This window comes from Methylobacterium sp. Leaf91 (genome assembly GCF_001422815.1).
Lineage (GTDB): Bacteria > Pseudomonadota > Alphaproteobacteria > Rhizobiales > Beijerinckiaceae > Methylobacterium.
Genome location: NZ_LMMP01000019.1, coordinates 1 through 52,579, shown reverse-complemented (window position 1 = coordinate 52,579; position 52,579 = coordinate 1). Strand labels below are relative to the sequence as shown.

47 protein-coding genes and 11 pseudogenes are annotated in these 52,579 nt (G+C 62.9%); 29 read left to right on the top strand and 29 right to left on the bottom strand.

Annotation, left to right across the window (positions count from 1 at the left end; translation table 11 throughout):
• Positions 1 to 247 precede the first annotated feature (247 nt).
• Positions 248 to 875 (bottom strand): annotated as a pseudogene (locus tag ASF32_RS14415) (IS110 family transposase); the annotation flags it as partial.
• Positions 876 to 1,299: 424 nt separating this feature from the next.
• Positions 1,300 to 1,570: pseudogene (locus ASF32_RS26570) on the bottom strand (transposase); the annotation flags it as partial.
• 493 nt (positions 1,571 to 2,063) lie between these two features.
• On the opposite strand from ASF32_RS26570, the pseudogene ASF32_RS24620 reads away from it, so the two are divergent.
• Both ASF32_RS24620 and ASF32_RS14405 read left to right on the top strand, forming a co-directional pair.
• Positions 2,064 to 2,246: pseudogene (locus tag ASF32_RS24620) on the top strand (sulfite dehydrogenase); the annotation flags it as partial.
• Positions 2,236 to 2,811: a cytochrome c gene (locus tag ASF32_RS14405; protein WP_082490440.1), complete on the top strand. Its 576-nt coding sequence runs from the start codon at positions 2,236 to 2,238 to the stop codon at positions 2,809 to 2,811. The pseudogene ASF32_RS24620 and the gene ASF32_RS14405, both read left to right, overlap by 11 nt.
• Positions 2,812 to 3,186: 375 nt before the next feature.
• Here ASF32_RS14405 and ASF32_RS14400 read toward each other — a convergent pair whose 3' ends face one another.
• The 9 genes and pseudogenes from ASF32_RS14400 to ASF32_RS14365 all read right to left on the bottom strand — a co-directional run bounded on the left by ASF32_RS14400 (position 3,187) and on the right by ASF32_RS14365 (position 11,328).
• A complete protein-coding gene (locus ASF32_RS14400) occupies positions 3,187 to 4,839 on the bottom strand; it encodes a recombinase family protein (RefSeq protein WP_056429584.1) in 1,653 nt (550 codons plus the stop codon).
• The gene (locus ASF32_RS14395; protein WP_056429582.1) at positions 4,839 to 5,387 is read right to left on the bottom strand and encodes a DUF2924 domain-containing protein; all 549 of its coding nucleotides are present in this window, start codon (positions 5,385 to 5,387) and stop codon (positions 4,839 to 4,841) included. Before ASF32_RS14395 ends, ASF32_RS14400 begins: the two co-directional genes overlap by 1 nt.
• On the bottom strand, positions 5,387 to 5,968 hold the full coding sequence (locus tag ASF32_RS14390; protein ID WP_244483659.1) for a DUF3489 domain-containing protein: 582 nt from the start codon (positions 5,966 to 5,968) through the stop codon (positions 5,387 to 5,389). Before ASF32_RS14390 ends, ASF32_RS14395 begins: the two co-directional genes overlap by 1 nt.
• A 760-nt stretch (positions 5,969 to 6,728) precedes the next feature.
• A complete protein-coding gene (locus ASF32_RS26895; RefSeq protein WP_280136563.1) occupies positions 6,729 to 7,082 on the bottom strand; it encodes a DUF5681 domain-containing protein in 354 nt (117 codons plus the stop codon).
• A gap of 43 nt (positions 7,083 to 7,125) precedes the next feature.
• Positions 7,126 to 7,272: pseudogene (locus tag ASF32_RS26890) on the bottom strand (DUF5681 domain-containing protein); the annotation flags it as partial.
• A gap of 23 nt (positions 7,273 to 7,295) precedes the next feature.
• Positions 7,296 to 7,577: pseudogene (locus ASF32_RS14380) on the bottom strand (DNA methyltransferase); the annotation flags it as partial.
• Position 7,578: 1 nt separating this feature from the next.
• Positions 7,579 to 8,018 (bottom strand): annotated as a pseudogene (locus ASF32_RS24610) (site-specific DNA-methyltransferase); the annotation flags it as partial.
• An 836-nt stretch (positions 8,019 to 8,854) separates the two neighbouring features.
• A partial coding sequence (locus tag ASF32_RS26885) for a ParB N-terminal domain-containing protein (RefSeq protein WP_280136562.1) occupies positions 8,855 to 9,045 on the bottom strand: 191 nt, incomplete at its 3' end.
• 975 nt (positions 9,046 to 10,020) lie between these two features.
• Entirely contained in the window at positions 10,021 to 11,328 is a 1,308-nt protein-coding gene (locus ASF32_RS14365; protein ID WP_056429574.1) for an MFS transporter, read from the bottom strand.
• Between the two features lie 232 nt (positions 11,329 to 11,560).
• On the opposite strand from ASF32_RS14365, the gene ASF32_RS14360 reads away from it, so the two are divergent.
• The 7 genes from ASF32_RS14360 to ASF32_RS26560 all read left to right on the top strand — a co-directional run bounded on the left by ASF32_RS14360 (position 11,561) and on the right by ASF32_RS26560 (position 18,273).
• Positions 11,561 to 12,409 (top strand): IclR family transcriptional regulator, encoded by an 849-nt coding sequence (locus ASF32_RS14360; protein WP_244483658.1) that lies wholly within the window; start codon positions 11,561 to 11,563, stop codon positions 12,407 to 12,409.
• A gap of 17 nt (positions 12,410 to 12,426) precedes the next feature.
• On the top strand, positions 12,427 to 13,584 hold the full coding sequence (locus ASF32_RS14355) for a CoA transferase (RefSeq protein ID WP_056429570.1): 1,158 nt from the start codon (positions 12,427 to 12,429) through the stop codon (positions 13,582 to 13,584).
• Complete coding sequence (locus ASF32_RS14350; protein WP_056429568.1) at positions 13,581 to 14,297, top strand: enoyl-CoA hydratase/isomerase family protein; 717 nt, start codon at positions 13,581 to 13,583, stop codon at positions 14,295 to 14,297. Before ASF32_RS14355 ends, ASF32_RS14350 begins: the two co-directional genes overlap by 4 nt.
• A 27-nt stretch (positions 14,298 to 14,324) precedes the next feature.
• Complete coding sequence (locus ASF32_RS14345) at positions 14,325 to 15,152, top strand: CoA-transferase (RefSeq protein ID WP_056429566.1); 828 nt, start codon at positions 14,325 to 14,327, stop codon at positions 15,150 to 15,152.
• Positions 15,145 to 15,876, top strand: coding sequence for a CoA-transferase (locus ASF32_RS14340; protein WP_056429564.1), 732 nt, complete (start codon positions 15,145 to 15,147; stop codon positions 15,874 to 15,876). Before ASF32_RS14345 ends, ASF32_RS14340 begins: the two co-directional genes overlap by 8 nt.
• A 27-nt stretch (positions 15,877 to 15,903) precedes the next feature.
• Complete coding sequence (locus tag ASF32_RS14335; protein WP_056429561.1) at positions 15,904 to 17,367, top strand: class I adenylate-forming enzyme family protein; 1,464 nt, start codon at positions 15,904 to 15,906, stop codon at positions 17,365 to 17,367.
• 375 nt (positions 17,368 to 17,742) lie between these two features.
• Entirely contained in the window at positions 17,743 to 18,273 is a 531-nt protein-coding gene (locus ASF32_RS26560; protein WP_244483657.1) for a hypothetical protein, read from the top strand.
• Positions 18,274 to 18,406: 133 nt separating this feature from the next.
• On the opposite strand, the pseudogene ASF32_RS25965 reads toward ASF32_RS26560, so the two are convergent.
• Positions 18,407 to 18,945, bottom strand: a pseudogene (locus ASF32_RS25965) (succinyl-CoA synthetase subunit alpha); the annotation flags it as partial.
• 355 nt (positions 18,946 to 19,300) lie between these two features.
• Between ASF32_RS25965 and ASF32_RS14320 the strand changes: the two are divergent.
• On the top strand, positions 19,301 to 20,374 hold the full coding sequence (locus ASF32_RS14320; RefSeq protein ID WP_082490437.1) for a putative sulfate exporter family transporter: 1,074 nt from the start codon (positions 19,301 to 19,303) through the stop codon (positions 20,372 to 20,374).
• A 57-nt stretch (positions 20,375 to 20,431) separates the two neighbouring features.
• Entirely contained in the window at positions 20,432 to 20,887 is a 456-nt protein-coding gene (locus ASF32_RS14315; RefSeq protein ID WP_082490445.1) for a molybdopterin-dependent oxidoreductase, read from the top strand.
• On the opposite strand, the gene ASF32_RS14310 is transcribed toward ASF32_RS14315, so the two are convergent.
• From ASF32_RS14310 to ASF32_RS14245, 15 genes and pseudogenes are all read right to left on the bottom strand, one after another.
• Positions 20,850 to 22,019, bottom strand: a complete 1,170-nt coding sequence (locus tag ASF32_RS14310; protein WP_244483656.1) for a putative sulfate exporter family transporter — start codon at positions 22,017 to 22,019, stop codon at positions 20,850 to 20,852. The genes ASF32_RS14315 and ASF32_RS14310 overlap by 38 nt on opposite strands.
• Positions 22,020 to 22,072: 53 nt before the next feature.
• A pseudogene (locus ASF32_RS14305) lies at positions 22,073 to 22,435 on the bottom strand (ferredoxin--NADP reductase); the annotation flags it as partial.
• Positions 22,436 to 22,437: 2 nt separating this feature from the next.
• Positions 22,438 to 22,779: pseudogene (locus tag ASF32_RS26555) on the bottom strand (ferredoxin--NADP reductase); the annotation flags it as partial.
• Positions 22,780 to 22,878: 99 nt separating this feature from the next.
• Positions 22,879 to 23,214: pseudogene (locus tag ASF32_RS26550) on the bottom strand (FAD-binding oxidoreductase); the annotation flags it as partial.
• 27 nt (positions 23,215 to 23,241) lie between these two features.
• Positions 23,242 to 23,580, bottom strand: a complete 339-nt coding sequence (gene fdxA, locus ASF32_RS14295) for a ferredoxin FdxA (protein ID WP_056429556.1) — start codon at positions 23,578 to 23,580, stop codon at positions 23,242 to 23,244.
• A gap of 38 nt (positions 23,581 to 23,618) precedes the next feature.
• On the bottom strand, positions 23,619 to 24,479 hold the full coding sequence (locus tag ASF32_RS14290; protein WP_056429554.1) for an ABC transporter ATP-binding protein: 861 nt from the start codon (positions 24,477 to 24,479) through the stop codon (positions 23,619 to 23,621).
• Between the two features lie 49 nt (positions 24,480 to 24,528).
• Positions 24,529 to 25,437, bottom strand: coding sequence for an ABC transporter permease (locus ASF32_RS14285; RefSeq protein ID WP_082490435.1), 909 nt, complete (start codon positions 25,435 to 25,437; stop codon positions 24,529 to 24,531).
• Positions 25,438 to 25,441: 4 nt separating this feature from the next.
• Positions 25,442 to 26,872 (bottom strand): ABC transporter substrate-binding protein, encoded by a 1,431-nt coding sequence (locus tag ASF32_RS14280; protein WP_056429602.1) that lies wholly within the window; start codon positions 26,870 to 26,872, stop codon positions 25,442 to 25,444.
• A gap of 160 nt (positions 26,873 to 27,032) precedes the next feature.
• Complete coding sequence (locus ASF32_RS14275; protein ID WP_244483655.1) at positions 27,033 to 27,731, bottom strand: Crp/Fnr family transcriptional regulator; 699 nt, start codon at positions 27,729 to 27,731, stop codon at positions 27,033 to 27,035.
• Between the two features lie 239 nt (positions 27,732 to 27,970).
• Entirely contained in the window at positions 27,971 to 28,936 is a 966-nt protein-coding gene (locus tag ASF32_RS14270; protein WP_056429600.1) for a HEAT repeat domain-containing protein, read from the bottom strand.
• A gap of 46 nt (positions 28,937 to 28,982) precedes the next feature.
• Positions 28,983 to 29,216 carry a 4Fe-4S dicluster domain-containing protein gene (locus ASF32_RS14265; protein WP_017486815.1) on the bottom strand — a complete coding sequence of 78 codons (234 nt, stop codon included), beginning with the start codon at positions 29,214 to 29,216 and terminating at the stop codon, positions 28,983 to 28,985.
• A gap of 41 nt (positions 29,217 to 29,257) precedes the next feature.
• Positions 29,258 to 31,000, bottom strand: a complete 1,743-nt coding sequence (locus ASF32_RS14260; protein ID WP_056429598.1) for a fumarate reductase/succinate dehydrogenase flavoprotein subunit — start codon at positions 30,998 to 31,000, stop codon at positions 29,258 to 29,260.
• Between the two features lie 67 nt (positions 31,001 to 31,067).
• Positions 31,068 to 31,433: a DUF971 domain-containing protein gene (locus ASF32_RS14255; RefSeq protein ID WP_244483654.1), complete on the bottom strand. Its 366-nt coding sequence runs from the start codon at positions 31,431 to 31,433 to the stop codon at positions 31,068 to 31,070.
• A 691-nt stretch (positions 31,434 to 32,124) separates the two neighbouring features.
• On the bottom strand, positions 32,125 to 32,352 hold the full coding sequence (locus ASF32_RS14250; protein WP_056429551.1) for a hypothetical protein: 228 nt from the start codon (positions 32,350 to 32,352) through the stop codon (positions 32,125 to 32,127).
• Positions 32,353 to 32,476: 124 nt separating this feature from the next.
• Positions 32,477 to 33,400, bottom strand: a complete 924-nt coding sequence (locus ASF32_RS14245) for a LysR substrate-binding domain-containing protein (protein WP_082490434.1) — start codon at positions 33,398 to 33,400, stop codon at positions 32,477 to 32,479.
• Positions 33,401 to 33,592: 192 nt separating this feature from the next.
• Here ASF32_RS14245 and ASF32_RS14240 point away from each other — a divergent pair, with 192 nt between their 5' ends.
• The 17 genes from ASF32_RS14240 (at position 33,593) to ASF32_RS14160 (ending at position 50,256) form a co-directional block, all read left to right on the top strand.
• Positions 33,593 to 34,363, top strand: a complete 771-nt coding sequence (locus ASF32_RS14240; RefSeq protein ID WP_156467833.1) for an ATP-binding cassette domain-containing protein — start codon at positions 33,593 to 33,595, stop codon at positions 34,361 to 34,363.
• Positions 34,360 to 35,088: an ABC transporter ATP-binding protein gene (locus ASF32_RS14235; RefSeq protein WP_162239909.1), complete on the top strand. Its 729-nt coding sequence runs from the start codon at positions 34,360 to 34,362 to the stop codon at positions 35,086 to 35,088. Before ASF32_RS14240 ends, ASF32_RS14235 begins: the two co-directional genes overlap by 4 nt.
• A 1-nt stretch (position 35,089) precedes the next feature.
• Complete coding sequence (locus ASF32_RS14230; protein ID WP_056429545.1) at positions 35,090 to 35,953, top strand: branched-chain amino acid ABC transporter permease; 864 nt, start codon at positions 35,090 to 35,092, stop codon at positions 35,951 to 35,953.
• Complete coding sequence (locus ASF32_RS14225; RefSeq protein WP_056429543.1) at positions 35,950 to 36,870, top strand: branched-chain amino acid ABC transporter permease; 921 nt, start codon at positions 35,950 to 35,952, stop codon at positions 36,868 to 36,870. The genes ASF32_RS14230 and ASF32_RS14225 overlap by 4 nt, the downstream gene beginning before the upstream one ends.
• A complete protein-coding gene (locus ASF32_RS14220; RefSeq protein ID WP_056429541.1) occupies positions 36,870 to 37,433 on the top strand; it encodes a carboxymuconolactone decarboxylase family protein in 564 nt (187 codons plus the stop codon). Before ASF32_RS14225 ends, ASF32_RS14220 begins: the two co-directional genes overlap by 1 nt.
• A gap of 14 nt (positions 37,434 to 37,447) precedes the next feature.
• Positions 37,448 to 38,683 carry an ABC transporter substrate-binding protein gene (locus ASF32_RS14215; RefSeq protein WP_082490432.1) on the top strand — a complete coding sequence of 412 codons (1,236 nt, stop codon included), beginning with the start codon at positions 37,448 to 37,450 and terminating at the stop codon, positions 38,681 to 38,683.
• A 184-nt stretch (positions 38,684 to 38,867) separates the two neighbouring features.
• Positions 38,868 to 40,301, top strand: a complete 1,434-nt coding sequence (locus tag ASF32_RS14210) for an LLM class flavin-dependent oxidoreductase (RefSeq protein ID WP_200919130.1) — start codon at positions 38,868 to 38,870, stop codon at positions 40,299 to 40,301.
• 14 nt (positions 40,302 to 40,315) lie between these two features.
• Complete coding sequence (locus ASF32_RS14205) at positions 40,316 to 40,810, top strand: flavin reductase family protein (RefSeq protein ID WP_056429534.1); 495 nt, start codon at positions 40,316 to 40,318, stop codon at positions 40,808 to 40,810.
• 273 nt (positions 40,811 to 41,083) lie between these two features.
• Positions 41,084 to 41,686 (top strand): substrate binding domain-containing protein, encoded by a 603-nt coding sequence (locus ASF32_RS14200; protein WP_244483653.1) that lies wholly within the window; start codon positions 41,084 to 41,086, stop codon positions 41,684 to 41,686.
• A 416-nt stretch (positions 41,687 to 42,102) separates the two neighbouring features.
• A complete protein-coding gene (locus tag ASF32_RS14195) occupies positions 42,103 to 42,840 on the top strand; it encodes a Crp/Fnr family transcriptional regulator (protein ID WP_082490443.1) in 738 nt (245 codons plus the stop codon).
• Positions 42,841 to 43,070: 230 nt separating this feature from the next.
• The gene (locus ASF32_RS14190; RefSeq protein WP_056429530.1) at positions 43,071 to 44,381 is read left to right on the top strand and encodes a M20 family metallopeptidase; all 1,311 of its coding nucleotides are present in this window, start codon (positions 43,071 to 43,073) and stop codon (positions 44,379 to 44,381) included.
• 37 nt (positions 44,382 to 44,418) lie between these two features.
• A complete protein-coding gene (locus tag ASF32_RS14185; RefSeq protein ID WP_056429528.1) occupies positions 44,419 to 45,435 on the top strand; it encodes an NrtA/SsuA/CpmA family ABC transporter substrate-binding protein in 1,017 nt (338 codons plus the stop codon).
• A complete protein-coding gene (locus tag ASF32_RS14180) occupies positions 45,432 to 46,265 on the top strand; it encodes an ABC transporter ATP-binding protein (protein ID WP_244483652.1) in 834 nt (277 codons plus the stop codon). The genes ASF32_RS14185 and ASF32_RS14180 overlap by 4 nt, the downstream gene beginning before the upstream one ends.
• On the top strand, positions 46,262 to 47,056 hold the full coding sequence (locus tag ASF32_RS14175; protein WP_200919128.1) for an ABC transporter permease: 795 nt from the start codon (positions 46,262 to 46,264) through the stop codon (positions 47,054 to 47,056). The genes ASF32_RS14180 and ASF32_RS14175 overlap by 4 nt, the downstream gene beginning before the upstream one ends.
• Positions 47,057 to 47,099: 43 nt before the next feature.
• Positions 47,100 to 47,897: a sulfite exporter TauE/SafE family protein gene (locus tag ASF32_RS14170; RefSeq protein WP_082490431.1), complete on the top strand. Its 798-nt coding sequence runs from the start codon at positions 47,100 to 47,102 to the stop codon at positions 47,895 to 47,897.
• Between the two features lie 22 nt (positions 47,898 to 47,919).
• Positions 47,920 to 49,287 (top strand): amidase family protein, encoded by a 1,368-nt coding sequence (locus ASF32_RS14165; protein ID WP_244483651.1) that lies wholly within the window; start codon positions 47,920 to 47,922, stop codon positions 49,285 to 49,287.
• A 348-nt stretch (positions 49,288 to 49,635) separates the two neighbouring features.
• The gene (locus ASF32_RS14160) at positions 49,636 to 50,256 is read left to right on the top strand and encodes a tyrosine-type recombinase/integrase (RefSeq protein ID WP_056429524.1); all 621 of its coding nucleotides are present in this window, start codon (positions 49,636 to 49,638) and stop codon (positions 50,254 to 50,256) included.
• A gap of 149 nt (positions 50,257 to 50,405) precedes the next feature.
• On the opposite strand, the gene ASF32_RS14155 is transcribed toward ASF32_RS14160, so the two are convergent.
• Entirely contained in the window at positions 50,406 to 51,092 is a 687-nt protein-coding gene (locus ASF32_RS14155) for a zinc metallopeptidase (RefSeq protein ID WP_056429522.1), read from the bottom strand.
• 753 nt (positions 51,093 to 51,845) lie between these two features.
• Here ASF32_RS14155 and ASF32_RS24600 point away from each other — a divergent pair.
• Positions 51,846 to 52,436, top strand: a complete 591-nt coding sequence (locus ASF32_RS24600) for a DUF2147 domain-containing protein (protein ID WP_082490430.1) — start codon at positions 51,846 to 51,848, stop codon at positions 52,434 to 52,436.
• Between the two features lie 53 nt (positions 52,437 to 52,489).
• Here the strand turns inward: ASF32_RS24600 and ASF32_RS25415 are convergent.
• Positions 52,490 to 52,579 (bottom strand): annotated as a pseudogene (locus tag ASF32_RS25415) (IS5/IS1182 family transposase); the annotation flags it as partial.

Here is a 52,579-nt window from a genome sequence, read left to right as displayed (position 1 = left end):
CCGTGTATGGATGACTCCTGCGGGTCAAGGATGTCGGATCGGTTCGGGTGAACTGGTCGGTTGCGGCCATGTATACGGCGTCTGATCTGCAGCGGGATCGCTGCGCGCCCTGATGAAGTCCGCTTGGAGAACAGGTCCCATTCAATCGAGCGCGCTTGAAGCGCTTCGGATTGATCGGGGTGTCCTGGTTCTTCCTCTCCGTTTGTTCGCCATCACCTCACGTCGCCCTGACCGTTCGTTTAGCCGTTCAGGCGGTGGTCGCCTGCGGCTGGTAGCGTGAGCCGTCCCTGAGGACAGCGAAGATCGTTCTTGCCATGCGATGTGCCAACGCGATGGCGGCGACTTTCGTCTTCTTTCTGGCCAGCAGGTCGGACAGCCAGTCCTGTCTCGGACCGCACCTGGATCTCACCATGATCTGCGACATGGCGCCCAGATAGAGCAGCCGCCGAATATACCGGTTACCCATCTTYGAGATCCGCCCGAYCCTCTGTTTACCGCCGGTGGAGTGCGGCTTGGGGGTCAGGCCGAGCCAGGCGGCATAGTCCCTCGCGCAGTCGAAGTTGCCGACGTCCGGCGTCGTCGCTGCGATGATCGTCGCCGAAAGCTTGCCGACGCCCGGGATCGTCGCCAGACGCTGGCTCGTCTCACTTTGGGCGTGGGTCGCTTCGATCTCGTCCGTCAACCGCTCGATCCGCGTATCGGTGTCGACCAACTGCTCGAAGAGCAGGTTGACGGGCAATCGGGCCGCTTCCGGTAGTTGGTGCAGTTGCGTTCGCAGCCGATCGACATTCTGCGCGCCCTTGGCTGCGATGACACCGAACTCCGTCATGTGAGCGCGGATCGCGTTGCCGATCTGCGTGCGCTGGCGGACCAGANAGCCGATCGACATTCTGCGCGCCCTTGGCTGCGATGACACCGAACTCCGTCATGTGAGCGCGGATCGCGTTGCCGATCTGCGTGCGCTGGCGGACCAGAGACCTGTGCGCCTGCGACGGCCAACGCCATGCGGTCGCCGCTGTCTGACGATCGACGCCGGACTAGATCTAGCGCTACGAGCTTAGCTTGGTGGTTTGAACGCAGCCCCATCTCCGATCAGATGTAAAGTGAATCTCGCCGCGTGAAAAGTTCGGCGCTGGAAGATTGATCGTTATAGATCGAGAACGGCAAAATGCAATTATAAGTTGATTTTTGCTTCGGCGATTATGCCTCTGGAGGCGGAGCATGCAACTGAGGCGTAGTAGGCGAGCGTCTGTATAAGGGTATTGTCGGTTCCCACGCGAACTGATCATCGGCAGTTCGTTGGAACAGCACATCGTAGTCGAGCCGTTCTGTCAGCTGGTGTTCAGATCGCACCGAAAAAAAGCCTGAGCAGCATAGCCCGCAGGAGCTTCTCCGGCTGGATAGAGGGCCATCAGATCCGGACATAGAACGGCGCAAACTTGCCTCCCAGGGCCGCAAGAGCGTCGTGCACAGTGGTGTGGATCGCGTTCAGCGAGTGATCGCACCGCACCCTGGCCTCCGAATTCACATACCAGAACAGCTCACCCGTCCGCTGATCGAGGCCCCGCATCATTAGCCCCCGCCAACGCCACACAGAGCTGAACCGTGCCCAAAGTGCCGGCGCGAGAGCCTTCCTAAACAACCAGCTATAGAGCCGCACCGTATGCGCACAGGGGTGAAGAGAACACCTTGAAGCCTCTAGGATCCTTTCCGACCCGTTTCAAGATGCTCGCAATTGTTCGGTTCGGATTGGATAGGTGACAAGACTTTAACGCTAAGCTTCAGGCTATGAGCGATGCCGACCCACGAGCATGGGCCGAAGTGATCGCGAGAGCCCTCACCGGCGGGTCGAACGCGTTCCCTTCCAGCGTGTCCTGAGAGCCCACCTGCACGGCCTGGACGCTCTCCGAACGCGTGGCCTGCTCTGGCAGAGCTTGGTCCACCTTCTCCTGCGCGCCGGCGTGCAGCGCCCGCAGGGCCGTCCCTACAGCGCAGACTATCTGCGCGTCTGCGCCAACCGCCTGCAGTTCGCTCCCGTCGATGGACGGATCAGCGCGCCAGCTCTGCCCTGGCGTTGGGATGGGGGGCCGGCGCAAATCCTGAGCCGCGCGACCGACCAGACGGGCTATGTCCAGCCTGCCCGCGCGACGCTGGTCTCGGTGCGCGGAACGCAGTCCTTCTACCACAACAACGCGATGTTCGGCTGGGCAGTCGCTGCCGATGGAGGCGTGAGCCATGCGGGCTAACCTGTTCGGAGCACTCGCCGGCCTCATGCTGACCGGCGCGGCTCTCGCAGATCCCGACGGTCCGGCCTCGCCGCTGCACGCGGCGACCGCCCGCCTCGGGATCGGCCAACCGGCGAGCCCGCAGATCTTGGCCGACTGGGACATTGACGTGCGTGCCGATGGCCGGGGCCTGCCTCCGGGGCACGGCAGCGTCCGTGACGGCGCGGCCCTGTTCGGCACGCGCTGTGCGGCCTGCCACGGCGCGCGCGGCGAGGGTGCGTCGGCCGACGCCCTGGTTGGCGGGCAGGGCAGCCTCGCGACGGCAAAGCCGGTCCGGACGGTGGGGAGCTACTGGCCCTATGCCACCACCCTGTTCCACTACATCCGCCGGGCCATGCCCTTCGATGCGCCGCAATCCCTGAGCGCCAACGAGACCTACGCGCTCAGTGCCTACATCTTGAACCTCAACGGCATTCTGCCCGACGATTCCGTGTTGGACCACGACTCCCTGCCGAAGGTTCAGATGCCGAACCGGAACGGTTTCACTCGAGACGTACGGCCGGACGTACCGTCAGATGTTCGCTGATCCCATCGTTCAAGGCTGTCTCAATCGTAGTAGTCTCATTCGTCGGCCGGATGAGCTAGTATCTTTCAAATAACGAACGCCGCAGTTTGAGACTCTCCACGTGTGTCAAAATCTGAGGTTCGCGTCGAAGAATCCGATCGAGTCAGTATACGGCGCCCTGATGGGTATCAACCGAGACAAAGCCCATCGATGAACGATCGGTTTGGACAAACTCAGATATTGGCATCAACGCTAACGTTGGCTCGAAAGCAGCATGTCCGTTCCAGGCAGACAGCCAACTTCCGCTTATGGCACATTGCAGACGAAATTGCTGCTTGACGAACTTCTGTTTGTTAGGACGGCATGGTCAATCAGTGAAACGCAGCAAATGCTCCATCACGCTGCGTTGGTGCTGCGAGCATCAGAGTGCTCGCTCCAGACAATTGGCGCGTTCATGAGCGTGGAGATGCCGGACCGCTCCGGCAATGTGCCGGCGATTGCCGCCTGTATGACGGATGGGGCGAGGAAGGCGAGGTTGAGGGTCATGCGCACCGAGCGCTCGCTGCAGCCTTCCGTTACGGCGATGGCATGGGTGTCGGCGACACGGCCGTTGACAAGATCATCGAGCCAGAAGCGCGCCTTGGCGATCCCGTCGACGAGACGGGCTCGGGTCTCAACCCGCATCGGCTGCACCGTCGCGGCCCCCTCGTCGCCGTCAGCGCGGATGATCTGGCGCCGACGACGGCTCGGTCGGGCTGACCAGGGAACGTTGAGCGGGGAGGGCTCTATGCTTCCTGCTCCGCAAGCCCTGTCATCGTGCTCAGCCTCGTCCGGCTCAACGAAGCTGATCGTGAGGGAGCTCGGGTGAACGACGATGCGGCCGACCTGGGCGAGCAGCTGCGTCTCATCGATCGGGAAGAGGAGGTCAGCGGAGGGCGCTTGAAGGGCTTCCCGCACCGCTTGCTCGATCTCCGGTGCCGACACCCGCGAGACCGAACCCGCCTCGCTGCGCTGTCCCGTCTCGAGCGCACGTGAGACGTAGTAGCGGTAGTGGAGCGCCCCCTTCCTGGCCGAGCTTGGCGTCATCCGATTGCCGCGGTCATCGTAGAGCAGCCCCGTCAGCCATGAGCCGGTGTTGCCCCGGGCGGAACCTTGCGCCTGCGCCTTCTCGCTCAGCGCCGCCTGGACCGCATCGAACAACTCGCGTGGGACGATGCCCTCGTGCTCTCCGGGATAGTGCCGGTCCTTGTGGATCACCTCGCCGATATAGACCCGGTTGCGCAGGAGATAGGCCAGCGGGCCTTTGGTGAAGGGAATGCCGCCTCGGATCGTGCCATCCCGGCGCGGGGATCGCTTGGTCAGGATGACCCGGTCCTGCAAATCGGCCGCCAATCCGTTCAGGCAGCCGAGCGCGAGGTAGCGTTCGAAGATCGTCCTTACCTGATCCGCCTCGTCGGGGCAGGGGACCAGCTTCTTGTCGTGGACGCGATAGCCCAACGGCACGGGTCCGCCCATGCGCATGCCTTTGCGCTTCGAGGCCGCGATCTTGTCGCGGATGCGCTCGGCCGTGACCTCGCGCTCGAACTGAGCGAACGACAACAGGACGTTGAGCGTCAGCCGCCCCATGCTGTTGGTGGTGTTGAAGGCCTGGGTCACCGAGACGAAGGAGACGCCGTGCGCGTCGAACAGCTCGACGAGCTTGGCAAAGTCCGAGAGGGCGCGGGTGAGCCGATCGACCTTGTAGACCACCACCACATCGACGCGTCCCGCCTCGACCTCGGCGAGGAGCCGCTGCAGGGCCGGACGCTCGAGGCTGCCGCCCGAGACACCGCCATCGTCGTAGGCGTCTGGCAGCAGGCGCCAGCCTTCATGGGCCTGGCTCTTGATGTAGGCCTCGGCGGCCTCGCGCTGGTTGTCGAGGGAGTTGAAGGCCTGATCGAGACCGTGCTCGGTGGATTTGCGGGTGTAGATCGCACAGCGCAGGACCTTGGGGGCCTGGGCCTTCGAAGGCGAGGTCTTGGGATGCGACGGCTTGGACGGATAAGCCATCACGCGATCCCTCCCAACGTCATAGCTATCGATGCCTCGCAAGCGCCGCTTGGAGCTCTGGTGGGCACCTTGTCCCGCAGGCCGAAGAAGCGGGGTCCGTTCCAGCGGGTGCCAGTAATCGCACGAGCCACCTCCGACAGGCTGGCATAGGTCGTCGTCTTCCAGACAAATCCACCGGCCACCACGGTGACGGTGTGAACCTCGCCGCCGAACTCCCGCACCAGCAGCGTGCCGGGCCGAAGCCCCGGAACCGGGATCGGCGGGACGATGGGCGGTGCCTTCGGCTTGGCCGCCCGCTCGTCGGCGGCGCGGCGGCGCAGGCGCTCTTTCGCGATCCGATCGAGCAGTCGGGCGCTGTCGCGATCGAGATCGCCCAGCGCCTTGGCCTGGATACGGTAGGCGAGAAGCCGCACCATCAGGGTGCGGGACAGATGCGGGGGAGGGGCCGTTCGCAGATGCTGCCGCCAGCGGATGCGCAGGTCGCCCAGATCGAGGAAGGCAAGCGCCTCGATCTCGCGCTTGAGCTCGGGGCTGATCACGGCGGCCATCACCGGGCCTCAGTCGCGGCATCGTCGGTCAGGCGATAGACGGTCCGACCCTCGGCATCGCATCCCTTCGTGGGGATCATCCCTCGCTTGCGCAGGCCGGTCAGGGCGGCGCGCGTCGAATGGGCTAGCCAGCCGGTGGCGGCCATCAGGTCGGCGAGCGTGGCTCCCTCGTCACGCCATAGCATCGCGATGATCAGCGCCTGCTTCGTCCCGGATCGCGGCTTTGTCTCGGCTCCCCCCAATGTGGCATCCGCAACCGGCGGCGAGGCGGCGGGGCTGCTTACGTCGGGCCTGAAGCCAAGACTTTCCCGACCGGCTGACGTGAGGCGCAGCCCGATCGGACCGCGCTCATCACTGTGCCAGTGTGGCTCGTCCTCGATGACGACGACCTCGACCGCCAGCGCGGTCTTGCGGAGCTTGGCGAACAGCGCCTTGGCGGCTCTGGTGTTCAGCCCGACCGGACGGGCGATCAGTTGGTCAGGGGATTCGGCGGCTGTCTTCAGCAGCGCGTGGTGGGTTTCGTCGATCATGAAGGTGGGCCTTGCGATAGTGAGGCAGCGGGTCTGCTGCCACCAGCGCAACCCCGCGGATCGCGAAGGATCGGCAGGGGGTCGAGGGCGCACCGCGTCGGCGGCCTCAAGGACGCTGACAGTTCCGCTCCGTTCGCAGCACAAGTCCAGTCCGAAGTGACTGGGATCGCTCACACACCAGTGCACGGCCGCCAACGAACCAGGGCTCCGTCGGCATGCGAACCAGTCTCCAGCACAGCGAGCAGAAATGTTGCGGAAGCTGCACCGGCGGCAGGCGAGAAACCGGCCAAAACCGCCCAGAATCGGGGCCGCAGCACCGCCCAGGAGAAAAGGCCTCAAAACAGCAGCTTTTCGCTATGCCCTTGAGACGCCGCACGTCTCCCGCCAAACGCGAACGTCCTTCGTTCGTGGGGAGTGAGTGGTGGGGCACCCACCCAATCGGAACCGGTCTCTGGCGCCGTTTCCCTGCTAACAGGGAAAACAACAGGGAAAACGGCGCGGTGCAGCTCCCAGGCTCTGTTTGGCCCGGTAATACAGCAGCCAAGGCAATGACTTAAGGAGAAATTCCCTGCGCAGCGGAACAGGGAATTGGTCTCAGCCAAACAGGGACGCGTGTCGTCGAAACAGGCAAGCCGATCGGTGGGATCAGGGATCGCGTCCGGGCCAATGCAAAAAGGGCCGGAGAGCCATGAGGCTCTCCGGCTGCATGGGATTATGAGGCATCAGGGGAGGGGGCTAAGNGGATCAGGGATCGCGTCCGGGCCAATGCAAAAAGGGCCGGAGAGCCATGAGGCTCTCCGGCTGCATGGGATTATGAGGCATCAGGGGAGGGGGCTAAGTTCGCTCCGAGCCTTGAGCGCATATCGCCAGCATCGACGAACCGGACTTCAATGCCAGGGTGGAGCTTCGGACGATCGTCCAGGGCCGCCAGCCGTTCCTCGGGCGACATCCCATCGAACTCGGTCGCCGGTGCCAGGGCCTTGATGGTATCGAAGAGGAGCTTGGCGGCTTTCATGTCGCCCTGCAGTGCCTTCCGGGTGAGCTGCTGGGCAAGCGCCTCGATCTGAGTGGTCCGGATCGTGCGGCCATCCTTGGCCCTGCAGTGCCTTCCGGGTGAGCTGCTGGGCAAGCGCCTCGATCTGAGTGGTCCGGATCGTGCGGCCATCCTTGGTGACAGCAATCGGCTCACGTGCCGCCTGGGTGAACGCGTCCAGAAGATCGCGCCTACCAAGCGGGGCCGAGTGACCCCGGGGCCGGCCGCGAGGATTGCCGGACTGACCTTTCCGGAAGCGATGGTCGGCCGGCGGTTTACCGTAACCTACCTCGTACGCGGCGGGTCGCTTCGGTTTGATCATCGTGGTGTTCGTCGCATCAGCCATCACGCAGCCTCCTCGAGCAGGGCAGGGGCCGTACGCGCCGATCGGACCTCGTCCCAGGTCTCGTCCGTACCGTCGAGAATGGCGTCGCGGCCCGTGAAGGCCTGCCAGCGCCGGATAGCGACATCGACATAGACCGGGTCGAGTTCGAGCACCCTCGCCTCGCGTCCCGTCTTCTCCGCAGCCAGCAGGGTCGTACCGCTGCCGGAGAACGGATCGAGGACGATCGCACCGCGGCGCGTCACGTCCTTGATCGCATCGACGACCAGGGCCACCGGCTTGACNCCGTCTTCTCCGCAGCCAGCAGGGTCGTACCGCTGCCGGAGAACGGATCGAGGACGATCGCACCGCGGCGCGTCACGTCCTTGATCGCATCGACGACCAGGGCCACCGGCTTGACGGTGGGATGCAGCGCCAGATCACCCGCGCCCTTGAAGGTGTTGACCCCGGAATAGGTCCACACGTTCGAACGGTTGCGGCCGTGCCGGCCAAGCTCGACATTGTTGGTGTGGCTCGCCGTGCCGACCTTGTAGAGCGCGATGAGCTCGTGCTGCGAGCGGTAGAGCGAACCCTGCCCCGGATTGGTCTTGCTCCACACGATGAGGTTCTTCTGCTCGCCGTAGAGCGGTCGGGTCGCGGCATGCAGCTCCGGTAGGTGACGCCAATCCATGCAGACGTAGTGCAGAGCCCCATATGATCGCGCCGGAGCCATACAACACCGAGCGNAGCTCGTGCTGCGAGCGGTAGAGCGAGCCCTGCCCCGGATTGGTCTTGCTCCACACGATGAGGTTCTTCTGCTCGCCGTAGAGCGGTCGGGTCGCGGCATGCAGCTCCGGTAGGTGACGCCAATCCATGCAGACGTAGTGCAGAGCCCCATCACACGAGACCGAGACGGCATGGCCGAGGCTCTCGCTCAGGAAGGCGGTGAAGGCCTCCTCCGTCATCTCGCCCGAACCCATGACGAACTCGCGGTGCTGGACCCGGCCGCGGCCCATGACGTGGCCATTGACGGGGACGTTGTAGGGCGGATCGGTGAAGACCATGTCGGCCTCTCGTCCGCCCATCAGACGCTCGATGTCATCCCGGCTGCAGGCACTGCCGCACAGGATCCGGTGCGGGCCGAGCTGCCAGAGGTCACCGAGCTGCGAGACCGGTGCTTCCGGCTCATGCTGCTCGTCCTCGCGCGAGGCGAGGCGCTCCTCTTCGAGATCCCCCGTCAGCAGATCGAGCTCGGCGATCTCGAAGCCGGTGACGGAGAGATCCAGCCCGATCTCGGGCAGGTGGATGGCGAGTTCGCCGAGTTCGAGGGCGAGGGTCGCCCGATCCCAACCGGCGAGGGTCGCGATCCTGTTGTCGGCAATCGCATAGGCGCGCTTCTGCGTGTCGCTCAGGTGATCGAGCCGGACGGTCGGGACGGTGGACAGGCCGAGCTGCTTTGCTGCCAACAAGCGTCCGTGCCCGGCGAGCACGAGCCCGGTCTCGTCGACGACGAGCGGCACGGTGAAGCCGAACGCCCTGATGCTGTCGGCGATCTTGGCGATCTGCTTCTTCGAATGGGTGNGCGAGCACGAGCCCGGTCTCGTCGACGACGAGCGGCACGGTGAAGCCGAACGCCCTGATGCTGTCGGCGATCTTGGCGATCTGCTTCTTCGAATGGGTGCGAGCATTGCGCGGGTTGGGTTTGAGGGAGCTCGGAGCTTGGTCGAGGATGGTCAACCCGGCCGTGGGAAAGGCAGGCGCGTTCGTCGTCATGATGGGGATGTCCTTGGAAAAGCGCGCACGACGACGAGCCCGCGTGCCATACGGCTGCAGGGTCAAAGTCAGCGCAGTACTGTGAGAGAAGGGCCGCTCAGGCCTGGAGACAGAAACGCCCCGGAGCGGGAGCCACGAGGCGAGGAGATATGCGATCGCGAGGCGGGCCGGTCAGGCACACCGTTCGGGGAGGATCACGATTGCAGGTAGGTCCAAGCCGGTCCGCTGCGGACACAGACTTCAAGACATAATAAAAATGCACAGTTTACCCGTCGGGTGTCAAGCCACTTTAGCCGTATTCCATTAACTGAGCCCGCGAACGCCATGTCCGCTATCTGCCGAATAGGGCGGGGCCCACACGGTATCTCGAAACTGCTGACGTTGCCGCGCGACCGATTTAATTTGTGAAGTGATCGGCGCGTCGTTCACCTGGCCAAAGGATTCTGCCTATTGATAACAGCCCGGGCTGCCGCAGAAGGTAAGGCCCGGGTTCTCCTTGCAGCAGCTTACCCTGACGACGAGTTCGTCGGTGCCGTCGAGCAAGCGACTGGATCAGCGATGCCGACATGGCGAGTATGGCCGGCGACATCCGCGAGCATGTGACGTCGAATGGCAGGCGCCTTCAAGATTAATTAAATAGCTTGAAAGGCCGCGCCACGCACTGTGCATACGAGCGATATCCGCAACGAGTAGATTCTTGCCGGTCTACTTCCTGGAACTGAAGCGACAAAACCGGCCCTTCGCTCTGACTGCGGCGGTCAACAGCATCGCGGACGTAGCAGCTTCAGCCGCTTTACGACAGTTAAGGATCGTTAAATGAGCGCTCGGTTTCAGATGGAGAGTCTAAAGAGCGCCCCCCCTCCCGCTGGATCAAGTAACTAATGCAGGTGCATTTGCCGGATTGGGTGATACGAAGTCGCGGATGCCGGTAAATTCGAGCAATGTCCTCAGGGCTCCGCGACTGAAGTTTTTACATCAGACCGGGCCGGCCGCCGGAGCCAGCCTGCGGAACAGGTTGGCATTCCGAAACAGCGTAAGCGTTCCAATAATCGAGATCACCGCAGCGCAGGCGAGCCACAAGCCGGGCATGGCGCGATTGCCGGTCACATGGATGAGATAAGTGCAGATCGCGGGGGTGAAGCCTCCGAAAATCGCCTGGGCCAAGCTGTAGGCTAGCGAGAAGCCGGTGGCGCGTACATCAGCCGGCATGATCTCGGTCAACGTGACGACCATCACGCCCTGGTAGCCGCCGTAAAGGAAAGACATCCACATCAGCGCCGCGAACAGCCGCGCGAAGGATGGGTCCGACACCAGCCATGCCATGACTGGATAGGCCGTGATCGCAATCAGTACCGAGAAGGTGATCAGGACGGGAAGGCGCCCGACGCGATCAGACACGGCACCCATGACGGGCACCCAGATAAAGTTTGCTACGCCGACGCAGACCGTGACAAGAAAGCTGTCGTTAGCGCTCAAGCCTAGCACCTGCCGAGCATAGGTTGGGGTGTAGGCGGTGATCATGTAGAAGAACACGCTCGTCAGCGTGACGAGCAGTACGGCCTTAAACACAATCGCCCAGTTCTGCAGGAGTGAGCCGTAGATCTCGCGTAGCGTCGGCTGACGGCGCTTAGTGCGCTGGGTGAACTCCTCGCTCTCTTGCATCGAGCGTCGAATCCAAAACAGCACAGGAACGATCATGCAGCCGATGAGGAAAGGGATGCGCCAACCCCATTCGAGCATCTGCTGATCGGTCAGGATACCGCGCAGGCTGACACCGATGATGGCGGCGAAAACAACGGCGACCTGCTGGCTTGCGGATTGCCAACTAACGTAGAATCCGCGGTTTCCGGGGGTTGCGATTTCGGAAAGATAGACCGAGACGCCGCCTGACTCGGCCCCTGCCGAGAAGCCTTGAAGTAGACGTCCGACAATAACCAGGAGAGGCGCGCCAAGGCCAATGGACGCGTAGGTTGGGGTGAAGGCAATCATTGCGACGCCGACCGACATGATGGCGAGGCTTAAGATCAGGCCGGCGCGGCGTCCGTGCCGATCGATATAAGCCCCGAGCACGATGGCGCCGAGTGGGCGCATCAGGAAGCCAACGCCGAAAGTCATCAAAGAAAGCATTAACGAGACGAACTCGTTGTCATTCGGAAAGACGGCTTGCGCTACGTACGAGGCGTAGAAGCCGTAGACCATGAAATCGAACATCTCGAGGAAGTTGCCGCTAACAACGCGGACGACATCCTTCTTGGTCGGCTGTCCCTTTACTGTGGCGTCCATGTTTCCCCTCCCGTAACCCGACATAGTCTCGACCGCCCACACGTCCGGTGGGCAAGAGCTCAAAAACCGACATTCTATTGTTCTAATATTTAGAACGTCGGTCTATGATATGCTACATTAGGTAAATCATGCCGCGCCCGTCAATCAGATGCGGAACCATCGTGCATGAATTTAGGTCCATTGAGTAATATTAAGAAGCATTGTTCAATTTTCTCCCGCAACCGGCTTGACCATGCAGATACGCCAGCGGTATGAGTTTATTCAGGACGCCGTATTGAATATTGGAACGATGGACAGCACACTTCTTAAAGGCCTGACCGTTCTTGAACACCTCGCGGCTAGTGAGGCGCCGCGCGGCGTCAGCGAGCTCGCCCGGGCTCTCGACTTGACCAAAAGTAACGTCCACCGCACGCTGCAGACCTTGGTCGCGGCGGGTTATGTCCGCGCGACTCCGGGTGGCGCCTACGAGTGCACCCTGAAGCTCTTCGAGCTGGCAAGTTCAGTCCTAGCCAGGGTCGATGTGCGGCAGGTCGCCGAGCGTTTCATGCGCTCGCTCGCGGACCAGACCCAAGAGACGATCCACCTGTCGCTGCTCGACAGGGCCGAGGTGATCTACCTGCACAAGATCGAGAGTCCGCATCCGGTGCGGGCCTATTCCTCGATCGGTGGCCGGGCTCCGGCCTATTGCGTCGCCTCCGGCAAGGCGCTGCTCGCCTACCAGGAGGAGGCGCTGGCGCATCTTACCGATCCGCTCCCGACGTATACCCCGCGCACCATCACCAGCCTCGACATGCTGCGGCGCGAGCTGGAGCAGGTGCGGGTGCAGGGCTTCGCGATCAACCGGGGCGAGTGGCGCGAGGGCGTTTGCGGATTGGCCGCCATCGTCCATGACGCGATGCGTAAGCCCATCGCCTCGATTGGTATTTCCGGCCCCTCGGATCGGCTTGATCCGGCGGCTCTACGACGCTTTAGCGACGTGGTCGTCGACGCCGCCCGCGGGTTGTCGCGCGCTCTTGGCTACAACCCCATCGACCTCGCGCCGCGGATCATCCGCACTGGCGTGATGCGCGAACCCGCTTGATTTCAGGAGGACAGGCTTTGGGACCGCTTTCCGGTATCCGCGTCATCGAATTCTGCAGCGTCGCTGCCGGTCCGTTCTGCGCCATGCTGCTCGCCGATATGGGCGCCGACGTCATCAAGGTCGAGAACCCGGAGGGCGGCGACACCATGCGGGCATGGCCTCCAATCAGCGCAGGCTACAGCGAGAACTTCGCCTCGCTCAACCGCAACAAGCGCTCGGTGACCCTAGACCTCAAGGATCCCGCCGGGAACACTCAGGCGCGCGATCTGATCCGCTCCGCGGACGTCGTGCTAGAGAACAACCGCCCCGGCGTGATGCAGCGGCTCGGCCTCGACTACTCTACCGTGAGCACCGACCAGCCCAAGCTCGTCTATTGCTCGATCTCGGCGTACGGCCAGGAGGGTCCACGCTCGCGCGAGGCCGGATTCGACCTGACGCTCCAGGCCATGAGCGGAGTCATGAGCGTGACCGGCGAGCCGGGGGCGCCACCCGTGAAATGCGGAGTGCCGATCTCGGATTTCGGGACTGGCCTCTATGCCGCCTACGCCATTGCGGCCGCGCTGCTGCAGGTGGGCGCCGGCGGCAGAGGCACGCATATCGACGCCTCGATGTTCGGGGCCTCGCTCGCCATGGGCGCTCTCCAGACGAGCCAGTATTTCGGCAGCGGCAAGGCCCCGGAGCGTCTCGGCTCCGCCCATCCGCGCAACGCTCCCTATCAGGCCTTCCGCGCCCAGGACGGTTACATCGCTATGGCCGCGGGCAACAACGCGCTCTATCGCGCGGCCTGCAAGGCCATCGAACGGCCGGACCTGATCGACGATCCGCGCTTCGCCTCAAGTGCCCTGCGCGCCGATCACCAGACCGAACTACTTGAGATTCTCGAACGGGATTTCGCCGCCCATTCCTGCGCAGACCTGCTCGAACGCTTCCGGAAGGCCGGCGTGCCTTGCTCGCCGATCAACAGCTATGCCGAGGCGCTCGCCGACCCGCAGGTCGCGCATATGGGCTGGGTCCAGCCCGTAACGCTGCCCTCGGGTGTCGAGACGCGCACCTTCGTCTCGCCCCTGAAATTCTCGGGTGAAGGTTTCCCAATCTACCGCGACCCTCCGGCGCTCGGCGAACATAATGACGAGGTGTTCGGTACTGCCGCGGCCGTTATCGCGAAGAGCGCATGATGGACGAGCTTCTGATCGCGCGGGACGGCGCCATGCTGACCCTGACACTCAACCGTCCCGACAAGATGAACGCGCTCTCGGCACCGCTCGTCGAGTCGCTGCTCGACCAGATCCAGCAGGCGAGCACATCCGATGTGCGCCTGCTCGTCCTCAAGGGCAACGGGCGCAACTTCAGTGCCGGCTTCGATTTCGGTGGCTACGAGGATCTTTCCGAAGGCGATCTCGTCTTGCGTTTTGTCCGGATCGAACAGTTGCTGCAGGCGGTCTATCACGCGCCCTTCGACACTCTCGCCCTCGCGCATGGCCGGAATTTCGGCGCGGGCGTCGACCTGATCTGCTCCTGTGGCCGGCGCGTCGCCGATCCCGGCGCGACCTTCCGGATGCCGGGCCTGTCCTTCGGGCTCGTGCTTGGTACGCGCCGATACGCCGAGCGGGTCGGCAACGCGCTGGCCCGGCAGGTCTTGGAGGAAGGCCAGGCTTTCGACACGACCGAAGCGCTGGCCGCCGGCTTCCTGACGAAGGCCGCGCCGAAGGAGGACTGGGACGAGGTCGTCGCGTCGGCCGCTGCGACCTCGGTGCGGCTATCCGTAGAAGCGAACGCCGACCTCATCGCTGCCACCTCTACCGACACGCGGGCGATGGATCTCGCCGACCTCGTCACCTCGGCCGCGCGGCCGGGGCTGAAGGAACGGATCCGGGCCTATCGCGCCTGAGACGAAACACCGATCTGGAGAGCCGACGTGGCTTCGCACTCATCGAAAATCATTCCTCTGACGGAGCTCGCGGCCCTCGTCGCCGATGGCAACTCGCTGGCTCTTGGCGGCAGCTTTTTGCACCGCGGCCCCTTCGCCCTGGTGCGCGAACTGATCCGCCAGGGTCGCAAGGACCTCGAAGTCGTCAAGCAATCCCCGGGTTACGACATCGACATCCTGTGCCGCGCCGGCGCGCTGGCGCGAGCCCGGGCCGGCATCGTCGCCATGGAAGGCAATTTCGGCCTCGCGCCCTGGTACCGGAAAGCGGTCGAGAGGGGCGAGATCAGGCTAGAGGAGCATGCCTGCGCAACCCTGACGGCGGGTCTGCGCGCCTCGGCTTTCGGCGTGCCGTTCATGCCCTGTGGCGGCATCCATGGCTCCGATCTGCCAGGGCTGAACGGCTGGAAGCAGATCGAAGACCCCTACGGCACCGGCGAGTCCGTCTATGCCATTCCGAAGATCACGCCGGATTTCGCGGTGATCATGGCCAACGAAGTCAGCGAGGAGGGCGATGTCCGCGTCTACGGCACCTCGCATTGGGACCGGATCATGAGCCGGTCCGCCAAGCGCGTGCTGGTGGTCGCCGAAAAGCTTGCACCGAGCGCTTCCTTCCGCGAGCAGCCAGAGCTGACGCTGATTCCCCATTTCCTCGTCGAAGCAATCAGCGTGGTCGAGAACGGAGCCTGGCCGGGCTCGTGCTGGCCCCATTACGAGGTCGATTACCCGGCCGTGGAAGCGTACATGAAAGATGGCCCGGCCGTGCTGAAACAGCACCTCGACTCTGCCCCCGAGGCACGGGAGGCGGCCCATGCGTGAATGGTCGGGCTTCTCCTACATCGTCACGAACCTCGCCCGGTTCGTCCGCCCCCGCGAGATCACCTTCAGCGGTGTGAACTCGGCGTTGCCGATGCTGGCTTGCCTCGTCGCCAAGCAGGCTTACGATTTCGATTACACCTACATCAACGTCGCTGGCGGCGTGGATCCGCGCCCGTCAAAGGTTCCGATTTCGAGTTCCGACCCAGTACTGGCAGAGGGCTCGCGCTCGATCTTCTCCAACGAGGATTTCTACGACCTTTGCACCCGAGGCCAAATGGACCTCTGCTACCTCGGCGCGGCCCAGGTCGACGGGCTCGGGCGCACCAACGTCTCGGTGATCGGGGATTGGCACGCGCCGAAGGTCCGGCTGCCCGGCGGCGGCGGCGGCGCGGTGATGCTACCGACCGCCAGGCGGGCCGTCACCTGGCGCACTGAGCACTCGATCAGGACGCTTGTCGAGACCCTCGACTTTATCACGGCATCCGGCGGTATGCACGGGGTGGTGACGCCTATCGCGGTGTTCATGAAGCGAGAGGGACGCCTCGTCCTGTCCTCTTGGCATCCGGCGGCGAGCCTCGACGAGGTCCGTGCCCGCACTGGCTTCGCCTTCGAGGCCGACGGTGCCGAGCCCACGGCTCCGCCGACCGACGCGGAAGCGGCCGTGCTGTCCAAGCTCGATGCGGACGGCGACTTCGAACGCAACGCGGCGATCAAGCTGCGCTGAGCCTAAGAACAATCGGGAGGATCCGTCATGGCCGAGTCGATCAGCGCACGCCTCCGCGAGGCCATGACGCGCCATGCTTCAGCCAGCCTGACAGCGATCATCGCTCCGGAACCGGTCAGCTACGCCCATCTCCAGACTCGGATCGATGGCTTCGCGGCGGGATTCCGCACCTGGGGCGTCAGTCGCGGCGCGATGGTCGGCGTGATCGCTCCGAAATCGGTCGACGCCATCGCGGCCTATTTCGGCGCGATGCAGGCCGGCGCCTGCGTCAGCTTCCTCGAACCCGGCCTCGCTCCCGACATCGTTGCGGAACAGGCAGACGTGGTCGGCATGCGCCACCTCGTGGTGGACGAGACGCTAATCGGCCGCTTCGACATTTCGGCACAGACGCGCCTGGCGATCCGCCCCCTAAGCGACCTCGAGGGGGAGGGTGCTTTCATCGACGAGGCGCTCGAACCCCACGACAACGCCATGCTGCTGTTCACCTCAGGCAGCACCGGCCGACCCAAAGGCGTGCTGCTTTGCCATGGTGCGCTGATTTGCAACGCCGATGGCGTCGTGCAGCACACGGGCACCATGTCGGCTGACCGGCTGCTCCACGTCATGCCGCTCTATCACACCAACGGTGTCAACAATCAGCTGATCGTGCCCTTCCTAGCCGGAGCGAGCTTAATCTTGCTTGACCGATTCAAGCCGGAGATGACCCTCGCGCATCTTCGCAACGACCGACCGACCTACTTAACGGGCGTCCCGACGATCTACGCGCGGATGCTGCCCCACTTGATACCGGGTGAGCGTTTTCCTTCGCTGAAGTTCCTGCGCTGCGGCTCGGCCCCGATCACACCGGTCCTCCATAAGCAGATTGAGGAGGCCTTCGGCGTACCCCTCATCGTTTCCTACGGCCTATCAGAGGCGACCTGCACCTCGACAATGAACCCGCCGGAGCGACGCAAGCTTGGAACGATCGGGACGGTCCTAGCGGGCCAGACGGTTTCGTTGTTCGATCCGGTTACGAACGAGCCGGTTCCCGAAGGCAGGGAAGGCGAGATCCGGATTACCGGGCCAGCCTTGATGACTGGCTATCTCGGCAGCGCGGAGCAGCCTATCGTCGATGGCTGGCTGCGCACAGGCGATCTGGGCCGCTTCGACGAAGACGGTTTCCTGGCGATCACCGGCCGGATCAAGGACGTGATCATCCGCGGGGGAGAAAACATCTCGCCGGCCCTGATCGAGCGGCAGCTCGCGACCCACCCAGCGGTACGCGATTGCTGCGTCGTCGGCGCCCAGGATGCCGATCTCGGCGAGGTGCCGGTCGCCTTCGTGGTGCTGCGCGACGGGGAGATTCTCGACGAGACCGGCCTCAAGGACTTCATCCGCGGCTCGCTCGCGCGGATCTACGTTCCGGCCGAAATCCGCAGCCTCGACGTGCTTCCCACGAACGGAGTCGGCAAAACCGACCGCAAGTCGTTGCGGAGCCTGCTGAACGCCTGAGCCATCATCCTCTGAGGGCAGATAGGCAAAAGAGCCTTCTGGCAGTGGGATGTCATCATGCGGATAGTCTCGAAACTGTCGGCGACGCGGCACGACCTCGAATTATTCTTCCGGCGCGGGACAATGATTTCGCATGCTGACCGTTTCGGTCCTAGCCGATCCAGCCAACGACTTCCCGTTCTTCGCAGGCTTCGCCGACGAGACCGGGATGGGGCAGGCGACGGCTTCAGCCTCAACTTTCCACTGCCCCCTGGCGCCGGCGATTACGGGTGGCTCGCCGCGATTGAGCAGGGTCTGGCGCGCATCCTCAGCCATCGTCCGGCAGCAATGGTGTCCGCCTTGGGGCTCGACGCCGCATAAGGCGATCCACTGGGCGTGCTCGCCGTGACGGAATCGGGGTTCTCGTCGGCCGCCTGGCGCATCGCGCCTGTCAGCCTACCGACGGCGATCATCCAGGAGGGCAGTTATCTTTGCAACGCGCTGGCGCCCAATCTAGTGGCGTTCCTCAAGGGCCTCAAACAGGACTGGAAGACGTGTTCGAGTGAAATATTCTCTAACGGATTCAGCAGGGAGAAGGACTCTCTCCATCGCCACCTAAATATAGAAATCGCCGCCATTGCTCCGAGGCTATGCTGTGACGATCTAGAAAGCAGCCATCAAGCACTCGTGATCGTCATGCGTCCCATTCAATTCGACCCCTACGGCGAGCCCGTCGCACAGGGTTGCGACCAAGATCGTCCCGGCGCCGCTTCGCGGATCGCGTTGCGTTCGGGCACCGGCCTTTTTTGGGCGATGGTCGTCGTGATCGTCGCCGCGCGCGCCGTGTATTTCGATCCGGACTTCGCCGAGAAATTCGGCACGGTCGCCTCGCTAGTCAGTCACCTTAAGACGATCGTCGGCGCATAAACTGCTGACATTTCAACGTCGAAAGCGCCGCGGGCTGACAGGCCCGCGGCGCTTTCGACGCAAGGTCTTCGGTCTGTGACTCTGGCCCTGAGTGCCATTGCTGTCGATTGGGTGGTGGCCCCCCGGGTCCGGCTTCGAGCAGGCCTCGGATCTCTGTCGGCGTATCGGCAACGTCGACGCCATCTGCCACGAGCGCGCGGCGGTTGCCGTCGTAACTTCCCACTGTCCCCAACACGATCGCCCCGGCATGGCCCATCTTCACTCCCGGTCGGGAGGCGCGTCCCGCGATGAAGGACACGACGGGCTTCGACATGCCTGAGGCGTATTCCGCCGTCGCCTTTCCATCGCGCCGCCGATCTCGCCGACCAGCACCACCGCACGGGCCCGCAGATCCTCTTCGATGGCCTTCAGCGCGTCGCGAGTCGTGGTGCCAATCATCGGATCGCCACCGATGCCGAGGAAGGTCGATTGGCCGATCCCAGCCCTAGTCAGGTTGAGGCAGATCAGCGTGCCGAGGCTGCCGGAGCGCGAGATCACGCCGAACTCGCGCGGCTGGAAAATGTTCGGGTTGTGCCTAGACATGATGCTGACGAAACCCTCGCCCGGGGTGACAATGCCTGCGGTGTTCGGGCCGATGATGCAGGTATAGTTCGTTGAAGCCGCGTGATGGATCGCGATGAAGTTCCAGACGAAATCTTCGCGAGCGGGCTGACACCGATCATTGCGACCGTGCTGCTGCAGTATTCCGGCGCCGGCAAGTCTTAGCTCATCTGTGCCTATTGAGCCTTCGCGGGCCTTTTCAGCGAGGCCTCCGCCATGTGGAAGGTCCGCAGAAACCGCCAGGCTGCACTATCCGATCCGGCGTGTCCTGAAACCCCTCAATGGGTACAGACCCGCACATCTGAAGAAAGTTCTATTATTTAGGACACTATTGGAAGATCGTTCTCGAAACAGGGTGCGCTTCAGCAAATAATTGCTATGAAGACATAGGAAGAACGGCGCCGTGGCTCGGCGCCGAGGGGTGACAATGCTGCAGGATAATCGTTTCGTGACTCCGAAATCGCCGCATCTGATCATGGGGCGCCTCACGGCCTTGGCACCGGGCATCGCGCTCTGCATCACGGTGACCCTCGCCTCGCTCGGCCTGCAGCATCTGGAGGAGGGCGCCTTCGAGCACCCCTATATCGAGGCCCTCGTCATCGCAATCCTGCTAGGCATGGCGATCCGGACGTTCTGGCAGCCGAGCCCCCTCTGGCGCTCCGGCATCGCTTTCAGTGCAAAGCAATTGCTCGAAGTCGCGGTGATGTTGCTCGGCGCCTCGATCAGCTTTGCGGCGATCGTCGCCTCCGGCCCGCTTCTACTCGCCGCGATCGTCGCGACGGTGATTGTGACGATCGCCGCGAGCTTCGCGATCAGCCGTATGCTTGGCCTCGCCGTGCGGATGTCGATCCTCATCGCCTGCGGCAACTCGATCTGCGGAAACTCTGCGATCGCGGCAGTGGCCCCGGTGATCGGAGCGAGTAGCGACGACATCGCGTCCTCGATCTCCTTCACCGCGATCCTGGGCGTTCTGATGGTGCTGGGCTTGCCGCTCCTGATCCCGCTACTGGGGCTGGGCGCGAGCCAGTATGGAATCCTCGCCGGCCTCACCGTCTACGCAGTACCGCAGGTCCTTGCGGCCACCGTCCCAGCCGGTCTCGTCGCGACACAGATCGGCACGCTGGTCAAGCTCGTACGTGTGCTCATGCTCGGCCCGATCGTCCTCGGCCTCTCGCTTCTCGCCCCGCGCTTCGGCGGCACCCAGGGCGATCCGGCTAAGTCCCGCACGTTCGATCCGTTCAAGCTAGTGCCGTGGTTCATCCTCGGCTTCCTCATCCTCGCGGCCTGCCGCTCGCTCGGCCTGGTGCCAGACGTCGCGCTTGGGCCGATCACGAAGATCGCCGGCTACCTCACCGTCGTCTCGATGGCCGCCCTCGGGCTCGGCGTCGACGTGCGCGTGATCGGGCGCGTCGGCGGTCGCGTCACGGCAGCCGTGACGCTGTCGCTCGTGCTGCTTCTGCTAATCAGCCTCGGACTGATCCACCTACTTCGGCTCGGCTGAGGGCAAATTTCGACAGACATGACCGCCGAAACAGGGCTGAAAACGATGGAGGAAGCCATGTTGCATCGACGCGACGTCCTGCGCGGAGCCAGCGCCGCCGTTCTCGCCCCGGCGGGACAACTCGGAGGGCGCTCTGCCCAAGGGGCGGGCACCGACGACGTCACGTTGCCGTTCGGCAATAGCGAGCGCGCCCTCGTGAAGTATCCGGGTAAACGCCCACTCATCCAGATGACGAGCCGGCCGCCGCAACTCGAGACGCCGTTCTCGATGTTCGACGAAGGTCCGATCACGTCCAACGACGCCTTCTTCGTGCGCTATCACCTCGCCGGCCTGCCCAGCGAGATCGATCTCGAAATGTACCGCCTCGAGATCAAGGGCAGGGTCAACACACACCTGTCGCTCACCCTCGCCGACCTGAAGAGGCTCGACCTAGTCGAGATCACGGCGGTCAACCAATGCTCGGGCGAGAGCGGCGTCAGCTATTCGGCATCATCGCGATCAGGGCGAGGCTGATCAGAATGAGCATGGCCAAGGATGCCGATACCGCCAACGCGATTTGCCGTCCGACACGTATGACCGCCCGCAAATCCACGCTAAGGCCAAGTGCTCCCATGGAGACGACGGTCAGCGTGGCGGCTAAGTCAGAGATCGGCGTCGCAAGCGAAGACGGGACAAGTTCGAGGGACCGCAAAGCGGCGAGGGTTAGAAATCCGAGAATGAACCAGGGCGCCAGCTTGGAGAGAGCGAAGCGCGTGTGCTGGACAGGGGGGGCCGACCTATTGGCACTGCCGCCGACCAGCCGGGGTGCTAATATTGTGAAGGCCATTACCATGGGTCCGAGCATCAGCACTCGTACTAGTTTCACCAAAGTGCCGACCTGCGTGCTAACGAGTCCTACCGGGGAGGTTGCGGCAATGACCTGCGGAACCGCGTACACGGTCAGGCCAGCCAAAACGCCGTACTGGTGCTGGCTGAGGTTCAGCGGTGGACCGAACCAGGGAAGCGCGACTACCAGGAGCACCCCGAGAAGTGCAGTATAGGCGATCGAGGCGGCGACGTCCTGTTCGTCTGCTCCGATCACGGGTGCGAGCGCCACGATAGCTGAGTTTCCACAGATCGCGTTGCCGCAAGCGATCAGGATCGCCATCCGGATCGGGACACGAAGCGCTTGGCAGATCCACAATCCCGCACCGATCGAGATTACGACTATGGCAATGATCCCGGTCACCAAAAGCGGTCCCGTTGCAACAATCTCGTCGATGCTCACAGAGGCGCCGAGAAGCGCTACGGCGAATTCGAGAAGAGGCTTTGCACTGAACTGGATGCCCGGCTGCAAGCCGGAGGGGGGATGCCAAGCGGTTCGTATCGCTGCCCCAACCAGAATCGCGATAATCAGGGCGTCGAGAAAGGGCTGACCGAAGACACCTCGCTCGAGTTCGACAAGCTGGAACGAGATGAACGCGAGACCAGTGCAAAATGCGATGCCCAGCATGCGCGAGACGACCCATACCCAGCAGGCTCGGATGACACTCTGCCTCTTTCTGGCGCGACGGTCTTGCGGGCTCGGCGCGAGTGGATCAACGGGTTCAATTGCACCGGCGTGGGCGATCTTCGGACGCTGCTCGTACGCACTCTGTTCGAGCAATCGGCACGTTTCCTTGAGTAGGGCATCTATTTCCGGGTCGTTGAAACGAAGGCTCACTTCTCGACGAAGGCCTTCTCGATGACGTAGTGGCCGGCCTCACCATGGTTGCCTTCCACGTAACCGCCGCTGGTCAGCATYTCGCGGGTGTCRCGGATCATGTCCGGCGAGCCGCACAGCATGAACCGGTCGTTCTCCACCGACATCGGCGGCAGGCCGATATCCTCGAACAGCTTGCCGGAGGTCATCAGGTCGGTGATCCGGCCGCGGTTGCGGAAGGGCTCGCGGGTGACTGTGGGATAATAGATCAGGCCGGCGGAGATGACCTCGCCGAGGAACTCGTGGTTGGGCAGGTCCTGCGTGATCGTCTCGCCATAAGCGAGTTCCGAGACCTGTCGGCAACCATGGACGAGAACAAGGGCCGGATCATGTCCGGCGAGCCGCACAGCATGAACCGGTCGTTCTCCACCGACATCGGCGGCAGGCCGATATCCTCGAACAGCTTGCCGGAGGTCATCAGGTCGGTGATCCGGCCGCGGTTGCGGAAGGGCTCGCGGGTGACCGTGGGGTAATAGATCAGGCCGGCGGAGATGACCTCGCCGAGGAACTCGTGGTTGGGCAGGTCCTGCGTGATCGTCTCGCCATAGGCGAGTTCCGAGACCTGTCGGCAACCATGGACGAGAACGACCTTCTCGAAGCGCTCGTAGGTCTCCGGGTCCTTGATGATCGACATGAACGGCGCGAGGCCGGTGCCGGTGCCGAGNCGGCAACCATGGACGAGAACGACCTTCTCGAAGCGCTCGTAGGTCTCCGGGTCCTTGATGATCGACATGAACGGCGCGAGGCCGGTGCCGGTGCCGAGAAGATAGAGGTTCTTGCCCGGCATCAAATTATCGAGCACCAGCGTCCCGGTGGGCTTCTTGCCGACGATGATCGGGTCCCCGACCTTGAGGTGCTGCAGCCGGGAGGTGAGCGGGCCGTTCTCGACCTTGATCGAGAAGAACTCGAGCTCTTCCTCGTAATTGGCCGAGACCACGCTGTAGGCGCGCAACAGCGGACGGCCCTCGACTTCGATTCCCATCATCACGAACTCGCCGTTGCGGAAGCGGAACGCGGGGTCACGGGTGGTGCGGAAGGAGAACAGCGTGTCGGTCCAGTGATGGACGCTGAGAACCCGTTCTTCGAGATACTTGCTCATGACATCACCTGCGGCGTCTAAACGAAATCATGCGGCTGCCGGGTCGGAGACGCCGAAGACGACTTCGAGCTTGCCGCTACGTCCGTCCCACTCAGCTGCGTCGGCGAGCGGGTCGAGCTTTTCACTGATATTCGGCCAAATAGCGGAATACTTTGCGTTGAGGGCAAGCCAGCCGTTAAGGGCCGGCTCGGTATCGGCTTTGATCGCCTCGGCGGGACATTCCGGCTCGCAGACGCCGCAATCGATGCACTCGTCGGGATTAATCACAAGCATGGTATCACCGACATAGAAGCAATCGACCGGACAAACTTCGACGCAGTCAGTGTATTTGCAGCGGATACAGTTGTCGGTGACGACATAGGTCATTACAAAACCTTGCTGGATTCTTCAGAATGCTGGCGCGATTAGAGAACAGCCGAGAGATCCTGTCCTTCCAGACTGATCGCAAGCCCCTTGAGCGAATCGAGGCTAACTTCACCGCCCATGGCACGGATGCTTTCCTCGCGGATAAGCGACATCAGCCCTCGGCGCAGGCCCAGAAATTCCGATGACAGGGTCATCGAGGGTTCGCGCGGCCTCGGCAACGGCACGGCAACCTCGGCCTTGATGCCGCCGGGACGGGCCGTCATCACGTAGATGCGGTCCGACAGGAAGATCGCTTCGTCGATGTCGTGCGTCACGAAAAGGACTGAAATCTTTAACCGCTGCCACATGTTGGTGAGGATCTGCTGCATGATCAGCCTGGTCTGCGCGTCAAGCGCCCCGAACGGCTCGTCCAAGAGCAGGATGCGCGGTCCGGTGGCCAGCGCCCGCACGATGCCGACGCGCTGCTTCATGCCGCCGGACAGGCGATCGGGATAGTGGTTCTCGAACGGGGTGAGACCTGCGAGACCAAGCAACGTGCGGGCCCGGCGCTCGCGCTCGCTGCGGGAAACGCCCTTCATCTTAAGGCCGAACTCGACATTCTCGCGGACGGTCTTCCAAGGGAACAGCGAGTATTGTTGGAAGATCATCCCCCGATCCGCGCTAGGGCCAGAGATCGCCTCGCCATCCACGGTCACGGTTCCGCCCGATGGCGTCAGGAAGCCAGCAAGCGCGTTCAGAAGAGTTGACTTCCCGCACCCGGATGGACCGACAATCGAGACGAACTCGCCGGGCTGGACGTTGAGAGAGACGTCGGAGACCGCATCGACGGCGCCCTCCATGGTCTCGTAGCGCAGACAGAAGTCGTGGACCTCGATCAGGCCTCGAGCCGTTCCGGCCATGGCATGTCCCCTTTGTCCAGTGAAACAGGAGGTCGAGTTGGAGTCGGCCTTAGCGGGCCGTCCCCCCGGGCATCACGATGCGGCCGAGCACACGGATTGCGAAGCTCGATCCGAGACCGAGGACGCCGATCGTAATCATCCCAAGTGCGATGTCGGAATACTGGACCAGGGAGTATGCCTCCCAGGTAAAGTAACCGATGCCGAATTGGCCAGAGATCATTTCGGCGGCGATGAGCGAGACCCAGGCGACGCCCATCCCGATCGTCAGGCCGGTGAAAATCTGCGGGAGCGAGGCCGGAAGGTAGACCTCGCGGAAGACCGAGGCCTCCCGAGCACCAAGGCAGCGCGCGGCTCGCACCAGCACCGGATCGACAGTTGCCATACCCTGGAGGGTGTTGATTAGGATCGGGAAGAATGACCCGAGGAAAGTGATGAAGACGATCGATTCCTCGTTCGTCGGCCACAGCATGATCGCCATCGGTACCCAGGCGATAGCCGGGATCGGCCGCGTGAACTCGCAGATCGGAAACACGATCTCGCGAAGGATCTGGAAACGGCCCATCAGCAGACCGAGGGGAATCGCGAGTGCACTGGCCAGCGTGAAGCCGTAGACAATCCTCCGGCAGCTCATCCAGATATGGTCGCCAAATATGGGATTGTGGAACGCAAGGATTGCACGGTCCAGCACGTCGGCAGGGCTCGGGACGTTGGTGAAACGGACGTAGAACGTCGCACGGTTGACAGTCAGAAGCTGCCAGATTGCTACAAAGATGGCGATCGACACGAAACCGAGCGCCATTGCCCGCATCTGTTTACGATGAAGCCGGAGCCAGCGTGCCACGCGATCCGTGGGGACCGCTGGGAGGGGCGCCAGTCCAGCTTTGGCTTTGGCGGGTGCCTCGGCGGGAGGCGTCAACGCTGGCACGGTCTCGGGGAGTTGGCGAAGTGCGGCTTCCATGGGATCAACCTCCCGACACAGCGGCCTTGATGGCCTCGTCGTAGGGCATCACCTTCGCCCCAGATTTTTCAGCCGCAGCCTCGGCATCCCGCTTAAGCAGGTAGGGGGAAATTTCTCCCTTGCCACCGACCGCATAGAACGCCTCCTTGGCGAAAAGCTTGATACCGCGCGATGTATCGAAGACGTAGGCGACGTTGATCTCCTTGCCCTTGGCCTTGAGATCATTGAGAGCGCCCAGCGTGCAAGCTGCACTTGAGTAGGGATAGATATTGCCGCCCTTGACCCAGATTTCGCCGGCCTTCCGCGGATCGGAAACGGGTCTTTTGCAGAAGTCGTCTTCGCCCGAAACCTCGTAATTCGAGGTGCTAACGACCTGCTTCCCGTAGTCGAGCCCGCTGTCGGCAAAGACCTTACGCAGCGGCTTGTCGTTTACCCAGGACGTAACGTCGAACTCCTTCACGCGGTCGAGCTTCTGCAGGACCTTCACGTCTTCCTTGGCCGCGTCGACCAGTTGCGGCTTGATGGTCGGATCGATCGTCATGATCCCGCCCGGACCGAGGAAGATGTAGACGACCTCCTTATCCGTACCGGTCCAGGCCGAGATCTGCTCGGCCGCGCGCTTCGGGTCGGCCTTCACCCAGGCCTGTGCATCGAGGATCGCTCTCAGATAAGCATCGACGATTTCAGGATATTGCTTGGCGAAGTCGGTGCGGACCACGACGCCGTGCCAAGTCGGCAGATTGGTCTCGACGCCGTCGAAGACCTTGCGGGCAAAACCCCGGAACGGCAGCAATTCGGCGAACGGGACGAAATCGGCGTGTGCGTCGATCTTCTTCTCCTGCAGGTTGGTCGAGCCGACTTCGGGACTCTGGTTGACCAGACGGAACCAAGTCTGCGGATAACCTTTGTCCTGTAAGGCCTTGAGCACCATACCGTGCGCGGCTGAGCCGAATGGGACGCTGACGACTTTCCCCTTCAGGTCATCGAAGGAGAACGCGTCGGTCTCCTTGTTGACGACGATACCGTTGCCGGAGCCGTAAAGATTGTAGGCTGCGACAGCGATGAGTTCGGACTGGCTATCTGGGTTGTTCTTGAAGGTGTAGCCGTTCACGACGAGCGGGTAGTCGCCCATCGCTCCGAACTGCAGCTTGCCGGCCATCATGCCGTTGGTGACCGGCGGCCCGGAGGTGAAATTCTGCCAGTCGAGGGTAATCTTGACGCCGGCATACTTGCCGGTCTTCGGTAGGTGCTTCTCGAGTAGCTTGAGCTGTCGGATTATGACGCCGACGGTGGCGGTGTTCGTCGTGGTATCCTGCGTGCCGATGCCGACCGTCAGAGCGGTCTCGGCACAGGCGGGGGTTGCGAGCATCGCACTGGCTGCCGCGAGCAGCGCAATTGCAGAGACCGCACTTCGTCCAACCCAAGTCGACGTCATCATGCGCTCCGTTCTCTAAAATGCCGTCTCGACATCCAGGGCATGATCGGGCGCTTGATGGATCGCGATCAAATGGAGAGACCAATGTCGAGTTGATTAGTTGCCCAAAAAGTTTGGCCCGCCGCTGACGTGATGGAAATTTGAGCGAGAAGCATTCTAATTAAGCGTCTTTCCTGACTCCCGGCATACGCGCAAGGACATCGGGACGCTGGATCAGGATCTGGGAGCGGCGGGTGGAGACGATGCCCTGCTCCGTCAACCGCTTGAGGCTGATCGTGACCCATTGGCGGGTGGCGCCGACCATGTGCGCGAGATCGGCATGGGTGAAATCGGCGGCAATCAAGATGCCGCCTTCCTCCTCTACGCCGTAGAGCCCTGAGAGGTGCATCAGCAGGAAGGCGAGACGATCCGTGATGGATCGCGTGCCGAGCATTTGAGCGAGCGCCGAATAGCAGCGGCCCTTGAAGGTGAGGCCGTCGATGATCCCGAAAGCCAGTGCAGGGATCTTCGTCACCAGTTGGCGAAGCGCCGCGCCTGGAAGATGGAGAACAGTCGAGTTGCTCGCAGCCATCCCCGACCAGCTATGGGTACCTGTTCCAAACACCTCGGGCCCGCCGACAAAATTCCCGGGATACCAATAGGCTAGGGTGATCTCGCGCCCGGTCGGCGCGGCATAGAATACGCGGATACGTCCGGTCTCGATCAGCCAGATGCCGTCGTTCGGCGCCTCCTGGGTGAAAAGCGTCGCACCACGGTAAAGGACCCGGCGACGACCCTGCTCAAGCACTAGGTTACGCTCGAGTTCGCTCAGCCCATGGAGCAGCGGTCGAGGGCCGGCTGGCTGCGGAAACGCCTCCATGGGGTTCGGGCCTCCGGAGGATGTCAGTAGCGAAAGGCCCGAAGAGAAATGGGCCGTCTCCGTCCGAACGGGCGTGGGCTGCATCGCTGAACCTCGCAGGTGACCAAGGGCGATGCAGCAAAGCCTATACCAGCTCTAAACTACGAAGCAGTCCGCTACCCAAAGAGTGTGAGACTCAAGGGCGCAGGACCTTGGAGGTCCTGCGCCGCTTCTTTGTGGACATGGGCTGAGGTGGGCGTTCAAACCTCAGCCCGACATCGGCCGATGGCCCAGCGGATCAACTTGCGAACGTCCGGATCGGGATCCTCGGACGCGCGTTCGAGGAAGCTAAGTGCCTCTGGATGGGCGATCTCGCCGAGAGCCGCAGCAGATTCCTTGCGCAGGTTACTGATGTCCGAATCAAGGGCCCGGCCGAGCACGTCTATGGCCGCAGTCGACTTGATCCGCCCAAGGGCATTGGCCGCCTTAGTCTTCACCTGCCATACTTGATCAGTCATAGCTGCGATCAGCGGCTCGACGGCCTCAGGAAGCCGGCTCTTCGCGATGGAAACGGCGGCCTCCTCTCGCACCTGCCAGTTCTCATCCTGCAGGCCCGCTAGCAGCGTCGAGACGCCGGGCCCACCAGAACGCAGGAAGACGAGGGCCGCCATCGTGGCGCGGCGCACACTCGCATCGTTGTCGCGTGCCGTCGCGAGCAGGGCTGGAAGCGCCTCCTCGGCCTTGAGATAGCCAATCACCCCGAGCCCTTCGCGGCGCACTTCGGGTGAGCCGCTGCATAGGGCTTTCAGCGCGGCGGAGAGAGCATCCGGGATAATTAACTCCCGGAGCGCCCGGAGGGCTGCGGCCTGAACAAAGGGATCGCTATGCTCTGCCCGCTCGATGAGCAGCGGTCCACAGGTCGGCTCCTTTTTCTCGGAGAGGGTCTCGGCTGCGGTGCGGCGCACGTCCTCGTCCGCATCCTCGAGCGAAGCCACCAGGCCCTCGACCACATCGGGACCGTCATGTTCGTCAAGCGCCTTGGCGGCGGCGGCGCGGACCGTCGCATCGTCGTCGCCGAGCCCCTTAAGTAAAAGGACCTTAGCCTCGGATCCTACGGCCTCAGCGAGTTCCATCATCGCCACACGGCGAATGCCGGCATCGGGGCTGGCTGCGCGCTCGGCGAGATCCTCAAGATCATCGTCGAAGGTTTCGATTACGGGGCTCATTTTGACCTCTTGGATCACGACGTGGTGGTCTGGCCGGAGCCAATGCTCAGCGGAGCAAGTAGGGAATATTGACCTTCACAGCATTCGTTGGGCAATCGACTTCGCATGGCATGCAATACCAGCACTCATCGTACTTCATATAAGCTTTCTGTCGCGTTTCATCGATCGCGAGGATGTCGAGCGGGCAGACATCGACACATACGCGACACCCCTTCTCCGCGATGCACTTCTCGTCGTCGATGACGACCGCTGCGCTCTTGGCTTGTGTGATAATGGGCATGGAGGTCTCCGTGTCTCTTGGAAAAGGGCCGTCGCGGCGCGCTACTCGGCGGCGACTGGCGTCTTGATGCGGAGTTGATGGTAGGCGCTCATCTCTTCGTCCGCGACGGGAACGATGAAGGGGTCAACTTCGCGCTTGGCACTCGCCATGCGGCCGTACTCGTCCTTGAACAAGACCGTATGGCAGGCCCAGTTCGGGTCGGTTTCGGGGTGGTCGACGCGCATGTGGTAGAAGCCCCAGCGGCTCTCGGTGCGGTACAGAGAAGCGTGGGCTGCCATGTCGGCGCAATCAAGAATGGTCTGTGTCTCCAAAGCCCGCAGCAATTCGTGCGGGTCGCGAGCAACGAGGTGGCCAAGATCCTCGCGGATCTCCGCAAACCGGCGCTGGCCGAGCTCCATTTTGGCCGTGACCTTCGGCGGCTCGAGATAGTCGTTCACGAAGCGCCGGGTCTTGAACTCCATCTCGTTCGGGGTGATGCCATCCTCGCGCCGTGTTGGGGCCAGCACTCGCTCCTGCTCGGTCAGGAAGTCGCTCTCGTCATAATTGGCGAGGGTCGTTGAGGCGCAATAGGCTGCCGCATCTGCGCCGGCGATGCCGCCATTCACGAAGGCGCCGAGCATGTAGTTATGCGGTACGGCCGCCATGTCGCCCACGGCGTAGAGGCCGGGAATGGTGGTACGTGCATACTCGTCGACCCAAACGCCCGAGGCGGAATGGCCGGAGCAGAAGCCGATCTCCGATATGTGCATCTCGACGGCACGCTGACGGTAGTTGGTGCCGCGGCGCTCGTGGAAGCGGCCTCGCGAGGGGCGCTCGTTCGAGTGCAGGATCGTTTCAATTTCCGAGATTGTCTCCTCGCGCAGGTGGTCCATCTTGAGGAAGACCGGGCCGTTGCCCCCCTGCAGTTCCCGCCAGAATTCGAGCATCATCTGGCCCGACCAGTAGTCGCACTCGATGAAGCGCTCGCCTTTGTTGTTAGCTGTGAAGCCGCCGAACGGGCCGGTAACGTAGGCGCAGGACGGGCCGTTGTAATCCTTGATGAGAGGGTTGATCTGGTAGCATTCGAGGTTCGCGAGCTGCGCACCGGCGTGGTAGGCCATCGCATAGCCGTCGCCGCAATTGGCCGCGTTCTCGTAGGTGCCGAACAGATAACCTGAAGCGGGCAGGCCGAGCCGCCCGGCAGCACCGCAGGCCAGCACCACCGCCTTGGCCTTGATCACGAGGAATTCGGAGGTGCGTGTGTTGACGCCGATCGCCCCCGCAATGCGGCCGTCTGGCCCCTTCAGCAGCCGGGTCGCCATGTAGCGATTGGTGACCGCGACCTGGAGGCGACGCAGCTGCCTATAAAGCACCTTCTTGACGTTGTGCCCCTCTGGCATGGGCAGCACGTAGGTCCCCATATGGTGGACCTTGCGCATGTTGTATTCGCCCGAGCCGTCCTTCTCGAACTTGACCCCGAGCTTGTCGAGATACTGGATCATCGGGAAGGAGCCTTGGGCGTAGGCCATCACCGCCTTTTGATTGACGATGCCGTCATTTGCGACGGTGATTTCCTTCACATATTGCTCGGGCGTGGCATAGCCCGGCACGACGGCGTTGTTCAGCCCATCCATGCCCATGCTGATTGCGCCTGAGCGCTTCACATTCGCTTTCTCCATCAGCAGCACCCGCAGCTTCGGATCCGCCTCCTTGGCCTTGATCGCGGCCATCGGACCGCCCGTGCCGCCGCCGATGACGAGAAGATCGGTCTCGATGATTTCGACCTTGGGGCTGGTGACGCTCATGATGTGCACTCGCATGTCGGGCGCAGATGCAGACCGCGCGCTCGGGAAAGGAAAGACGGGTCAGCGATCACGCAGCCTTGGGCGTCCGGTCATCGGCCGTGCCGATTTCCAGTTTTGCGGCCTCGCGAGCCAGATCGCGGAGATAGACCCACGGGAAGATTCCACGCGCGTGTCCGTCGGAGAACCCGAGGTTCACCGCATATCCGCCCATCGGGTCGATTTTGGTAACGGCGACGGTCTCGAAGGATATAGGAAAATTGCCCTGTACTCGGTCCCGCGTGCACCAGGCGCAGCGGCAGCGCAGCCGCAGCGTCTCCGCCTGCAGTACAGCTTCCTCACCATTGGGCCAGACAAGGCGCATATCGCGACCACCGCGGGAGACCACGGCATCGGTCGGGATCGCTTCCGGATCAAACGGCGGCTGTTCGGGCATTCTCATCGGCATGTCCGTTATCTTCTGGTGCCAGAAGGCAAACGGATTAGACCCGGCGAGGCGGATGCCAGCGAGCAATTAGTTGCCGAAAGCGACCGAAAGAATTATGAAAGGTAGAAGCGAGTGCCCTGCGGGATTTATAAATTCGAGGGGTGCACAAGCCCGTCATTGATGGCGCCCCAATGCACACCCAACGTCAAGCCAACAACATCCAATAGCTTATCGCATTGGCGACACTGCGGTCATGCCTTCTAACCATTATCCAACACCAAAAATAAATATTATATAAATATAACTTTCACGTTATATATAATACTTATTATTTATTGTTGTAATCATTGACAATTTGCCGCATGTATTTTTTGGATATAATCAAATACAAATATGTACGCGCCGCAAGCAGCAGGCTTCAGTCGCTCAATGACTCCTAACTCTTCGAAAGCCTTGGGCATTACGTCAATTAAGTAGAACTCCTTTGCTGGTTCAAACCCTGCATCACTGATTTGGACAGTCGAACTAGAGAAGAGGCCGTTGAACGCAAATTTTCAATGGTTCCTGACCTAGAGGGGACGCAGGGACGGTCCGCCTGTCGGCGTCGAGCCAGAGTTTGGCGAAAGCGCTATGTGGCGACAGTTGATGGTCGCAAATGTCAAGGACGATCGCTTCAGGCGTCTCACCGGGGGTATGCGATCTACGCTCGCGCCAGCCGCTTAATTGCTTCGTCGATCTGCGTGTCACCTTTGATCAGCTCAATGCTGGCCCGGCTCTCCTGGCCGACGAGGGAAGAGATCAAGGCGATCTGTGCATCCCGGCGCTGCTGGGCCTCCTCGATATCCCAATTCAGGTTGAGAAGGCGGCAGCAATCGACAATCGCGCCGTTACCAGGCGGGCTCGACCAGCAGGCAGGGGCGGGGATCATGGTCGGCCTCCGGAACTGGAGGCGCCATGCAGGCTCTATGGTCAACGCGGGGCAAACACCGGCACGATCGCGTTTGCGACAAGCCCCGCGCTCGTGATCGTCCGGAAGGCAAGGCCGAGCTGAACTATTCGGCGGCTGCGCTGCGGGACGTCTCGTCCTCGTCTTGGCTGTCGTCGGCGGCCGCGCCCGAGACACCGAGCTCGATGTGGCGCGCGAAGTGTTCGGCGGCCTGGGACAGCCCCTGCATTCGTCGCCAAAGCATGATCTCGACCTCCGGCAGTTCGGGGAGCCCGGAGTCCGGCGGCAACCGCTCCAGGCCGTTAACGTGGACCGAAGCGGACAGCACGAGCACGGCTGCATCGGCGAGCGCCATCGCCTGAAGCCCCGCGATGCTTTCCGATACGCAGGCGATGCGCCAGCCGACGCCTGCCTCGTTCAACGCCGCGAGCGCGACGTCGCGGTAGAGATTGCCCTCGGGCAGCAAAGCGAGTGGCACGGACGAGCGGCGGTGCGCCTCGCCGTTTACCGCGCCGAGCCAGACCAACCGTTCAGAGCGCAGCCGCGTGGCGTTGCCGGTCTTCGGTCCGACGCCCGGCATGCGGGTCGCGATCGCCACATCCACGAGGCCTGCGTCCATATCGACTGCAATCTGCCGCGAGAGCGAGCAGCGCACCGAGACCTCGACGCGCGGATAGGCGCGGCGGAAGCTCGCTAGCGTCTTGGGCAGCAGATAGGCGGCATAGAGATCCGGGCAGCCGAGCGTGACGCGGCCGTCGATCTCCTCCGACGAAAGCTTCATCTGCGCCTCGTCGTGCATCTTCAGCACCGCGCGCGCGTAAGGCAGCAGCGTCTCGCCCTGCGGCGTCAGCCTCAAATGCCGGAGGTCGCTTTCGAAGAGGGGGCGACCGGCAGCGTCTTCGAGCCGCTTGATCTGCAGGCTGATGGCCGGCTGCGTCCTGAACAGCATCCGCGCTACGCGCGTCACGCTGCGCTCCTCGACCAGCAACACAAAGGTTCGGAGCAAAGAGATTTCGAGCGGTCTCACCATACAAGATAAATATTACTTTGCTTTATGCAAAGCAATATAAATTTGCGTTGATGTATCGTCGGGCAATAAGATTGACGAGATTGAAGAATGAAGGACAATTATTTAGCGCATGCGTAAAATCATAGCAATACTTGCACCGCGAATGGGCAATCGCCCGGCCGCGACTGCATCGTGCCTCGCGAGGCGCACGTCGTGACCGCAGGCTCGTTGCTCGAAGTCCGCGACGTCGCTAAACGGTTCGGCGGGCTTGCTGCGCTCGACGGTTGCTCGCTTGCTCTGGAGGCCGGGCAGGTTACCGGGCTCATCGGCCCGAACGGCGCCGGCAAGTCCACGCTGCTCAACGTCATGACCGGGCTCGTTCGTGCCGACCAGGGTTCCGTCCTGTTCGAGGGTCGGGACGTCACGGCCGTTTCGGCGCATCGTTTCCCGACCCTAGGTATGGCGCGCACGTTCCAGATCGTGCGTGAGCTCGGCAGCCTCACCGTTTTTGAGAACCTGCTGCTCGCTCCGCGCCTCCAGACCGGTGAAGGCGTCGTCGCAAGCATCTTTTCGCGCCGCAAATGGTGGGCGCAGGAAAGCGGCAACGCCCAGAAGGCTAAGGTGCTGCTCGAACGCGTCGGCCTGTTCCAGCTCGCCGACCACCCGTCCGGCGGTCTCTCTGGCGGTCAGAAGAAGCTGCTGGATCTCGCCCGCGCGCTGTTGCTTGAGCCTAAGCTCATTCTGCTCGACGAGCCGGGCGCCGGCGTCGCACCACCACTAAAGCTCGAGATGATCCGGCTGATCCGCGAACTGAAGGCTGAGGGCGTGTCGTTCGGCCTCGTCGAGCACGACATGCATTTCGTCGGCGAACTCTGCGACCACGTCCATGTGATGGCCGAGGGCAAGCGGCTCGTATCCGGGACCTTCGACGAGGTTTCGAAGGATCGCCGCGTCGTCGAAGCCTATCTCGGAGTGGCGGCGTGAGCGTGGTCCCGGCCTTGTCCGTTAGCGAGCTTCGCGCGGGCTATGGCCGCGGCGACGACATCGTGCGCGGCATAACGCTAAATCAGAACCCTGAAACCATCCTAGCGGTGATCGGCCCGAACGGGTCGGGCAAGTCGAGCTTCGTGAAGACGCTCGCGGGCCTGCTCGACATCCGCCAGGGCCGCGTCTCGGTGACTGGAACCGATGTCACCTCCGAGACGCCTGCCAAGCGCGTCGCGGCCGGCATGGCCTATGTGCCGCAAGAGCAGAACGTCTTCCCGAGCCTCACCATTGGCGAGAATCTGAAGCTCGCCACCGAATTCCTGCGCGGTCGCGCAGGCGTCGGGCCTGAGCAACGCGAGCGTGTGCTGGCGCTGTTCCCGGAGCTTGCCGCCCGGCTCAAAACCCGAGCGGGCGATCTTTCGGGCGGCCAGCGCCAAATGCTCGCTTTCGCAAGCGCGCTGCTGGCGAACCCCGAAGTGCTGCTGCTCGACGAGCCTTCGGCGGGCCTAAGCCCCAAGTTCGTCGGTCAGACCATGGAGGCGATCGTTCGCGTGCGGGCGGCCGGCGTCACGGTGCTGCTCGTTGAGCAGAATGTCGCGGCAGCGCTCGAGATCGCCGACGAGGCGGTGGTGCTGGTCGCGGGGCAGGTCAGCTTGCGCGACACCGCCGCGGCCGTGCGAACGGCTGATCTCGGCAACCTCTTCTTCGCGAAGGTCGCCTGAGATGGCCGCGCAGCTCTTCTTCAACGGCCTCGTCACCGGCCTTCTGCTCGCTCTGCCGGCGCTCGCGCTGACGCTCGTGTTCGGCGTGCTGAAATTCGCGAACTTTGCGGTCGGCGCGATGCTCACCCTCGGCGCTTATGCGGCCTGGGTCGCCAACGTCCAGCTCGGCATGCCGATGACCGCTGCCGCCGCCATCGCGGCCGTCACAGTGGCGGGCGCGGGACTTATCGCCGACCAGCTCGCCTTCGAGCGCTTGCGGCTGCGCGGCTCGATCACGCTGCTGGTCGCATCGATGGGCGTCTCGCTCGTGATCGAGAACGTCTGCCGCTTCTTCTTCGGCAACGCCAGCCGCGGCTTCGACGTCGCGCTCTCCCGCCCGATCCGCTGGGAGGGGATCCGCATCAATCAGGAGCAGATCACCATCGCGATCACCGTGGTGGCCTGCCTCGTCGCGGTCGACGTGCTGCTGCGCTTCACGCCGCTCGGCCGCGCCATGCGGGCGGTCGCGGACAACGCCTCGCTTGCGGCCGTCCGCGGGGTCGAGCGTCGGACCATCGCGCGGCTTACCTGGGTGCTCGTCGGCGCGCTGCTAGGGCTCGCCGGCGTGCTCGCCGGGCTCGACCGCTCGATCGATCCGCTGATCGGCTGGAACTACCAAATCGCGATCTTCGCGGCCGCGATCCTCGGCGGCCTCGGCTCGCCGATCGGCGCCGTGCTTGGGGCGCTCACGATCGGCGTCGCCGAGGAAATGTCGGCGCTCGTCATCCCCACGAACTATCGGCAGGTCGTCAGCTTCGCGGTGATCCTCGCGCTGCTGCTGTTCCGGGCGAACGGGCTTCTCGGAGCGAAGGCGGCGCGCAAATGATCGCTTATCTCATCACCATCGCAATCCTGGTCTGCATCGCGGCACTCGTCGGCCTCGCACTTAACCTCCAATGGGGCCAGGCCGGGCTAGTCAATTTCGGCGTCGTCGGCTTCGTAGCGATCGGCGCCTATGCGACCGCGCTGCTCGCCCCGCAGATCGGCTGGTTCCCGGCCATGCTGGTCGCCGGCGCACTGTCGGCGATCTTGAGCGCAGGCCTCGCGCTTCTCTCGATCCGGCTTGAGGAAAACTACCTCGCGATCGTCACGATCGGGTTCGGGGAGGTTGTGCGCCTCGTTATCCTCAACGAGGGCTGGCTCACCAACGGCGCGCTCGGCATCCCGGACATTCCACGCCCTTTCGCGGCACTCGGGCAGACGATCGGCGGCGACACGGTGTTCATCGTCTTCGCGCTGGCGCTGGTCGCGATCGTGTTCGTCCTGCTGGAAGCCATGGCCCGCTCGCCCTTCGGCCGGGTGCTCAGGGCGATTCGTGACGACGCGACGGTGACGTCCGCGCTCGGTAAAAACGTCTTCGCGCTCCGCGTTCGGGCCTTCGCGGTCGGCGGGGCCGTGATGGGGATCGCCGGCGCGCTCCAAGCCTTTTACCTCACTTATATCGACCCGGGTCAGTTCACCCCGATCGTCACGGCTTACGCGTTCATGGCTGTGATCGCGGGCGGCCGCGGCTCCAATGTCGGCCTTCTGATCGGCGCCTGCTCCATCATGGCGCTACTCGAAGGCACACGATTCCTGAAGGACTTCGTCACCGTCATTGACGGCGTGCAGCTCTCCGCGGTCCGGCTCGGGATGATCGGGGCTGGCATTGTGCTGCTGCTGATCCTGCGGCCGCAGGGCCTTGCGCCGGAGCCGAAGCGCCGCGCCGCGGATATGCTTCCGCAAGAAAATAGGAGCGTCTGATGCCTCGCGTCGCCCCGCTGCCGTCATCACGCCTACCGCCGCATCTCGCCGAACTCTACGAGACCTTCGCATCGGGCTATGCCGACTTCAGCGACCAGGCAGCGGTGATGGCTCATGTTCCAGCGGCGCTCGAAGGCCTGTTCGGCATGCTGCTCGAACTGCGCGAACAGGGAAATCTCCCTCTGCGCTATGTCGAGCTAGGCGTCGTCACCGTCTCAGTCATGAACGCCTGCCCCTACTGCGTCACCCATCACGCGCCGCTGCTCGCCGTCGAAGGCGTGCCCGCAGAGGCGATCGCGCAGCTGCCGTCTGCTGACCACCCAGCCTTCGACGACACCGATCGGCTCGTCGTCGAGTACGCCACGCTCGTCACGAGCCGCGCCTGGGGCATCCGCGACGCCGTGTTCGAGCGGCTGAAAGCGCGGTTCGAGGACTCCCAGATCGTCGAGCTGACGCTGCGCATCGCTCTCGCGGGCTTCTTCAACCGCTTCAACGACGCCCTACAGATCGACGACGGCCGCGCGGCCGCCGCCATGAACCTCCCAAGCCCGCCGTCACATTGAAAAGGACGCTCTCGATGACTGACAGTAGATTCGTGGTGAACCGTCGGACCGTCCTCGCGGGGGTCGGCTCGCTGCCGCTCGTAGCCGCGCTCGGAAAGCCGGCCATCGCGCAAGGGGCCACCGGCAACGTGCCTCTCGGCATGGTCCTGCCATTCTCGGGCGCGACCGGCTCCTATGGGCCGGCGATGAAGCAGGCGGCAGAACTCGTCGTCTCGAAGGTCAACGAGGCGGGCGGAATTCTCGGCGGCCGCAAGGTCAAACTCTTCATCGAGGACAGCGAGACGAGCGCCACCGCGAGCGTCGCGGCGTCGAAGAAGCTGCTCGAGGTCAACAAGGTTGAACTCGTGGGCGGCTTCTGGGGTAGCCCCGAGGCGCTAGCCGCGAAACCCGTGATCCTCGCGGCTAATAAAGTTCAGATGCTATCCTGCGCGGCGAACGCCGTGACCGAGGGCGACACCAAGGGCCTGATCTACCGGCTGCAGGCGAAGTCGAGCCAATGGGGCCCAGCTGGTGCCAAAGTGATGGACAAGATCGGGGCGAAAAAGGTCACGGTGCTGGCCCAGCAGAACCCGTTCATCGTCGCGATGGTCGAGCCGTTCAAGTCAGAGATGAAAAAGATCGGCGGTGAGGTGGTCGACGTCGTGATGTACAATCCCGACCAAGCCTCCTATCGCGCCGAGGTCGAGAAGGCCTTCGGGCGGGAGCCCGACGCGGTGTTCGTGCTGCCGCTGCTGACCGATATGGTGTCGATCTCCAAAGAGATCTTCCGCGGGGGCTTCAGTTCGAAGATCGTGTCGCTCGGAACCGGCGCGGACGCGGAAGGCAAGTTCCTGCAGGCGGTCGGCCCGGAGGTCGCGGAAGGCATCTACCACCTCCAGCCCTCACCCTCGATCGACAGCCCGTCCTACGCCCGCTTCGTCAAGGAAATGGGCGCGCCGGAAGGCACGGTGTTCCTGTTCGCGGGCAACGCCTGGGATCAGGTCTGCGTCACCGTGCTGGCCATGGAGCACGCGAAGACGCAGGAGGCGGACGTGTGGACCAAGTCGGTCCGCGAGGTCTGCAACCCTCCCGGCGAACCCATCGACGACATCGTCGAGGCGCTAAAGATGGTCCGTCAAGGCAAATCCATCAATTTCAACGGTGCCGGCTCCACCTGCGACTTTGACGAGAAGGGAGACTCCCTGAACCGCTCCTTCTACGTGCAGCTCATCAAGGGCGGGAAGAACACGCCGTTCGGCGTGGTCAGCTGACGCGAGGCTGATCCGGCCGTCATCCTCGGGCTTCACCCGAGATCCAACGACCGCGGACGCGGCCGAAGCGATGGATGCCCCGGTCAAGCCCGGGCATGACGGCCAAAGCGACCGAAGTCCTTACGCGGGACCGGCGCGCCATCGCTCATAAGTAAAACTTTGCTTTATGCAAAACAATATAAATTTGCGTTTGTATGAGGCGATTACTAGGATTTTTAAGAGCGCCCGATCCTGTCGCTTAAGTAAAATTGAAACAATAGAAAGCTATGGCTTGCAAGAGGCGCACATGACCAAGTCAAAGCCAATCCATTTTTGCGGATTTCTCGTCGCGGGCCCGGTGGTCCACAGTCATGCGATCTGGCGCAACCCCGCGCATGAGACGCCGTTCCTGAGTCTCGCGCACTATGCCGGCATCGCGAAGACGCTGGAGCGGGGTTTTTTCGACTTCGTGTTCTTCGCCGACCGGCTCGCGATCGCGGACCGCTACGGCGACAGCCACGAGATGGGCCTGCGTCTCGGCGATCAGGACGCGACCCGCATGGACCCGCTGCCGATCCTCGGGGCGATGGCGGCCGTGACGAGCCATCTCGGCCTCGGCGCGACGCGCTCTACCACCTATGACGCGCCGTTCAACATCGCGCGTGAATTCGCCACCCTCGACCACATATCGGGCGGCCGCGCCGCCTGGAACGTCGTCACCTCGATGAACGACGGAGAGGCGCTCAACTTCGGCGATGTGCCGCACCTCAGCCATGACGAGCGCTACGACCGCGCCGATGAATTCATGGAGGTCGCGTTCAAACTCTGGGACAGCTGGGATCCGGACGCGCTGGTGCTCGATCGCGCGGGCGGCGTCTACGCCGACCCGTCGAAGGTTCATTACGCCAACCACAAAGGCCGGTGGTTCAAGGCGCGCGGGCCGCTCAACATCCCGCGTAGCCCGCAGGGTCGGCCGCTAATCATCCAGGCCGGTTCGTCGGGCCGCGGCAAAGCCTTCGCGGCGCGTTGGTCGGAGGTGATCTTCGCGCTGCAGCCGAGCATGACGCGCATGACCGCCTTTACCAAGGACGTCCGCGCCGCGTTGGAGACAGCCGGCCGCGCGCCCGACGCGGCACGCGTAATGATGGCCGTGATGCCGTTCATCGGCGAGACGCGCGAGGAGGCGCAAGCCAAGCGTGACCTCCACGACAGTCTGATTGATCCGCGCGTCGGCCTGTCGACGCTCGCCGCCCACGCCAACGCGGACTTCGGCGCGCTGCCGCTCGACGCCACGATCGACGAGATCGCCGACACCGGCAGCCAGGGCAATCTCGCAGCGCTTCGCTCGATCGCCGGCGACGGCTCGATGACGATCGCGGACGCAGGGAAAATCTACGGTCGCGGCGTGATGTGTCCGCGCCTCGTCGGCACCGCGGGAGACGTAGCGGACGAGTTGATCGCGATCGTGGATTCCGGCGCGGCCGACGGCTTCGTCATCTCGCCCGCCTTCCTGCCCGACACGTTCGACGATTTCGTCGACAAGGTCGTGCCGATCCTTCAGACGCGCGGCCGCGCTCGCACAGACTATGGGGCTGGTTCGCTGCGCGAGCGTCTCGGAACGTCTGGTGCACGGCCGTGAGCGCGGCCGCTGTCATGCGCGCCGCGCCGGAGCCGGGCTTCGACCCGGCTGCCTTCAAAGCCGCGATGCGCCGCTTGGCGGCCGGGGTAACCGTAGTGACCAGCCGCCATGACGCAACCGTCAACGGCATGACCGCGACTGCGGTCTGCAGCGTCAGCGTCGAGCCACCACTGGTGCTCGTGGTGCTGAACCAGTCGAGCGCGTCGCATGGCGTCGTCTCGCGGGGAGGGGCTTTCGCGCTCAACTTCCTGAGCGAGACGCAAAGCGAGCTCGCGACATACTTCGCGGGTCGCGACGGCAAAACCTTCGACGCCGTTTCGCACCATCTCGGCGCGACCGGTTGTCCGCTGATCGAGGGTTGCGCGGCGCGGCTCGATTGCGTGTTGGAAAGCCGCCACGACGAGGGAACCCACACGATCTTCGTCGGCAGGGTGCTTCGTGCCGAGACCGGCGACGGCTCGCCGCTCATCTATGGCGACTCGGCGTTCCACGGCCTGAAGCCGATCTAGTGGTGAAAATCTGACATTTCGTACCCAATGCCGGAGCTGCTTTTGACCCATTCCGGGCATTGGGAATGTCCGCTTGTGGGCGGACAGCCCGCGGCTATGAACCTTCGGCGGGGTTGGGCACGACGCTGCTGCTGCGCACCACCCGCAGCATCTCCCTGACGGAAGCCGGCAGCCTGTATCTGGACCGCGCGCGATCCCTCCTCGCGGAGGTCGAGGAGGCCAAGCAGGCGGCCCGGGGAGTGGTACTCGCTGCAGGGCGTGATCCGTCTCGCGATGCCGGTGCTCTACGGCTCCCGGGCCGTCGTCCCCGCGCTCGCGACGTTCCTGGCCCGGCATCCGGGCCTCCGGATCGAGATCACCATGAGCGACGCGCGCCAGAACCTCGTCACGGACGGGGTCGACATCGCCATCCGCCTGGGCGTAGGCCCATTGGCGGACTCCACCTTCGGTGCCCGCAGGCTTGCGGCGGTCGAACGTCTGGTGGTCGCGGCGCCGGCCTATCTCTCATCCCGCGGCACACCCGTTAACCCGGCCGAACTCGCCCAGCACGATTGCATCGTGCAGCATGGCCTGTTCGGTCGCGAGAGCTGGCGCTTCACGCGCGACGGGACCGTTACCTCCGTCGATGCCCCCGCGCGCCTCTGGATCAACTCGGCGCCGGGGATCCTAGCCGCTGCGGTGGCGGGCATGGGCATGGCGCTGGCGACCCGCGTCATGGCCGGGGATGAACTGCGAGCCGGCCAGCTTATCCAGGTGCTTGAGCCCTATCGGCTCGATCCTGCCGAGGTCTACGCGGTCTTCCCGGCGGGTCCGAAACCGTCTGCGAAGGTCCGGGCGATCATGGATCACCTTGGTGCGTCGCTTAATCGGGGCTGATCGAACCGCTCTCGGCTGAGACCAGAGGCGCGAGGGGCGTATCGCTACCGGAGCAGTGATGGGATGTAAGTCCGCTTTTGGGAGCCTCGAAGCCACAATTGTACGGCTGGGGCGGGTCGGGTCTCGACCGTCTGCTCTACGACCGAGCCGGGTGGACTTCCGCTAGTCCTCTCTCGGACGGGAACGTACTTGAGCAGACGTTGCAGCCGCGCCCGGTCACGACCCTTTGCGAAAGCTGAGAACTTCCGCTTTTGGGTAGCCTGACAAAAAGGGCTGAACAAGTGTACCGCTGCTATCCACTCCAGGTGCAGTAAGCGTCGCTAACTGCTTGAAATGCGCCATCATAAATCGCGGAGCCCACTTCTCAAATTACCGCGGGGCTGGCATTGCAGAGTGCCTTAGCGACGGGAGTGGGCGTGGCCGGCATCGGTGAAGAGACGGCCGGAATTCTGCTCGCTGAGGGCGACGACATCATCGCGCGCCGCGCTAGCCTCATCGAGCTTCTTCCAGCCGAAGCTCAGGCTCGTGTGAAGGCGCATGGACGGCAGCAGATCCTCGCCCCAGGCGACCATTTGTTTCGGCAGGGCGATCCGCACGATGGAATTGCGATCATCGAAACGGGGATGATCCGGAGCTTCTACGCAGCTCCGTCTGGGCGTGAGATAACGCTCGCCTATTGGCTTCCTGGCAATTTCGTTGGCGGACCTGACGTCTTCGTCGGGGGCGTCCACATGTGGTCCGCCATCGCCGCCAAGGCGAGCACGGTGACATGGCTGCCAGGTGCCGGGTTACGAGAGCTCGCCCGCGACGTGCCGGATCTCGCGCTCGGTATAATCGATGCGCTGGTCTTCAAGGCGCGCTGCTATTCCTCGCTAGCGCAGATGCTGGGGACACGCTCGCTTAAACAAAGGCTCGCGCACGTCCTGTTACATCTCGCTCAGACTTACGGGTTTGAGGAATCTGACGAGGGAGCCGGTATCCTCGTCGCCGCGGCTTTCACGCATGCCGAGATCGCGAACCTCATCGGCGCCACGCGGCAATGGGTCACCATTAGCCTCAATCGCCTACAGGCGGCTGGGATCCTCACCCAGCGTCGCGGACTGCTGGTGATTAAGCGCATCGATCTTCTCTCCGCCACATTGTCCTCCGAATAATTCGGCCAATCCTGCTGCTTTGAAATTGCCAGCAAAACGCCAAACCTCGCCTTAAAAAGATTCAGCAGCGACACGAAGGAAATTTTCAGACACTGAGATGGTCCCATAAGTTTCTGATTTATATCAAGTGCTTATTCACTTTGGCGCGCGACTCTCGGCCCCAATAATGCAACCGAAGTCTTTGGCACATCGATTGCCATTCTCGATGTTAAAATCATCGAGAACTTTCCATGCACCAATCTCCCTTCTCTCCACGCAACGACACGCTGTCCCCGGTCGAACGCCGGGTGTTGGACCACATCACCGAGGAAACCTGGCTGGACCTCGCCTGCGAGCTCATCCCGGCCGGTCAGCCCGAAGCCGAGAACCCGCTCGATCCCGATGAACCGCCGGGGCGCGAAGAGGGGGCGGCCTTGTTCATCGCGAGCAAGCTCAAAGAGATGGGCTTTGCTGTCACGCTGCCAACCAAGCGGGAAGGCCGGCCGAACGTCGTCGGCGTGCTCGATGGTACGGTGGGCGGGCCGAGCCTCATCCTGAATGACCACCTCGATACCTATCCCGCTGGCGATTGGGCGGCCTGGACGATGACAGGCGGGCATCCGTTCCGGCCGACGCGCTATGGAGACAAGCTTTACGCGCGAGGGACCTCAGATACGCGGGGCAATCTCGCCTGCACCCTTCTTGCCACCCGGGCCATTCGTGAGGCAGGAATTGCACTCAACGGCACGTTGAAGTGCGTTTATACGGCCGACGAGGAGAAGAACGGCCCCGACGGCTCGATCTACCTGCTCGACGAATGCGGGCTCGCCGCCGACTACACGATCGTGTGCGAGCCGACCGGCTGGACGAAGCCCGACGGGACATGGGGCATGGGGGTCGCCGTCGCGAACGGGGGTAATTTCCTCGTCGAGATCGAGACTCGGGGCGTTAAGACACATCTCTGGCGGCCCGATACCGGCGTGAATGCCGTTGCCAAGATGGCGTATCTGCTCTCAGCATTTGAGACGATGACGTTCACGCACCGGCCGGCGCGTCTTGCCGGCGGGACGCCCCCCATGGCCGCGATCATGCGCATCAACGGCGGCATCCGGCGTGAAATGCAGTTCACGCCTGACATCTGCCATGCGGTCCTAGCCATCGTAGGCATCTTGCCCGGCATGACGCAGGCGAGCGTAATGACCGACATTCAGGCCGTATTGGACGCGGCGGCTGCGCGCGATCCCGACCTCCAGGCGACGGCGCGCCCTTATCCGGGCGCGCTTTTCGTCGACGGCACCCTAGAGCGGGACGAGACCGCCAATCCGACGGCCGCCCTGAGCCGTGCCTATGGCCGTCTGCTCGGCGAGGCGCCGACAATCTATCGCAAGAATGCCTTCAACGACACGATCCGCTTCGCCGAGCGCGGCCATGCCGCGATCACGTTTGGGCCGGGCGAGGACGGCTGGCCGCCAATCAATGAATACATTCACATCGGCAAATCCGTCGCCGCCACCCAGATCCTCGCCCTAACTGTTCTCGATCTCCTAGGGGTCGCTGAGTGAGGCTGCCATCCTGGCCGTTTAGAAACTGGAGATCCTAATGAAAACCGCCGCCCGCTGGCTCGCCGCCGCCTTGAGCCTTGCCCTGCTTCCGATCAGCCTCGCCTCGGCGCAGGACTTAAAGCCCATCCGTCTAAGCTACCAGACCGGCGAGACCAATGTCCTGATCTCCTATGCGTTAGGCACTGGACTGTTCAAGCAGCACGGACTCGACGTGAAGGTCGTGAACTTCCCAGCGGGGCCTGCGGCTCTCCCGGCCTTTGCGGCCGGTGAAATCGACGTAGGTTGGATGGGCGAGTTTTCCGCGGTTACCGGCTACACAAGCGGCATACCGATCGAAATCCTCTTCATGGAGCGTATCGACGCGACCAATGTCCGCCTCTCCGCCAACCCGGCCGCGGGCATCAGCAGTCTCCCCGATCTAAAGGGCAAACGCATCGGGGTCTCCATCGGCTCCACGAGCCATTACCACCTGCTGAAGGCACTGGAGAAGGCGAACCTAAAAACGGCTGACGTCACCCCCGTCAACTTGTCGCCTGCCAATATGCCCCCGGCTTACGCCGCAGGGCAGATCGATGCCGCCTTTACCTGGGAGCCGAACATCGGCGCTGTCGAGAGCGCGGGAGCGAAGACCCTCGCCACAACTCAAAGCCTCGGCATCATCACCGGCGGGGTCTGGATCGCTCGCAAGGCCTTTACAAGCGCACAGCCCGAGACGGTGCAGCGCTTCCTCAAGGCATGGAATCAAGCGCAGAAAGACTACAAAGCCAAAAGTGCCGAGGTGAGGCAGTTCGAGGCTAAACGACTTAATTTGACCTCTGAGCAGTTCGACCGCCTCGTCGAAGGCCAGAGCGTCGCCCATCCCAGCTTCGAGGAGACCCTCACCGCCGACTTCCTCGGCGTCCCGGGCCAGGAGCTCGATTCACGGCTGATGAAACACGTGCAGGGCATGGGCGCCTTCCTGCTCGCCGAGAAGCGCATCCAGGCGATGCCTAGCGATTGGTCCGCCTTCTTCAACACCAAGCCGATCCAAGCCTACCTGGCAGGCCAGAAATGATGAGTTCTTATAAAGCGCTAAGCGTGGTCGCTGATCAACCGTTCGAGACGCCGGAGCCTAATTCTTCCAAAGCTCCGTCCGTGATGAACCCTGTTCTAAAGTTTGAGAAGGTCGGCTTTCAGTATGATGGCCGTCCGATCATGCGCGATGTCTCTTTTGCGATGCAACCCGGCGAGATCGTGGCGGTGCTCGGACCATCGGGATGCGGCAAGACAACTATCCTCAACATGGTAGCGGGTTTTCTTGATCCAACGGACGGTGTCGCCCTCATTGACGGACGCGAGATCAGGGGTCCCGGCCCTGACCGAGGCGTAGTGTTCCAGGCTGCAGCACTTTTCGACTGGATGACGGTCGCCGACAACATCAGCTTCAGCCTGCGCTGCGCAGGTCGGCCACGTGCAGAGCGGCGGCAGGTTGCCGAGGAGATGGCAGCGCTAGTTGGGCTGACAGGCTTCGAGGACGCATACCCCTACCAGCTTTCCGGCGGGATGCGGCAACGCGTGGGCCTCGCCCGCGTGCTCGCGGCGAAGCCAAAAGTGATGCTCATGGACGAGCCCTTCTCGGCACTCGACGTGCAGACCCGCGAGGTACTGCAGGAGGAGGTTCTGCGTATCCGAGAGCGCACGGGCTGCACGACGCTATTCGTGACTCACAGCATCGATGAGGCCGTATTCCTGGGCGATCGAATTTTCCTGCTTACCGACCTGAAGGATGGCGCCTTCGACACCTTCTCAGTCGATTTGCCCGCTCCCCGCGGCAATCCCGAGAACCGCCTTCATCCCGCCTTCATCCGCCTACGCGAGGCGATCTATCGGAGGATGCGTCATTGACCTCGACCACCGCGGCGACGCGCGCTAAGCGCCAGTACCTTGCGATCGCCATCCTCTCGCCCCTCGCCATCTTTCTGGCCTGGACGCTCGTGACCGCGCAAGGAGGAGTGGCGCCCATCATTCTGCCCTCGCCCGGAGCGGTGGCAGCGAGCTTCCTCGACATGGTTCAGAACGGATACTCTGGCGTGGACCTGTGGATGCACGTGGGCGTGAGCCTGCAGCGTGTCGGTGTCGCCTTTGTTACGGGCACGACGCTTGGGGTTACGATCGGCCTACTGCGCGGACGAATTCCGAATGTTGATGCCCTCTTCCTCGTTCCATTCGAACTGGTGAGGCCTATTCCACCTCTTGGACTTATCCCTCTCTTCATTCTCTGGTTCGGCATCGGAGAATTGTCGAAGATATTGCTGATCTTCCTCTCTGTATTCCTCATCATGATGGTGAACGCGCAAGCGGGCTCCCGTTCCTGCGCCGTCGATGCCTTGCGCGCGGCTCAATCGATGGGCGCGAAGCGCTGGCAGATCTTCCGCTTCGTCGTCCTGCCTTCCGCTCTGCCGCAAATCATGACCGGGCTGCGCATCGCGATGGGAACTGCGCTGACGATCCTAGTTGCCGCGGAGCTTCTAGGCGGGGACCGGGGGCTCGGCTTCGTGATCCTCGATGCATCGAGCTTCTTCCGCACGACGTACGTGTTCGCTGGCATCATCTTGATCGGCCTCATCGGGCTTCTTAGTGACCGCGTCATCGCTTGGTTCAGCCGCAGGATCGTCCATTGGGAAGGCAAACGGTGAGCCGTAGCATCTCCCAACCGCAAACTGACCTAAAGGGGACGTCGTGGCGAGCGCGGTAGCAGGTCTTGACCCTCTCGGCCTGTCTCAGGGCAACTTTCTGGTAATTGCGTCGCTGGCTGGAGTGTTCGGCGGGTTCGTGCGGAGTTATTCGGGTTTCGGCTTCGCGCTCGCCGCCGTGCCGGTTCTCTGCCTGGTGATGCCGCCCGTCGGGGCCATCCCGGCGGTCCTTCCCGTCGAACTCGCGATCGGCCTTCTGACGCTGCCTGGCGAACGCTCGCGTGTAGCGTGGACTGCGCTGACCTGGCTCGTACTCGGGACGCTGGTTGGAACGCCCATCGGTGTTGCGCTGCTCTCGCGGATCCCGGCCGAGCAGATGCGCATCGCGATCTCACTCGTCGTGATCCTCGCGGTCGTGATCCTATGGCGCCGCCCTCGCCTGCCGCTCGACATGCTAGGACGTCCCGCGCTTGCGGTCGCGGGTCTGACCTCCGGCCTCTTCAATGGTGGGACGGCGATGGGCGCCCCGCCAGCCATCATCGCGATACTCGGCAGTCCGCTCGATCCGCGCGACGCCCGCGCGACGCTGGTCGCCTTCGTCGCTTTCAGCGCGGCGCTCGGGACGGCGCTCGGAATCGCCACTGGTTTGCTGAACGAGGCTTCGCTCGGAACAACGCTCGCGATGGCGCCCGGAGCGGCGCTCGGCGGCTTCCTTGGAATTAGGATTTTCGCTCGTACCGCACCCGAAAGCTATCGCGGACACAGCCTCGCGATCCTCCTCATTGTGAGCATCAGCGCTAGCGGCTCGGCCGCCTTCGTCCTGATGCGATCTCTCTATTACTGATCACAAATAACGGATGGCGCAAATGATGGATCTCGCTGATTTAACACTCGATTTCGCATCCGTTCGGGCCGGTATGGCCGAGGGCGTGACGGTTCGTGCCGTTGTAGCGGAAAGTTTCAGGCGCGCGCGGGCAGCGGGACCCAGCGTTTTCACTGCCCTGGCCGACGAGGCTGCGGCACTCCGCCAGGCCGAACACCTGCAGGATGCTGCCGGGGACGGCGCGGCCCTGCCGCTGCTTGGCCTCACGTTCGCGGTCAAGGACAACATCCACGTTGCCGGCATAGCGACGACCAGCAACTGCCCGGCTCTCTCCATCATGCCGCAAGAGAGCGCGCTTTGTTACACCACCCTCGTGGCGGCGGGCGCGATCCTTGTCGGCAAGAACACGATGGATCAGTTCGCGACGGGGCTGAACGGGACGAGAAGCCCCGAGCCTCTTTGCAGGAATGCCGTGAACGCCGACTATATCCCCGGCGGCTCTAGCTCCGGCTCAGCTGTGGCAGTTGCGCGGGATGTCGTCAGCTTCAGCCTTGGCAGCGACACGGGTGGATCGGGACGCGTTCCCGCAGCATGCAATGGCATCGTCGGCCTAAAGCCGACGCTCGGCCTCGTAAGCACGCGCGGGCTCCTCTACAACAGCCGTTTTTTCGATTGCGTGCCGGTCTTCGCCCGCACCTGCGACGAAGCGTACGAAATCTTGCAACTCATCGCCGGGTATGACGAACAGGACCCGTTCAGCCGCCCCGACGCCGATCGCATCATCCTCTCGCGCCGTCCCAGCGACGAACGGCCCATCGGGATACCGAGGCCGGACCAACTGACGTTCGTTGGCGACGTGCAAGCGGAACGCGCCTTCAACGAGAATATCGCCCTGCTTCGCACGGCCGGTCACGAATTACGTGAGATCGACATCTCCGTTTTCCTGGAAGCGGGCAGCACCGTCTTTCAGTCGGCCATGGTGGCCGAGCGCCTCTGCGACTACTCCGACGTGATCACCAATCACCGAGACGCCGTCCATCCCGCCGTCCTAGCTGCCATTGAACCCGGCTTGACCTACTCTGCGCGGGACGCCTTCCTGGCCGTTTATGATCTGAAACGGCTTCAGCGCGCTGCGACTGTCCAGATGGACGAAATTTCAGCACTCGTCGTGCCGACGGTCCCGACGATCTTCACGATTGCCGATATGCTCGCCGAACCAATGACGCGAAACAGCATCATGGGGACGTATACTTATTTCGCCAATCCGCTCGATCTTTGCGCGATTTCGGTACCTGGCCGCACACGCGCGGACGGTCTGCCATCCGCGCTTTGCTTCCTCGGACGCGCGACCGAAGACGGCATCGTTCGGAACTTCGCTGAAAGCTTCGAGCTTAGTGTCTCCGCACGATAGACATCAGTCGACCTCCGCACCCAGCTTGACGACGGCGCTGACCGCCGGATCTCTCTTTTAGGCTGATCGAGTGGAGCCGCTACGACTAAGTTAGGACGAGATGCGGAATGTCCGCTTCTCGTTAAGTGGCCAAGGACTGCTACCCACCCCGAGCTGAAGTTGCCGGACGGCCGACGAACGTCCGCTTCGGAAAAGCGATGATTGCTGCCCAGGCATCTCGGTTGGGTCGAATGCGGAACGTCCGCTTCCTGGCGGGCGCCCAACTTCCGCTATTGGCGCAGAGCTGTGGCGCGTTCGGATTGCGGTTGGGGTGAGATGCTGATGGCTCCTCGAAAACGGAGTCCAATCATGCCCTCAACCACTGACACAACCCGCCGACCTTGGAACCTTGGCCGCCTCATCGGTCCCAAACCGCCGTTAAAGCCAAAGCACATTTGGGCGATCCGCACCCGACTGCAGCACGAGGGCCGCACTCGCGACCTCGCCCTGTTCAACACCGCCATCGATAGCAAACTGCGTGGCTGCGATCTCGTCCGCTTGCGCGTGTCAGACGTCCACCTCGGCGACGGCGTCCGCCTGCGCACCACCATCGTCCAGCAGAAGACGGGCCGACCCGTCCCGTTCGAGTTGACCGAGACCACCCGTGAGACGCTGACTGCCTGGCTCAAGCTGCGGGGGCTTCGTGCGAGTGATTGGCTGTTTCCGAGTCGCAGCCGCCCGGGCGAGCACCTGACGACGCGCCAGTATGGTTGGCTCGTCGACGAATGGGTAGCGCTGATAGGCCTCGACCCGGCGGGGTACGGCACGCACAGCCTGCGTCGGACGAAGGTCGCACTCATCTACCGGCGGACAGGCAACCTACGTGCCTGTCAGCTGCTGCTCGGCCACACCAAGCTGGAGAGCACGGTGCGCTACCTCGGTATCGAAGCAGACGACGCGCTGGTCATGTCCGAGCAGACCGACATTTAGCGAACATCGCGGCGGCTTACCCGCAGGCCGCCGCACCCAGTTCCGCGTCGGCCCATAAGGCTGCCGAGCAGCGAATTAGGTCTGACCGGAGAGAGATAGTGCGCTTCCCAGTAAGCGCGACTGGAAATCCGGCGCTCGCCCCGGAGGTTTTAAAACGGCAGGAGCCGCCGATAGCGGGCAATATTTACGAGCGCAACGAGTGACGAGGCCACGTAAGTAAGAGCGGCGGCGCGCAGTACGGTGCGGGCACCGGGCATGTCGCTGGCGTCGAGGTAGCGACCCGTCTCCAGGATGGGCAGGGCCCGGCGAAAGCTCGCATCAAGTTCAACGGGCAGCGTTAGAAAGTGAAACAGGACGCGAACGCCGAGGAGCGCGATGCCGATACCCACCTGCAGGGCGAGCAGGATAGGCGAATGGACGAAGGCGAGCACCACGGGCGCGGTCATCATCACCACGGCTGCGGCGAACTCGAAGCCCTGCACAACTGGGGCGAACCTCACCCGCGCCGCAAGGAGCCGGTCCCCCGCCGCGTGCTGGAGCGCGTGGGCGACCTCGTGCGCCGCGACCGCGACCGCTGTGATCGAGCGGCCGTCATGGCTCTCCGGCGATAGCCGCACGACGTTCGCAACCGGATCGTAATGGTCGGCTGGCGCGACCTCGACGAGGACGTGCTCCAGCCGCGCCAGATCGAGCAGATGGCGGGCGAGCTCGCCGCCAGTCCCGGGCAAATCCGGCCGCTCGGTGGCGTGTTGCCGCATCGCCCGGCGCACCCACCACTGGGGGCTAAACACGAGACCGAACAGGAGGGCGCCGCCAAGCGCGAGGAGGATGGGCACGTGGGGTATGTAGTCCCGCAGCCGCAGCCGTGGAAGCGCGGCACCCTACTCGGGATGTTCGCTGTCTGACAATCGCGCGGCCGGCGTCAAAGACCGGACTGGGTGGAAAGCAGACTTAGACTATGACGCGGAAACCTGACATTCCACTCTCAACCCTCTACATTATTGCGGTAAATTCAACATCAGAAATAAGAGCATTTCGATCCCGGCCATAGTCTGGTAAGTTAAAAACCTGCGCGGAAAAGCTATCTTGTGGCCGTATCCACCAGCATATGTTTGGTGGCTTAAATCTTATGGATCACCGGCATTTTAGGTCTAGGCCCGTGTCGCCCACCATCTTCCCACGCAATTGATGACCTAAGCCAGGATGCCATAGTGTTCAGGTTATCTGCCTTTTGCTCAATCTCCCCTAAAAGCATCAGGGCAATTTCTTTGCTCCGTGCTGGAGACAAGCCTTCAGCATCGTGCTCTTTCTTCAAAGCGAGCATTTGGTTGAGTGACAGACCCAGCATTTGGCCAAGGCGGATGTCTTCAACCGTCCTTACGTGCTCGCTTGTGAAGACGCTATAGGGCGTCCGTCCCCCCTTGCTAGTTCTGTCGGGCAGCAGAAGGCCTAAGCGGACGTAGAACCGCACCGTGTCAGGCGTCAGACCAACGACCCGAGCGAACTCTGAGATTAGCATCAACTGGCCTTGACCATGGACTACACTCCAACCTTATACGATTTAGCATCCACGTTGCGAAGTTGACGAAATGACACCAATCACCGTCCGTACCGCCACGGCCATGCTTATCTCGATAGGCGTCTTGGCGAGTTCTCAATGCCATAGTGCGCCAGCCACCGTTCCGACTGGGACTTGGGTGACAGAGGATGGCCGTGCGCGCGTGCGGACCGAGCGATGCGGTTCCGATGCGACCCGCCTATGCGGTTTCGTCGTCTGGGGTAGGGAGCCACTTGGCGCAGACGGCCAGGCAAAGGTCGACCGGTCTAATCCAGACCCAAGCAAGCAAGCACGCCCCCAACTCGGTCATCAGATGCTGATGGGGCTGAAGGCGAACTCGGACGGACGCTTCGAGGGCAAAATTTACAACGCTGATAATGGTAAGTCTTATGACGTTGCAATCTGGAGCGACCAGCCGTCGACGTTGACGGTGAAGGGTTGCATGTTGGTGTTTTGCGCATCTCAGACATGGACGCGCGCTACAAACGTCGCCCCTGGCGAACTGCAAGGTGCAACAGACGCTACTGACGGACCACGGTCAGACCGTGAGTGGGCAGTCAAGGCCAACCCGTCAGCGAAGAAAGGTACTCCTGCCGAGAGCTCGCCAGCCCGGCCAAAGTAAAGTTCGCGCACGCTGCGGCGTGTGCATCCGCCATTGCACGCCCTTAGGGCGTGTCATCGCTTGAGCCAATCGAGTGCGGCGGCGAGGTAGAGGATGCCCATGAAGCTGGCGGCTGTCTTTTCGTAGCGTGTGGCGATGGCCCG

Coding starts and splice junctions, on each gene's coding strand:
- ASF32_RS14405 (WP_082490440.1), top strand. CDS start 2,236: ATGCGGGCTAACCTGTTCGGAGCACTCGCCGGCCTCATGCTGACCGGC.
- ASF32_RS14400 (WP_056429584.1), bottom strand. CDS start 4,839: ATGGCTTATCCGTCCAAGCCGTCGCATCCCAAGACCTCGCCTTCGAAG.
- ASF32_RS14395 (WP_056429582.1), bottom strand. CDS start 5,387: ATGGCCGCCGTGATCAGCCCCGAGCTCAAGCGCGAGATCGAGGCGCTT.
- ASF32_RS26895 (WP_280136563.1), bottom strand. CDS start 7,082: ATGGCCGCACGATCCGGACCACTCAGATCGAGGCGCTTGCCCAGCAGC.
- ASF32_RS14365 (WP_056429574.1), bottom strand. CDS start 11,328: ATGGACGCCACAGTAAAGGGACAGCCGACCAAGAAGGATGTCGTCCGC.
- ASF32_RS14360 (WP_244483658.1), top strand. CDS start 11,561: ATGCAGATACGCCAGCGGTATGAGTTTATTCAGGACGCCGTATTGAAT.
- ASF32_RS14350 (WP_056429568.1), top strand. CDS start 13,581: ATGATGGACGAGCTTCTGATCGCGCGGGACGGCGCCATGCTGACCCTG.
- ASF32_RS14340 (WP_056429564.1), top strand. CDS start 15,145: ATGCGTGAATGGTCGGGCTTCTCCTACATCGTCACGAACCTCGCCCGG.
- ASF32_RS14335 (WP_056429561.1), top strand. CDS start 15,904: ATGGCCGAGTCGATCAGCGCACGCCTCCGCGAGGCCATGACGCGCCAT.
- ASF32_RS14320 (WP_082490437.1), top strand. CDS start 19,301: ATGCTGCAGGATAATCGTTTCGTGACTCCGAAATCGCCGCATCTGATC.
- ASF32_RS14315 (WP_082490445.1), top strand. CDS start 20,432: ATGTTGCATCGACGCGACGTCCTGCGCGGAGCCAGCGCCGCCGTTCTC.
- fdxA (WP_056429556.1), bottom strand. CDS start 23,580: ATGACCTATGTCGTCACCGACAACTGTATCCGCTGCAAATACACTGAC.
- ASF32_RS14290 (WP_056429554.1), bottom strand. CDS start 24,479: ATGGCCGGAACGGCTCGAGGCCTGATCGAGGTCCACGACTTCTGTCTG.
- ASF32_RS14285 (WP_082490435.1), bottom strand. CDS start 25,437: ATGGAAGCCGCACTTCGCCAACTCCCCGAGACCGTGCCAGCGTTGACG.
- ASF32_RS14280 (WP_056429602.1), bottom strand. CDS start 26,872: ATGACGTCGACTTGGGTTGGACGAAGTGCGGTCTCTGCAATTGCGCTG.
- ASF32_RS14275 (WP_244483655.1), bottom strand. CDS start 27,731: ATGGAGGCGTTTCCGCAGCCAGCCGGCCCTCGACCGCTGCTCCATGGG.
- ASF32_RS14270 (WP_056429600.1), bottom strand. CDS start 28,936: ATGAGCCCCGTAATCGAAACCTTCGACGATGATCTTGAGGATCTCGCC.
- ASF32_RS14265 (WP_017486815.1), bottom strand. CDS start 29,216: ATGCCCATTATCACACAAGCCAAGAGCGCAGCGGTCGTCATCGACGAC.
- ASF32_RS14260 (WP_056429598.1), bottom strand. CDS start 31,000: ATGAGCGTCACCAGCCCCAAGGTCGAAATCATCGAGACCGATCTTCTC.
- ASF32_RS14255 (WP_244483654.1), bottom strand. CDS start 31,433: ATGCCCGAACAGCCGCCGTTTGATCCGGAAGCGATCCCGACCGATGCC.
- ASF32_RS14250 (WP_056429551.1), bottom strand. CDS start 32,352: ATGATCCCCGCCCCTGCCTGCTGGTCGAGCCCGCCTGGTAACGGCGCG.
- ASF32_RS14245 (WP_082490434.1), bottom strand. CDS start 33,400: ATGGTGAGACCGCTCGAAATCTCTTTGCTCCGAACCTTTGTGTTGCTG.
- ASF32_RS14230 (WP_056429545.1), top strand. CDS start 35,090: ATGGCCGCGCAGCTCTTCTTCAACGGCCTCGTCACCGGCCTTCTGCTC.
- ASF32_RS14225 (WP_056429543.1), top strand. CDS start 35,950: ATGATCGCTTATCTCATCACCATCGCAATCCTGGTCTGCATCGCGGCA.
- ASF32_RS14220 (WP_056429541.1), top strand. CDS start 36,870: ATGCCTCGCGTCGCCCCGCTGCCGTCATCACGCCTACCGCCGCATCTC.
- ASF32_RS14215 (WP_082490432.1), top strand. CDS start 37,448: ATGACTGACAGTAGATTCGTGGTGAACCGTCGGACCGTCCTCGCGGGG.
- ASF32_RS14205 (WP_056429534.1), top strand. CDS start 40,316: ATGCGCGCCGCGCCGGAGCCGGGCTTCGACCCGGCTGCCTTCAAAGCC.
- ASF32_RS14200 (WP_244483653.1), top strand. CDS start 41,084: ATGCCGGTGCTCTACGGCTCCCGGGCCGTCGTCCCCGCGCTCGCGACG.
- ASF32_RS14190 (WP_056429530.1), top strand. CDS start 43,071: ATGCACCAATCTCCCTTCTCTCCACGCAACGACACGCTGTCCCCGGTC.
- ASF32_RS14185 (WP_056429528.1), top strand. CDS start 44,419: ATGAAAACCGCCGCCCGCTGGCTCGCCGCCGCCTTGAGCCTTGCCCTG.
- ASF32_RS14180 (WP_244483652.1), top strand. CDS start 45,432: ATGATGAGTTCTTATAAAGCGCTAAGCGTGGTCGCTGATCAACCGTTC.
- ASF32_RS14165 (WP_244483651.1), top strand. CDS start 47,920: ATGATGGATCTCGCTGATTTAACACTCGATTTCGCATCCGTTCGGGCC.
- ASF32_RS14160 (WP_056429524.1), top strand. CDS start 49,636: ATGCCCTCAACCACTGACACAACCCGCCGACCTTGGAACCTTGGCCGC.
- ASF32_RS24600 (WP_082490430.1), top strand. CDS start 51,846: ATGACACCAATCACCGTCCGTACCGCCACGGCCATGCTTATCTCGATA.